This window comes from Lacrimispora brassicae (genome assembly GCF_054772055.1).
In genome coordinates, this window is sequence record NZ_BRYH01000015.1 from 1 (window position 1) to 46917 (window position 46917).

General features: G+C 43.1%; 36 protein-coding genes and 2 pseudogenes. 9 read left to right on the forward strand and 29 right to left on the reverse strand.

All coding sequences use genetic code 11. The features are described 5' to 3' along the window. Positions 1–672 precede the first annotated feature (672 nt). The 5 genes and pseudogenes from ACYVD3_RS09035 to ACYVD3_RS09055 all read right to left on the reverse strand — a co-directional run. Positions 673–813: a hypothetical protein gene (locus tag ACYVD3_RS09035; protein ID WP_460642186.1), complete on the reverse strand. Its 141-nt coding sequence runs from the start codon at positions 811–813 to the stop codon at positions 673–675. Positions 814–1086: 273 nt separating this feature from the next. Further along, entirely contained in the window at positions 1087–2802 is a 1716-nt protein-coding gene (locus ACYVD3_RS09040; RefSeq protein ID WP_460642187.1) for a 5'-methylthioadenosine/S-adenosylhomocysteine nucleosidase family protein, read from the reverse strand. Continuing rightward, positions 2792–4528: a DUF7768 domain-containing protein gene (locus tag ACYVD3_RS09045; protein ID WP_460642188.1), complete on the reverse strand. Its 1737-nt coding sequence runs from the start codon at positions 4526–4528 to the stop codon at positions 2792–2794. Before ACYVD3_RS09045 ends, ACYVD3_RS09040 begins: the two co-directional genes overlap by 11 nt. A gap of 714 nt (positions 4529–5242) precedes the next feature. Then, a complete protein-coding gene (locus ACYVD3_RS09050; protein WP_460642189.1) occupies positions 5243–5539 on the reverse strand; it encodes a hypothetical protein in 297 nt (98 codons plus the stop codon). Positions 5540–5943: 404 nt separating this feature from the next. Continuing rightward, a pseudogene (locus tag ACYVD3_RS09055) lies at positions 5944–6098 on the reverse strand (recombinase family protein); the annotation flags it as partial. Positions 6099–6232: 134 nt separating this feature from the next. Here ACYVD3_RS09055 and ACYVD3_RS09060 point away from each other — a divergent pair. After that, positions 6233–6913 carry a hypothetical protein gene (locus ACYVD3_RS09060; RefSeq protein ID WP_460642190.1) on the forward strand — a complete coding sequence of 227 codons (681 nt, stop codon included), beginning with the start codon at positions 6233–6235 and terminating at the stop codon, positions 6911–6913. A 41-nt stretch (positions 6914–6954) separates the two neighbouring features. After that, positions 6955–8334, forward strand: a complete 1380-nt coding sequence (locus ACYVD3_RS09065; RefSeq protein WP_460642191.1) for a hypothetical protein — start codon at positions 6955–6957, stop codon at positions 8332–8334. A gap of 563 nt (positions 8335–8897) precedes the next feature. Here the strand turns inward: ACYVD3_RS09065 and rlmD are convergent. The 24 genes from rlmD to ACYVD3_RS09185 all read right to left on the reverse strand — a co-directional run bounded on the left by rlmD (position 8898) and on the right by ACYVD3_RS09185 (position 38048). Beyond that, positions 8898–10253, reverse strand: coding sequence for a 23S rRNA (uracil(1939)-C(5))-methyltransferase RlmD (gene rlmD / locus ACYVD3_RS09070; RefSeq protein ID WP_460642192.1), 1356 nt, complete (start codon positions 10251–10253; stop codon positions 8898–8900). 191 nt (positions 10254–10444) lie between these two features. Further along, a complete protein-coding gene (locus ACYVD3_RS09075; RefSeq protein WP_460642193.1) occupies positions 10445–10738 on the reverse strand; it encodes a DUF4366 domain-containing protein in 294 nt (97 codons plus the stop codon). Between the two features lie 192 nt (positions 10739–10930). Further along, entirely contained in the window at positions 10931–13219 is a 2289-nt protein-coding gene (gene pcrA / locus ACYVD3_RS09080; protein WP_460642194.1) for a DNA helicase PcrA, read from the reverse strand. A 127-nt stretch (positions 13220–13346) separates the two neighbouring features. Next, complete coding sequence (locus ACYVD3_RS09085; RefSeq protein WP_460642195.1) at positions 13347–14207, reverse strand: patatin-like phospholipase family protein; 861 nt, start codon at positions 14205–14207, stop codon at positions 13347–13349. A gap of 62 nt (positions 14208–14269) precedes the next feature. Beyond that, a complete protein-coding gene (locus ACYVD3_RS09090) occupies positions 14270–16045 on the reverse strand; it encodes an ABC transporter ATP-binding protein (protein WP_460642196.1) in 1776 nt (591 codons plus the stop codon). Next, on the reverse strand, positions 16021–17763 hold the full coding sequence (locus tag ACYVD3_RS09095) for an ABC transporter ATP-binding protein (protein ID WP_460642197.1): 1743 nt from the start codon (positions 17761–17763) through the stop codon (positions 16021–16023). Before ACYVD3_RS09095 ends, ACYVD3_RS09090 begins: the two co-directional genes overlap by 25 nt. Before the next feature lie 482 nt (positions 17764–18245). Further along, positions 18246–18626: an MmcQ/YjbR family DNA-binding protein gene (locus ACYVD3_RS09100; protein WP_460642198.1), complete on the reverse strand. Its 381-nt coding sequence runs from the start codon at positions 18624–18626 to the stop codon at positions 18246–18248. Between the two features lie 20 nt (positions 18627–18646). Next, positions 18647–19060: a DUF3788 domain-containing protein gene (locus ACYVD3_RS09105; protein ID WP_460642199.1), complete on the reverse strand. Its 414-nt coding sequence runs from the start codon at positions 19058–19060 to the stop codon at positions 18647–18649. Positions 19061–19141: 81 nt separating this feature from the next. Beyond that, positions 19142–19831, reverse strand: coding sequence for a hypothetical protein (locus ACYVD3_RS09110; RefSeq protein ID WP_460642200.1), 690 nt, complete (start codon positions 19829–19831; stop codon positions 19142–19144). A 53-nt stretch (positions 19832–19884) separates the two neighbouring features. Then, entirely contained in the window at positions 19885–20187 is a 303-nt protein-coding gene (locus ACYVD3_RS09115; RefSeq protein WP_460642201.1) for a hypothetical protein, read from the reverse strand. A gap of 208 nt (positions 20188–20395) precedes the next feature. After that, positions 20396–20833 carry an NUDIX hydrolase gene (locus ACYVD3_RS09120; protein ID WP_460642202.1) on the reverse strand — a complete coding sequence of 146 codons (438 nt, stop codon included), beginning with the start codon at positions 20831–20833 and terminating at the stop codon, positions 20396–20398. A gap of 199 nt (positions 20834–21032) precedes the next feature. Further along, positions 21033–21401 carry a heavy-metal-associated domain-containing protein gene (locus ACYVD3_RS09125; RefSeq protein ID WP_460642203.1) on the reverse strand — a complete coding sequence of 123 codons (369 nt, stop codon included), beginning with the start codon at positions 21399–21401 and terminating at the stop codon, positions 21033–21035. Positions 21402–21635: 234 nt separating this feature from the next. Next, entirely contained in the window at positions 21636–24665 is a 3030-nt protein-coding gene (gene lacZ, locus ACYVD3_RS09130) for a beta-galactosidase, LacZ type (RefSeq protein WP_460642204.1), read from the reverse strand. A gap of 92 nt (positions 24666–24757) precedes the next feature. Beyond that, positions 24758–25591: a carbohydrate ABC transporter permease gene (locus ACYVD3_RS09135; protein ID WP_460642205.1), complete on the reverse strand. Its 834-nt coding sequence runs from the start codon at positions 25589–25591 to the stop codon at positions 24758–24760. A gap of 1 nt (position 25592) precedes the next feature. After that, on the reverse strand, positions 25593–26486 hold the full coding sequence (locus ACYVD3_RS09140) for a carbohydrate ABC transporter permease (RefSeq protein WP_460642206.1): 894 nt from the start codon (positions 26484–26486) through the stop codon (positions 25593–25595). 74 nt (positions 26487–26560) lie between these two features. After that, positions 26561–27937 (reverse strand): ABC transporter substrate-binding protein, encoded by a 1377-nt coding sequence (locus tag ACYVD3_RS09145; RefSeq protein WP_460642207.1) that lies wholly within the window; start codon positions 27935–27937, stop codon positions 26561–26563. Between the two features lie 202 nt (positions 27938–28139). Beyond that, positions 28140–29693 carry a response regulator transcription factor gene (locus tag ACYVD3_RS09150; RefSeq protein WP_460642208.1) on the reverse strand — a complete coding sequence of 518 codons (1554 nt, stop codon included), beginning with the start codon at positions 29691–29693 and terminating at the stop codon, positions 28140–28142. Beyond that, positions 29690–31471, reverse strand: a complete 1782-nt coding sequence (locus ACYVD3_RS09155; protein WP_460642209.1) for a sensor histidine kinase — start codon at positions 31469–31471, stop codon at positions 29690–29692. Before ACYVD3_RS09155 ends, ACYVD3_RS09150 begins: the two co-directional genes overlap by 4 nt. Positions 31472–31548: 77 nt before the next feature. Then, positions 31549–33249 (reverse strand): DUF2264 domain-containing protein, encoded by a 1701-nt coding sequence (locus tag ACYVD3_RS09160; RefSeq protein WP_460642210.1) that lies wholly within the window; start codon positions 33247–33249, stop codon positions 31549–31551. A gap of 33 nt (positions 33250–33282) precedes the next feature. Continuing rightward, on the reverse strand, positions 33283–34395 hold the full coding sequence (locus ACYVD3_RS09165) for a glycoside hydrolase family 88 protein (RefSeq protein WP_460642221.1): 1113 nt from the start codon (positions 34393–34395) through the stop codon (positions 33283–33285). Positions 34396–34460: 65 nt separating this feature from the next. Next, positions 34461–34634, reverse strand: coding sequence for a hypothetical protein (locus ACYVD3_RS09170; RefSeq protein ID WP_460642211.1), 174 nt, complete (start codon positions 34632–34634; stop codon positions 34461–34463). A gap of 4 nt (positions 34635–34638) precedes the next feature. After that, positions 34639–35475, reverse strand: a complete 837-nt coding sequence (locus ACYVD3_RS09175) for a carbohydrate ABC transporter permease (protein ID WP_460642212.1) — start codon at positions 35473–35475, stop codon at positions 34639–34641. 17 nt (positions 35476–35492) lie between these two features. Further along, positions 35493–36560: a carbohydrate ABC transporter permease gene (locus ACYVD3_RS09180; RefSeq protein WP_460642213.1), complete on the reverse strand. Its 1068-nt coding sequence runs from the start codon at positions 36558–36560 to the stop codon at positions 35493–35495. A 144-nt stretch (positions 36561–36704) separates the two neighbouring features. Next, complete coding sequence (locus tag ACYVD3_RS09185) at positions 36705–38048, reverse strand: ABC transporter substrate-binding protein (RefSeq protein WP_460642214.1); 1344 nt, start codon at positions 38046–38048, stop codon at positions 36705–36707. 331 nt (positions 38049–38379) lie between these two features. Here ACYVD3_RS09185 and ACYVD3_RS09190 point away from each other — a divergent pair, with 331 nt between their 5' ends. The 7 genes and pseudogenes from ACYVD3_RS09190 to ACYVD3_RS09220 all read left to right on the forward strand — a co-directional run. Beyond that, complete coding sequence (locus ACYVD3_RS09190) at positions 38380–40266, forward strand: cache domain-containing sensor histidine kinase (RefSeq protein ID WP_460642215.1); 1887 nt, start codon at positions 38380–38382, stop codon at positions 40264–40266. A gap of 5 nt (positions 40267–40271) precedes the next feature. Then, positions 40272–41888, forward strand: coding sequence for an AraC family transcriptional regulator (locus ACYVD3_RS09195; RefSeq protein ID WP_460642216.1), 1617 nt, complete (start codon positions 40272–40274; stop codon positions 41886–41888). A gap of 12 nt (positions 41889–41900) precedes the next feature. Further along, positions 41901–43706: a heparinase II/III domain-containing protein gene (locus tag ACYVD3_RS09200; RefSeq protein WP_460642217.1), complete on the forward strand. Its 1806-nt coding sequence runs from the start codon at positions 41901–41903 to the stop codon at positions 43704–43706. 240 nt (positions 43707–43946) lie between these two features. Further along, the gene (locus tag ACYVD3_RS09205) at positions 43947–44480 is read left to right on the forward strand and encodes a DUF4489 domain-containing protein (protein WP_460642218.1); all 534 of its coding nucleotides are present in this window, start codon (positions 43947–43949) and stop codon (positions 44478–44480) included. A gap of 139 nt (positions 44481–44619) precedes the next feature. Beyond that, entirely contained in the window at positions 44620–45228 is a 609-nt protein-coding gene (locus ACYVD3_RS09210; RefSeq protein ID WP_460642219.1) for a DUF4489 domain-containing protein, read from the forward strand. Between the two features lie 11 nt (positions 45229–45239). Then, on the forward strand, positions 45240–45977 hold the full coding sequence (locus ACYVD3_RS09215) for a DUF6232 family protein (protein ID WP_460642220.1): 738 nt from the start codon (positions 45240–45242) through the stop codon (positions 45975–45977). A 590-nt stretch (positions 45978–46567) separates the two neighbouring features. Beyond that, positions 46568–46917: pseudogene (locus ACYVD3_RS09220) on the forward strand (collagen-like protein); the annotation flags it as partial.

Sequence of the window (46917 nt, forward strand, 5' to 3'; positions counted from 1 at the left end):
AGATTCCACCTCACGGTGGACACCCTTGGTCTTGGCTGTATCCTTCCCACTACTAGGGCGGACTAGGGACTTTCACCCATTAGAAACGTGCGCCGCAAGGCGCACAATAAAACAAGGCACAGAGTATTATCCCTGTCCCTTGTTTTCTACTATCGGCGAATAAAAAATCCACAAGTAATTCAATATTACTTTCGACATAATTTGACACAAACTTCACAATTCCTTGTTGTTGTAATTCTGATGACCACAGCACCTGGTGCCCCCTTGGTGGTAGCTCATATTTCTTAAATTACCCTCTCAAAATCCATTAAAAAGAGACTTTGATTGGCTGCCACCAAGTTAGTCCATAATGCAGATACACGTCAATATCATTGCCACAATTTTGCTAACAAGCAAAAATCGTGTGCAATAAAACTTTCAAATGTGTTGTGATTTAAAAGCTTTATTCTGAACAATTTTTTAATTGTTAGTATAAAGGCACTTCTACTATCATCGCTATACCAAACTTAATCGCTATACCATTCCTTTCTCCTACTATTATTTCTTTGATTGCACTCCCCCAAATGGTTTTTGTCATTTTTAATCCTACAATTTTATTGTCACCAATTCATTAACCCATGGTTTTATTACAGCTTGAAACAGGCAGAAACTTAAGCATATAACACTACCCACTTATTTATTGACACTTTTTATTTCTGTATATTGGCCGGGTACTAACAGAGGAAGAAAATAGTCTTTCAAAATGAACCGACGGATCGTCTCATAATTTGCATTTTCAAAGAGAAACCATTTTACCCGAAATGGCTTTTTCATGATTTTCTCCTCTCTGAGTCCTCATACATGAAAAACATATCATACAAAACAGTTTGTCTTATCTTCCATAATTAAACATATCAAAAATATGCTATTTGAGGTTTGGCCACACTTTTTTACTGTGCATGTGCATAATTGAGAAAGTCTCCAATTAAGTAGTGTCAAAAATCTGATTGATTGCTTTGATATTTTAATTTCCTCGTTTTTTAATTTTGCAAACACATCTGAATTTTATATGCAATTGTGTCTTTAATCACTTCATCTTCTAAAATACTATATTAACTTACTTACATTGTACATTATAAAATCAAATGCATTTTCTGCTGCTTTCACTTGTTCTGTATCTTTTTTATTAAATCCCCAATCACAAATAGCCTTAACTACAATCCAATCGACCCTTTTGTCCTGACATACAGAGACCAGACCAGCGGCTTCCATATCACCACCTATAAATTCAGGTTCTCTATTTCTCAAATCTTGTATCAATTCTTTAGAATTTACTAACTTTTCCCCCGATGCTATTACACCAAAACGTACATCTGCCTTCTCATAATTAATTGCCGTTGAATTAAATAATTGCAACAAATAACTCGAAGCCGATATTTTGTCTCCTCGGTCAATAATTACCTCATTTGTAACCTTAGCAGATTCATAGTTCCAAATTTGCTTAGACACTAATATATCACCAATGTTTTGCTTCTTATTATTAGCACCAAAAGCAATCCCACCCAATATAATTTTTTCTGGATTTAGCACTTCACAAACCACATGTATTGTATTATTCATTGCTCCACTTCCTACAGCCCCCATTTGAGATTGGACCACATAAAATGGTTTTTTACTCCCAATTAATTCACGATATACTAATCCAGGTTCCACTCTTTCTTGCAAAAAGCACTTAGGAAAATATGTAGTAATTGCCCTTTCAATTGCTTTCATTTCAGTTTTAGTTACCGCTACCAATACTAAAGATTTTTCTTTCATCGTTTCTAATTTCTCCTTAATCTCTTTATTACTTCTGCACAAGCTGTCTCTATACAAAACAAAATTCCGATATAAATCACCTTTCGTAAAAACTGGCGTACTAACATAGTTTGATTCTAATAAATCGAGTAATCTTTTTTCTCTTCCTACTTGAATCCCTTCAGTGCACTCGGTAACAGCCTTTATTATCGATGAAATAATTGAGTATAGTGCATGGAAATCTATAAAGTCATTTCTAATTTCTAACAATAATGTGTCAATGTTTGAAGACAAAAGGTTTACTCCACATTTCTGAAACATTTTTTTATATATCCTAAAATCCGTCATAAATGGCTGATTTGATAAATAATCAAATCTTTGAAGAGATTGTATTCCCGTAATAATCGTCCCTTGCTTTGCTTTTAAGTAACGTCCTATATAGTTCTCTGAAATTTTTTTTCTTATATAGGACATGGCCACTTTAGTCTGCTGATTATTTAATTCGGTAGACAGTCTTTCTGGGCAAAATAATGCATATGTAATTGCCTTTTCTTCCTCATCAACAGCTTGCTTTATAAATTTTCTAATTACTTTTCTGTCTGATTCTATAATTTCCTGCACGTTCACTTCGTCTGTTATAAAATTTTCTTTTAAAATCTTCGTTGTTGAACCATCAAGAATAATAATATTATCGCTCCATATATTTACGTCATCTCCAAAATACATTGGATATCGTTCTTTATCATGGCGATACAACTCCTGCCGGCTTAATAAAAACCGTTCTCGTGATGGATGAGATGAAGCTGGATAAATTAACCCCAATGCATCCATTTTATTTATAAGTTCTAACGCCTTCGGAAATCTTTCTCCACTTTCAAACATATTGGAGATAGGTAGATAAAATAACCCCTCTGTCATAAAAAGTGAGGCTTCAATTATTTCCACCAATAACCTGTCTGTTAATGCAGCATTTAATGTTTCCCTTAATTCCCGATCAAAAAAATGATAATATATATCAGAAGTCATCGTTATCATCCTTAGTATACATATCGAAAAGACTCAATTGACCATCTTCGATATTTTTATTTTGAATAAACGCCATCAAATCATTCTTTTTTATTTGTTTAGAATGCACTTCTGGTTCAAAAACAATACTATTTATATCATTGGGATCTATCTCATTTATTTCGCTTTCCCGTGTCCCCAATTTAAAATAACGTACTGGTTTTCCAGTTTGTTTCGCTAGTGCAATTTCAAATAGGACACCATCCGCAATAGGGCCAAATACCCATAACTCATCGCACTTTTGAATTAACTGATTGTTTCCTTGACGTATTAAATCACGTTCTACTCTATCATTTAAAAAATATCCAAATATCATAAAGGGGTTAATCGGTAACATTCCTTTATTTAAAACATATTGACAAATTACATCTTTACAATAAAAATAATTCTTAGATTGTGCTGTAAAAATTTGTTTCATACCATTTATATTACTCGCTTTAATCCCCAACTGAGAAATATTTTTATTAATATTCTTCATTAACTGATCTGTTAATTCATTAGCACAAAAAAGGCCTGATATCATTGCCGCAGTTAACCCTCTAAATCCACCATTAACATCACCTACAATATATATATTTTTGTTAACACTTAAATCGTCTGTTTCTACTTTTATATAATCACCCACATATTCAATCTCTGGTCCGTAAACATAGCTGTCACTTAAACTATATGCATCTTTCTTTTCAACAATTGTTCCTATCTGATCTCTTAAAAGTTGGTCGATTCTTTTACCGATAAGAATATTATTTTTTTCTTCTAAAAATTTTTTCAATTGCACTTTAAAAGGTTTATGAGGTTGTTCTAAATACTCTTTCATTTCAATTTCATATTCGGATGTTGATTCCACACTACGGATTAAAAGTCCAATATTTGATTTTTCTGTTTTAAACTGTGTTTGGGCACCATTAAAAGAAACGTAATTATCAAATTTCGTTTGCACAACTACTCCACTTTTGCATGAACAAAATGTACGAAATTCATATTTTTTTTCATTTTTAATGACTTTATAATCTGCTGTCTTTGCCTTATAGGGTTTAAAATGCACTGTAGGTGTCTCAAGCCTTATACCCAGTTCTATTTTTTCCATCCAACTATTTCCATCGGATACGACAGCTTCTTTTAAAATTTTATTTCCAAACCGTCCGGTAGCAAGTATTATTTTTCTTGCACAATAAGTTTCATTTGCACTTGTTTTTATTTCATAATATTTTCCTACTTTCTCTATTGTTTCTGCATCCTTATTAGATAATAAATTATCTAAATTTTTTTCATAAAAAAAATTCAATAGCCTAGTTCTCATGAAATTATTTAAAACAATAGAATTATATTTCTTAACATCACTGGCTCGATTAACTGGCAATGTCCAAGAGTCCTCCCACGAGGGAACGCTTATTCCTAAGCTCTCCAACTCTTTTTTAAATATGCTATATGCTTTTATTAACTTCATTTTGTTCAGCTTTGTCCATAAACTACTAGCAGAAGGCGCAAAGGATAATTTACCATCAGAAAATAACCCACACCCCCCTACTCCTGAAGAGATATCACAGGGATTTTGAGCATCCCTCTCTGGTAAATTTTTACCTTTTTCCAATATTACATAGTGCATTCCACAATCTTTCAGAATAGTGCCTGCAGCTAACCCTGCCGGACCCGCGCCAATTATAATTACATCATAGATATATATCATTTTATCTTCACTTCTTTCTATATATTCTTTTTATTTTTCATCAAAAAAGTAAATACTTATGATAGTAACTATACTATATTTTAGTACTTTTTTCCACTAATATATTTCTATTTCTTATTCTTATGCCTCAGAACAAACAATTCACCTTTCAAAATCTCACACTTCCTTATTTAAATTTTATAATATTCAAATCTTTCTTGCTATTTTCCTCTAAACTATTTTTATCCTTGACTTTGTTTCTATAATCAACCGTCTTAATATGCTTTATAAAAAATATGGTCCTTAACAGTCCAATTAATTCCACTAGATCTGTAACCAATACCAGTCTTCCTTCTACTTAATTTTCTCAATCGCCCCGGCACTGAAGTGGGTCTATTAGTAAAACCTTGTAAAACCCAGTGTCAGTCAAGAAGCCTTCAATAAACGGCAAAATTACGTTGACATTGAATAGTAAGCCTCATTCGCTTCACTTTGGAAAAACTTTAATTAATCATATATCTAAATTCATTTCTACATACTATTATAAACATAATATGCAACTGGCATATCTTAAAGTCTTGAATATTTTGATAGTGCAGCGATGTTGTGAAGTAAGCATTCAAACGATTGCTTATCCCAAAATCTAGGATGCATATATCAATGGACAACGCTATTCACTGACCACCATGAATATATGAGTTGAAGCAACATCACCACTTATACAATCCAAAGGTCTTACATCTCAGCCATCTTTTCATGTTCTGCTACTGCATAAAAGGTTTTTAGTTCATTTTTATCAAAACTATCCATTCTCTTAGTAAGGAATTGAATTTCATCAGCATTGACCAGTGTTCCTATCAATGCCTGCAATCCTACCATGTCATTATGCACCGCTTCAACAAGACACTGTTTTTCAGTTGTAATACCAAGTCTATCCATCTCTTCTTGTAAGTCTGGTTCAGAAGCAGGGAATGTAATGGTTGCAGTACAATTAAAAGGGGCACCAAGTTTCCTCAGCTTTATTTCTACCATTATCTTACCTCCACTCTGTTTTTTCGATGAATTTTCTGCTTTTCGGTTCTGAGACAGTTACCCTCAGATCTGTGGCAAATGAATCCAGGGGAAGGGTATGGGCAATCGCCACAACTTTTGAATGGGCCTTGAGTTCTCTTAACTGGAGATATCCCACCTGTTTTCAGTGGGACATCTGAAACATAGCAGATTTTTTCTCTCATATGCTTTTTGTATACAGAAATGTTATTCTACTACTTGCGATTCGCATCTTAATAGCTTATTTATGTCCTCAAATAAACCTATAGTATGTAAGCCTAAACCATCAAAATTGGAAGTTGTAAATATGCTCATCTAGGTGCATTGACTGGTGGAGAAATGTCAGCATCGTCTGATTCCTTTGGCTCCCAAGCTCATTAAGCATGTTCTAGTATATGTCGCATGTCTGCTGCATTCCTTCCAAAACGGGAAAGTTTATAAACTAATACATAGTCTATTTCCAATCCTTTTTTATGTCAGATAGCATTTTCTTAAATGCAGGACGTCCATCAATGGATTCACCTGACTTTCCTGCATCTTTGTTCTCTGCACTTTTTAACCTCCTTTCTGTTCACACTTTACTGGTGGAAAGTGTGTGTAAAATACTGTATAATATATAAAAAATCAACTGCTCCGCTAGATGGAAGCAATTGACTCTGTAGGAGGACAAGTATTATGGATAAATTAATTCCTGTTTTTATTGTAATAGGAATAATAATCTTAGGCTTTATAATGAAACTTATCGAGTTAAATGATATAAGAAAGAAGATTGAATTCACTAATAACTATCGAAATAAATTCATTAGTCTATTGAATGGTATTATTTCTGACAAAAATTTTAATCAACAGCTATACTATGAATTGACATCGGATGTAAACTCAATGCAATACGAGCTTGGTTCTGACGGAATATACGCTCATGTTACTGATAATCTGAAAGGCTTTAGTACAAGTAATTATCAATTGCTTGTAAACTTTTTGCCAGAGATTCGAAATATACTCAGCGAGCAAGATAATATTATTATTATGAACAGATATAATCAATCCGCAGGTGATTGTGATGATATGTTCATACGCCACCTGGGCACATTAAGTGAAATTGATAACTCCATAAGAAAGAATTTATTTAACCCTTTTTCTTGTTTTTCTGGTGGCATGAAATTCGTTGTTTCGTTACCTATCTTGCTTCTTAATTGGTTTGGATTCATCTCCGATGAAAGGACTCGGAAAGCAAAGCATAGTTGGCTTGTAAAACTTTTAAATTTTGTAGTTACTTTTGTGGGTTTAATAAGTGCTGTAATGTCAGTTGTTATGGGTTGGAGTGAATTTTGGAAGAAACTATATGATATTTTTTAATTGTTATTAAAGTTGTTATTTAAAGATGGGGAGTATGAATCATGAAAATATTTAGACATACGAGTGATTACTATCTAAAAAAAATACAAGAGGGACAATTAACCAATCAGCAGGTTGCGGAAGAATTAAAAACTACTGTTGATGTGGTGAATATTGCATTTAATGAATATTGTAAAGAACAAAACCCTTTTAAAAAGAAAAGTTTTGAATTTAAAAATGCTACTATTCAAGTTGCAATTTCAATAATTTCAACATTTTTAGTTTTGTTTACTTTATTTGAGATGCAAGCAGCTAGAAACGCAACTTATTTACCCGATATTTCTTTAGGCAATACAGAAGTTGCAATTGCTTGGGATGAAAATGGATTGCCTATTAATATAAGTGACGAAACAAAGGATATTGTTTCAAAAATGATAAATGAAGAAAACACCCAATTAAATATTCTTCCTCAATTAAAAATTTATAATATCGGTGTTGGAACAGCAAAAGATATTACTTTCACATGGAACACTGAGCAAAATGTAAAACAATTTATGAATGTTTTAAATTCATATGATAATATAGATATATCTCTTGAAGGTAACATGGTTCATATAAAGACCCCTGCAATAGAACAAGGTAGTTGGTCACCTATCAAGAGTCAAGTTGATTTTATGCTAAATTCTACACAAGAGTTTAACACTTTAACCTTTCCACTTTGCTACCATGAATTAATTAAAGAAATGTACATTAGAACAAATGAAATTCCGCCGATTTACTTAACAATTTCATATTTCGATGTTCAAGGGAAAGCTTACAATAAGACCATGCAGATAAATGCAAAACTCTCATTTCTTACACAAAATCCTGACGGAAGTGGATTCTGTGTTTATAGCTTAATTTCAGCAAAGGAGAATTCATCTATGAATAATTTTAGTTTACTAAATATCAGCAGTGACGGTTTGATAGCTATAACTTCAATTTGTGCTGTAATTATCAGTATTGTGTCAATGGCTTTCACAGTCATATTCAGCATGTTTCAACTGAGACATAATAAAAACAGTGTAAAGCCTATATCCGCAATTAAGTTTAATGATTATGAAAATCAAATCGCTGTAAAAATCGAAAATGTTGGAACAGGACCTTTGACAATTAAAAAATTAGTGTTCAAAAGTGATTCAAGAGAGTCATCTACTTTAATATCTATGATACCAGAAATAAATCAATTATGGAGTACCTTTACTGAGTCTGTTGATGGGTGGACAATTCCAGTTGGAGGGAAATTAATACTATTAGAGCTTCAGCCAGAAAATGATGAAATAAAAACTTTAATCAGAGGAGAGCTTTCAAAAATAACAGTGCTTCTCGAATACTCCGATATTTATAATACTAAGTTTCAAGAGAAAAGGTCCCTTGACTTTTTTGGAAGGCATTCCGAATAATTTATGTTTTAAATATGCAGGGGCAGATTTCTTTTCTGCCCCTGCAAAAATGTTTGAAACCAACAGAATCCGAACAGCAGGATATCCTTGAGCTGCTTCACAGACGTCTCCGTAAATCAGCAGCTATTTTCTCTCACAGTATGATCAGAGCAGCTGGTTTGACCAGCTTGAAGGTGATGAAAGCCCTCTGGCGGAAGCAATCCTGGATCGAATTAAACACGATGCCTATAAAATCAATATCATTCCCACGGATCCTGCTAATTGCAAATCTATGAGGGAGGTATACGAACTGGACCAGTCTTTGAGTAAGTAAGCTCGTAAATAACTAAGCAATATATGATTTCCTGTTCCGGACTACTGATTCCCAGTCCTCCGGAACAGCGATTTCATCGCACCGTAATAAACACTTTCCCTTTCACGAATCCCTTTACTCCATTTTGTTTATTATAGCATACTTAAATTTTTCGATGTTTATTTGAGAAAGGGTATATATATTCGTAATTATACACTGCCAATGCAATAAAGGCGTGAACATAACTATTCACGCCTTAAATATCCATAATCTATTTTCGACTTAATTCGACACAAACTTCACAATTCGCCGTCGAAGGAAACATATCCACACAACAAACCTTCTCCACCTGATACCCTCTCTCCTGAAGAACCACCAGATCCCTCACCAAGCTGGTAGGCTTACAGGAAACATACACCAGCCTGTCCACACCAAAATCAATAATCTTCCCCAGCGCCTTTGGATGAATCCCATCTCTCGGCGGATCCAATATAATCAAATCAGGTTTATCCTTCAATTCATCAATAACCTTAAGAACATCCCCGTCAATAAATTCACAATTCTCAAGTCCATTCAGCCTTGTATTCTCCCTTGCAGCTTCCACGGCCTCTTTCACAATTTCCACGCCCACCACTTTTTTGGCCACTGGAGCGATCATCTGGGCAATGGTACCGGTTCCGCTGTACAAATCGAATACCACCTTATCCTTTGTGTCTCCCACATATCCTCTCACCGTTTCATACAGGACTTCCGCACCAAGGGAATTGGTCTGGAAAAAGGAAAACGGGGAAATTTTAAATTTCATTCCTAACAGCTCCTCATAAAAGAAATCCTGCCCATATAAAATATCAGTCCGGTCGCTTTTAACCACATCCGCCAGGCTGTCATTTAAAATATGAAGAATCCCTACGATCCTTCCATTTAAGGGCAGTTCCAGAAGTATTTCTGTAAAAGGTTTCAAATCCACGTCTTCCTGGGTCGTCGTAACCAATGCCACCAAAATCTCACCGGTCTTTACGGCCCGTCGCACCAGAAGATGACGCAGATAGCCCGTATGCTGCATCTTTTTATAAAAACCGGTTCCTAATTTTTCAAAATACTCCTTTGCCGCCTTTAAGATATGGCAGAAATCCGGATTGACGATCCTGCATTCCGTCGTAGTCACCACATCATAAAAGCTTCCCCTCTTATGCATTCCCAAGGCCAGAGGGCCGTCCTTATATTCATCACCAAAGGAGAACTCCATTTTATTCCGGTATTCAGCCTCTGCGGGGCTTGGCAATATCCCTTCAAATTCATAGTCCTTACAGACTCCGTCTAAGAGGGCCTTTACCTGCTGCTCCTTGATCTTAAGCTGCTCCTCATATGGGATGGTCTGATAAACACAGCCTCCGCAGCTTCCAAAATGGCGACATGGATCTTCTGCCGATTCCAGGCTTGAATGCTCCAGCACCTCAAGGATCCGTCCCTCACAGCGCCCTCCTCTTTTTTTATTTATCATAACCCGCACCTTCTGGCCGGGAAGCGCATGCTTTACTCCAATTTTCCCTTCCGGAAGCTCAATGATCCCTTTGTCCGGAAATTCAAATCTTCCAATTGTTCCTTCGTATATCTCACCCTTTTTCACTATGAGTACTCCTCTTCTATCCTTATTTCTGCAGCCCATGTGCAAGAACCAGAAAGCTTGAATTCCTGCAACCGGCAAATGCTGTAAGGGTCAAATCCCCCGCATTGCTCCTAAGTATCTAACTTCTTCCAATCGAGCAAAAAAGCGTGTCTCACTGTCTGAGGCACGCTCTCTCTTTTATAATGCCGATCCTACTCTTCAGAACCTTCGCCCGGTTTGTCGTCTTCAAAGAAATCATCGTCGAAATCATCATCAAAATCATCTTCGAAATCTTCCAAATAGTCCGGGGTGAAGAAACGGTATACGGTATATGCAATTCCTGCTACCGCTGCCACTGCACCAATAATAGCCAGTATCCAGAGGATACAGTTTTTCTTCTTCTCTTCCTGCTCCTTTTTATGAAGCAATTCATTCATTTTGCTTGAGTTCATAAAATCTTCCAGCCTGCTCATAGCTTCTTTACTCATTGCATCAAATTTGTTCATGTCTCCACGTCCTTTCTGAGAGCCCTGCTTTTTTCTGCCATCCCTTTAGGGCATAAAGGTATGCCTGTAAGGCATTTCTTTCATATCTTCCGGCTAAGTTTTAGTCTCTCTGCCTGTCGCAGTTATTATACCATTATATTGATTCTTTTACTATCATTTTTGCTTTTTTTTAATAAATTATGTATTTTTAAGTCAAACACGTACCGGCTTCAGTTTTGCAAAAGAAGCAAACATTTTTTTGACGCCAGCCTGATCAAACCGGACTGTGACTTCAAAATCCCTTCCTCCGTCCTTGATCTCCAATACCTGGCCCTCACCGAATTTCATATGGCTGACCCGGTCACCTTCTTTGTAATTTAAAGAAGACGCCTTTTCTACGGTAAATGCTTTGCCAAAGCCAGGTGTTGATACAGGTGCTGCCGTTTTAGACGCATATGAATTGTTCCCAGGCCCAAAGCTGCTGACACCTGCTGTTCTGCCTGTTGGCTTTGCTTTTCCCCATGGCAGGCCGCTGTCATCATAATCAGGGGTCCGGGAAGCAGACAGCCTTGATTCCAGCTTACTTGAATCCAAAAGTTCACCAGGAATCTCATCGATGAAACGGCTGACCTTGGAATACCTGGTTTCTCCATTGACCATACGCTGCCTTGCTGCCGTCATCATCAGGAAGTTCTGGGCTCTGGTGATTCCCACATAGCAAAGCCGCCGCTCTTCCTCCACATCCTCCTTGTCATCCGAAGAAATGGACATCATGCTTGGGAATAACCCGTCTTCCATTCCACTTAAATACACCCTTGGAAACTCAAGCCCCTTGGCGCTGTGCAGGGTCATAAGGGTCACCCTGTTTTCCGAATCATCCATTCGGTCCACATCAGCCACCAAGGCCACCTCTTCCAGAAATTCGTTCAGGTTGGGCTGTTCATGCTCCCCTTCAAAGCTTACCGCCTTATTGATCAGCTCTTCTATATTTTCCAGACGGGTCTGATACTCGATCTCTCCTTCTGCCTCCAGCTCCTTCTGGTAGCCGGTTTCATCTAAAATATCTTCGATCAGTTCATGGATGGAATACGTCTCTTCTTCAAGCCTTCTCCGGAAATCTTCGATCAGCTCTGTAAATTTAAGGATCTTCTCTGCCGCTTTTCCAAGTCCCGGTACAGCTTTTGCCCGGCCAAAAGCATCATAAACAGCAAATCCATGTTCGGAAGCAAAGGCCTGTACTCTACCCATACTGGTCGCTCCGATCCCACGCTTTGGCACATTGATGATTCTTAAAGCGGATAAGTCATCCCTTCCATTGGCAATGGTCTTTAAATAGGACAGAATATCCTTGATTTCCTTCCTCTGATAGAAATTCACGCCTCCAACCATGCGGTATGGAACATTGTGCTGAAGGCACTTTTCTTCAATCAGACGGGACTGGGCGTTAGTCCTGTAAAGCACAGCACAGTCCTGGTAATCAGAAGAGGGGTTTAAAATGTCCCGGACAATGGAATCCGCTTCTTCAGAAGCATTTTCAAACTGCTTAAACTGCACCAGGGGGCCCTCTTCATTGGCGGTCCACAGGGTTTTGTCCTTTCGTCCCCGGTTATGGCGGATCACTTCATTGGCTGCATTTAAAATGCTCTGGCTGGACCGGTAATTCTGCTCCAGTTTAATCACCTTTGCACCTGGATAAGCCTTTTCAAAGTTTAGGATATTTTCAACGTTGGCGCCGCGGAATTTATAAATGGACTGGTCGTCATCTCCCACCACACAGAGGTTCCTGTATTTTCCTGACAGCAGGCTTATAAGCTTAAACTGGGCCGTATTGGTATCCTGATACTCATCCACCATGATGTATTTAAAACGTTCCTGATAATAATCCAGGATTTCCGGATTATTCTGGAACAGTTGCACGGTTTTCATGATCAGATCATCAAAGTCCAGGGCATTGTTCTTCTTTAACTGGCTCTGATATTCCTTGTAAATCTGCGCCACTTTTTTCTGTCTGAAATCACCAACCCCATTCAGTTCAAATTCCTCAACAGTCACAAGCTCATTCTTTGCTGTTGAAATAAATCCCAGCATGGCCCGGTCCTTATAGACCTTGGGATCCATATCAAGGCCCTTTAATACATGGCGCATCAGAGTTTTCTGGTCATCGGAATCATATATGGTGAAATTCGTCGTATAACCAAGGTTCTCAATGTGCCGCCTGAGAATGCGGACACAGGATGAATGAAAGGTGGAAACCCAGATGCTGTCCGCACCAAAGCCCACCAGACGGTCTACACGTTCCCGCATCTCACCCGCCGCTTTATTGGTAAAAGTGATGGCCAGGATATTCCATGGATTGATGCTTTTCTCTTCGATTAAATAAGCAATGCGGTGTGTAAGGACCCTGGTTTTCCCTGACCCTGCTCCTGCCAGCACAAGAAGCGGTCCCTCCGTATGGAGTACCGCTTCCTTTTGCATTGGATTTAATGTATCGTAAATACTCATAGACTATACCGTATTTTCCTTTCCGCTTTATTGCCCGTTTTTCAGGGCATAAAGGTATACCTGTAAGGTATTTTCGCTTTATTACCTGTTTTTCCAGGACATAAAGGCATGCCTCCATGGCATTTCCTTACTCTTCGATCTCCAGATACTCTTTCAGCTTTCCCATATGTTCTTCCGCCAGACGCCGTCCAGCCTCGTAAAGAGCCTCCAGCTTCCGCTTATCCTTTTCCGTCCTCTGTACCGTAACGTGCTTATCCGGACGGATGACATAGATTTTCCCCTCTTCTTCTAACCTGTCGATCTCATCCTGCATCCGGTTATACCGGTCCGGGACCTCCTTTAAGGCCTTCATAAACTCAGGCAGAGGGGCAAAATAGCGCTCATACCCTCTTTTCGTCCATTTGTCAAGCTGAGACTTCCGAAACCCGTGCTCTCTGGTGAGGACCACAACGATCTTATCATATCCCAAATCAATGGCTCTCTGGTATGCAACGGGCATGGAACAGCCTCCATCCAGATATTTTTTCCCTTTTACAGGGATCATGCCGGATAAAATAGGAATACTGCTGGAAGCCTTTACCGCACTGACAAAATCATCACAGGAACTCTTTTCAAAATATTCCGGTTTTCCTGTCTTACACCGGGTGGCAACCACCTCAAAGGTCTGCCTGGATTTCCAAAAAGTATCATAATCAAAGGGAACCAGCGTATCGCCCAATTCCCCAAACAGGAAATCAAAATTAAAAATAGAGCGGTTTTTTACCATATTCCGAAAGCTTAAAAACCGTTTGTCATTGACATAATCCAAATCCACTTTAATGGTCCGGCCGATCTGTTTGCTCACATAGCTCATGCCGCACATGGAACCGGCCGACACCCCATTTACATAGGACATTTCGATCCCCTGCTCCATGAACACATCCAAAACTCCGGCCGTAAATACGCCCCTTAGGGACCCCCCTTCTAAAACCAATGCTCCTTCTGTCATCTTTTATCACCTCGCCTTCTATTCTATTGCATTTCTCCTGCCCGGTCAATCCTTTTTCCAAACTAGGAGAACTGGCTTTGGTATAGTTTATAGTAGGCGCCCTTCTGCTCCATCAGCTCTTTATGGCTTCCTGACTCCATGATATTTCCCTGATCAATGACAAAAATGCGGTCCGCCTTGCGGATCGTAGAAAGGCGGTGGGCAATGACAAAGGAAGTTCTGCCCTGTAAAAGAACATCGATCCCCTTCTGCACCAGAAGCTCGGTGTGGGTATCAATGCTGGAGGTAGCCTCATCAAGGATCAAAATCCCAGGCCTTGACACCATGGTCCTGGCAAAGGCCAGAAGCTGCCTCTGGCCGATGGAGAGTCCTGATCCCCTCTCACTGATCACCGTATCGTATCCGTTTTCCAGCTTCATAATAAATTCATGGGCATTGACTGCTTTGGCCGCTTCTGTGACCTCAGCCTCAGATGCCTCCAAACGTCCGTATTTGATGTTATCCCGTATGGTCCCTGAGAACAGGAAATTGTCCTGAGTCATGATCCCCATCTGGCTTCTTAAGCTTTTTAAGGTCACCTCTTTGATTTCATGGCCGTCAATGAGAACCTTTCCTGCGGTGGTTTCATAAAAACGGCTGATCAGGTTCACGATAGTAGTTTTCCCCGCGCCCGTAGGTCCTACCAGGGCGATGGTCTCTCCCGGATTAACGGAAAAATTCACATCATCCAGGATCAGACGGTCTGGCTCATCCCCGTAAGCAAAGGACACATGTTCAAAGACCACCTCTCCCTTAAGCTCAGGCAATGGCACAGCTCCTTCCTGATCCGTGATTTCCGCTTCCGTATCAATGATATCAAAAATACGTTCCGCAGCCGAAATGTTGGTGGTCAGCTTATTGTAAAAGTTGGCCAGGTTCCGGATAGGGCTCCAAAACATGGCGATGTAGGTGGAGAACGCAAGAAATGTACCGATTCCGATTTTCTCTACTCCAACGATCCTGATTCCGATGAAATACAGCAGGAAGCCACCCAGTCCCCAGGTGATGTCTACCAGGGGGCCGAAGCCGTCCGCCACAATGACCGCATCGAGAAAGGATTTATAATGCTGGTTTACCAGATCATGAAATACCTCTTTTGTCTCCGGCTCCGCAGCAAAGCTCTGTATGATCCTGATGCCGGATAAATCTTCATGAACATAAGCGTTTAAATTTGATGTCTTTTTCCGGTAAATCTGCCACCTTCTATGAACAGTCGTTTCGATCAAAAACATGCCCACCGCCAATATGGGAAGGGTCAGCAATGCCGCCATTGCCAGGCGATAGTTCTTTATCAGCATAATGACCGCCACACAGGTGACCGTAAGTAAGTCCGGTATCAACTGGGTCACGCTGTCTGACAGCACGTCTTTTAATGAATTCACATCTCCGATAATCCTTGCAAGCACCTTTCCCGTAGGCCGGCTGTCAAAAAATCCAAATCCCAGGGTCTGAATGTGCTCATAAAGCTCTTCCCTGATATTTAAAAGCACCCGGTTGGATACATCTGCCATAAGGCGCATTCGCATTTTAGTGCCGGCAAGAAACAGAAGAAACAGCACCGTTGCCCCGGAACCCAGCCATATAAGACCGGCCATATCCTTCTGAGCTACGCAGGTATTGATGGCATATTCCATCATAAGGGGCGCCGACATGCTGATGGCTATGGTTCCTGCCATGATAAATAGAACCATGACGATCTGCTTTTTAAAATCCAGTAAATACCGGTACAGACGAAGCAGGGTATCCTTCTTGAATACTTCCTTCTGATCTTCATCTATTCTGCTTGAATTGACTGCCATTTTATCTCCTCCTCTCCATATTGTACCTGATAGGTTTTATAATATTGCCCCCGCTTTTCCATAAGCTCCTCATGGGTCCCCCGTTCCACGATCCGTCCACCATCCAGAATCAGGATCTCATCGGCACGGCGCACCGCTGAAATGCGGTGAGCGATAATGATTTTCGAGCTGTCCTTCAGCTCTGTAAGCTGGGTCTCGATCTCCTTCTCCGTCTCCATGTCAAGAGCCGAGGTGGAGTCATCAAGGATCAAAAGAGGTGTTCTTTTCGCAATGGCTCTGGCAATGCTGATCCTCTGCTTCTGTCCCCCGGAAAGGCCGACTCCCCGCTCCCCGATTACCGTATCATACTGCTCTGTAAGCTTCTGGATAAAACCGTGAGCTCCTGCCGTAATGGACGCCTGCTGCACGCCTTCCCATTCTGTAGCATCTTTATTTCCTGTCTTAATGTTTTCCGTAATGCTGTCTGAAAAGAGGAATACATCCTGCATGACCACCGATACCTGCCCTCTGAGAAGGGATAAAGGCAGATCCTTTACATTGATCCCGTCTAAAAGGATCTCTCCCTTTGTTGCGTCATAGAAACGCTCGATCAAATTGACAATGGAGCTTTTTCCGGAACCGGTCACACCCATGATGCCCAGTGTCTTCCCCTTTGTTACGGTAAAATCAATGCCCCTTAAAATACTTTTCCCATCCAGCTCAAAGTCCACATGGCTGAAGGTCAGATCCCCCTGGATCATTTCCGGCTGCACCGGGTTTTCAGGATTGCAGATGACCGGCTGCTCTTCCATGATTTTTTTGATCTTCTTGTTGGAGGCCACAGCGGCTGCAATGTCGTTGCTGAGCCAGCCAACCATTTCCATGGGCCAGATTATGTTATTGGCATACTCGGAAAATGCTCCCAAATCTCCTAAGGTCATCTTATCGTTAATGACCAGAATACCTCCCACAACAATGACCGCCATTAAAAGCACCTTTGATAAAAAAGAGATGTTGGGCTGGTAGCGGACGATGAGTCTGGCCTGTTTCATATTCAGATCATAATACCGTTTGTTGTGCTTCCTGAATTTTTCAATTTCATAATCTTCTCTTGCAAAGGCCTTTACCGTCCGGACCCCTGCCAGGTTCTCCTGGGCCACCGTATTCAATTCAGCGGTCTGCTCGCTGATCTTATCATAAACCTCTCCCAGTCCGTTTTCCATTTTGACCGCATACCAGGCGATCAGAGGGAGGATCATCAGCGGAATCAAGGTAAGACTGGGGCTTAACCGGAACATACAGACGATCACGATGACCGTGTGAATAGAACATTCCAAAATCAGCATTCCTACAAATCCGAAGGCATTCCAGATGCGTTCTGCATCATCCTTGATCCTGGCCATCAGCTCCCCTGTGTTATGGTTGTCAAAATATCCCATGGACAAGGTCTGGATATGGTCAAATAAATCCTTCCTCAAACTGCATCCGATCCCTGATGCTGCATAGTCAAAAATATACTCCTTTGTGTATTGAAGCACCCCTCTTCCAAGTCCAATTCCCAAAAGCCCTAAAAGCAGCCTCATGAGAATCTCCATCTGTCCCCCAACAATGACATCATCAATAATATACTTTGTGATCTGGGGAGCCGCTGCATCCAAAAGGATGCTGACAACCATGGCCACAAGTGCCAAGACATACAGAAAACTGTACTTCTTTCCATACTTCCATAGATTTTTCATACTTTTCCTCCTTTACCTGTTGCAAGCATGAATGGGCAAACTGCCCGTTTATGTAAAAAAAAACCGAAAAAGACAGCATAGAGCGGCCTTTTTCGGTAAATATCAAAAAAATAACCGCAGTTCATCCAGACTGCGGTTAAAAACTCATAGAAGCAGCTCCTGATTAGAGCCGTCACTTATCCCATGACAATATTATCATGAGATTCTATCTTCCTGAGGCAGACTGAATTCATATAAAATAATTTCGCTATTCCATTTATTCCAGTGGTATAATAGTTACGTTTCATCGAATCTGCCTCCTTTCTTAGAATTATTGGTATTTAGTGTACAATTACTAGAATACTGCCAATTCTTTTTTTTGTCAAGCAATTAATCGTTTTTATTTTCCAGCCCTTTCCATGGCAGGTCTAAAAACAAACCTTTTGCCGTTTCGATCTCTTCCTCTTTACGAATTATTTTATTTAAAGCTTTATGCTCATGGCTTAAGCCTTTTCCAAAATATTTTCTCCCAGCAATTCTTTTTGTTTCTTTTTTGTCAGCCCGGTCAAAACCAGATAATAGGACTTTTCCAGCAGGTCCTTTACCAGATCATCCGGCACGTTCCCATCTGCTTTTATGGAATTCCAATGAACCTTGTTCATATAATAGCCTGGTAAGATATCCTCATATTGCTGCCTTAAAAACTCTCCTTCTGCCGGCTCCAGCTTTAATGTGATCAACTGCTCCCTGCCCTGATCATCCCTGCACACCGCAACAAACATCTTATCGCCAAGAAGATATCTTGTCCAATTCCATTCCTCCTTGAAATCACTGGATACCCCCTTCATTGATTTCAAATATTCATCAATCCAATGATACCTCATACATCTCCTCCCTTTTTTAATTACTTTTTATTTGGCCTTCTTTTTATCCTTAAAAGCCGCATCATGTCATCAAACAACGATTGATCCTTTATGATAAACATCACCCATTTTCCGTCATGATAGGTGGTTGATTCATCGTATGCCTTTTGGACCTCCGGGGTATAGTCTTCCCGTTCCTGTTCAAAGGCTTCCCGTTCTGCCTTTCCCAGAATCACCAGAAATCCAAAGCAGACTTCTCTGGCATACAAAGCGCAAAGGGTTTTCCCGCTTCTGCGGTATTTGTACTCATATTTCCACGCCTTGCCGCCGCTGTTCCACTGGCATTCCATGTCATACTTCTCTTCAATTCTTTTACAAAGGCTTTTCCATGATTCAGATAATGTTTCTCCCATCAGTGATGTCATTTCCTCTTGTGAGGGTATAATTTCCATCATAGTTTCCCTCCTTTTTTCCGGTATAATACCATCCCAAATATAACAATAGTTCACAATGTATAACTGTTAAAAACGCTTATACTATTCATTATCTAAGTTAATACCAAAACGATAGGGGCATACCGTGCGGCACGAAAAACACTTGATTTCAAATTTTCTGTCTACTATTACAAAAAATTTGGAGCATCCTTTTTTATCGAACGAAGCGAGGTCATCCAATGCTCCCGAAGGGCAGGTTTCAACGCATTTGTTACAGCTATCACAAATGGTATATTGAGCTTTTTGATCTGGAATCAGGTTGGCATTGGTAAGAACAGCACTAAGCCAAAGAAGATTGCCATACTCGGGATTTGTAAGCAAATAATTTTTGCCGATAACACCAAGCCCCGCGAGTTCTGCAGCGTGTTTCAGAGAAATGTATCCGAATTGCTCTTTTCTCCCATCACCATCCACCCATTTACCGCCCGAAGCGCTGATAGCTTTTGACTTATAACCATCGGCCTTAATTCGTTTTGCCACTTTTTTTGCCATGTCAGTCATTTTTGTAAGCATTGCATTACGGCTTGCTGTATATTGGGCTGTATTGTTTAAGACTTCCTGTGGAAATGCGGCACCCAAAACGATGACGGAATAGCATTCCGGGAGTACATCTGTGGGTTTAAACCCGTCCGGCGCTAAAACGAAATCTTTTGAAGCAGCTATGCCAACTACACTTGCTCCCATATTTCGTCCATATTCTTTTACTATCTCACTGTTTAGCTCAGTCGCCATTTTATTCCCACCCCCGTTTGCAAACATAAACTCTATCTATTTATTTAGCCAAATTAGTAGCTTTTTTCAACAGAATAGAACTGACTTTTAAGGCTATTGGGGTCTATGAAAGAATAAAACTTTTGAGCGATAGGATTCGTATCACCATCATCGTTCTCAGCATTTTGGGCGTCATCCAATGTTTCCCAAGTTACTAAGTCGACCCACGTATCGCCATCAACAAGTACCTTCCAAGAAATAAAGCCCTTTTTCTTAGATAAAACCTCATTATGCGTCTTTTCTGACGCAAGTAGGAAATCTGGTACAGATGCTCCTTCTATAAGTTTATAAGATATAAACCAAACTGCATTAGGCATAATAATATGTCCCCTTTCAATTTTATGATTTATTGTATCACACATAATACGACAACAGTATGTCACTGTTAAGGAACACCCCCAAAGAAAATCAAATCATCCCCCCCTGTTATTGACCAGGCGGTGGGTATGTCCTTTGAGACACCAGTGGCATAATCCGAACTGTACAGCTTCCTCCCCGCCATCAATCAGCATTTCCTTCCGGTCATTAGAAAACAGAGCGGATAACCTTATCCATCAATGCCGGCAGAATCTCTGGATATGTCAGGGAATCCGGCATCTCATCATACAGCCGTATCATTTCCATCTCATAGCCGGGAGGCATTTCTCCCAGTTCTTTGACCTGGCTGTAAAACAGCATGCCAAATGATTCCTTTGAATCCCCCTCTTTTTCGTCAAGATCCTGAACCGAATATGCACAGATCTGTTTCAGGGTATATTCTGCGGCTCCTGTCTCCTCATAAAGCTCCCGTCTGGCGGCAGCCACAATATCCTCACCCTTTTCCCGGTGCCCTCCCGGAAATTCCAAGGTATTTCGGTCCCTGTGCTTGCAAAATATCCATTGATTCCGGTACCGGGAAACAATGACTGCAAAATCCAGCAAATGATCCTCTACGGAATCATAAAAAGTAATTTTTATCATCATGCTCCTCCTATATGCTATCAACTTATCATGTATGAAAGGGAAAAACAATCTAATTTTTCCAAATAACTGCCAGTTTCATAAACAACAAAAAACAACAGACAATCATGATCTTGTAACAAAACCACCTTTGTCTGCCGTTTCCTTCGAGCATGTTCTATTTCTTACAAATTCCCGCTGCATCTCTTTAGCAAAATAACCATCAATGCACTTCTTTCATATTCCCAGGGGTGTATCCTGCCTTTCTTACGATCTCTTTCAGCTCCTCCTCCGGTACCTGCTTTTTCATATGGATCACTGCCAGTTTTTTCTTCAGATCCACAGAAGCATACAGCCCTTCCCGGTCATTGAACCCATTCTCCACCCTCATTTTACAATTACTGCAGGTCATACCCTCTACTTCCAAGGTACGGGTATAAGGATAATGGGAAATATCTTTATCAGTCACCTTAATATTCTTCACTTCACCGCCGCCGCTTCCACAACAGCCATATTTTGTCCTCTTTATGGTGCTTCTCAATCCAAAATAGCAGATAATGATCAAAATTACGCAAATAATTGCAGTAGACATCCCGTTTCCTCCTCTATTCTTTTCCTTCCGGTTTTTCGGCTTTCCATCTGTTTTCTGCAATCTGTTTTGCAGTTAGCTGCCTTCTGCCGGTTCAATCCTATTATAGTACAAACTCGTGAAAATGGGAGACGATTTCCTGATTATTTTTATCAACAGCTCCTGATTTCCCTCCAGGGAACATAAAAAGCGGCAGACCATAAGAGTTTTTCCACTCCGCCAATCTGCCGCTTTCACTTACGATCTTCTTTCAATAATAAATTCTGTTATAAGCTCTTTTTCTCCACTTACGGAATACTCCGGATAAACCGGTGCTCCCCAACTGTCATCTCCGCCTACGCCTCTCATAGCGCCTAAAATATTCACCACCGTATATCTTGGAAGCGGAAGTTCTTCCCTATGTGTGGCAGATTCCAGTTCCTCCGCCGTATAGGGAAGTACGGAAGCATCAAAAGCCTGGCCGGCTGCGCGGAAACCGATGGAATGGCCGGCTGCATCCGATACTTTGAGCCAGCGGACTCCGGTCCTGTTGCCGCACTCCTGAGGTACCAGATAACGGGAAAGGTTGTTTTCAGGCGTATCCTCAAAGATTCCCAGCTTCGCCCCTTCATTCCTGTCCCAGTAATTTTCCTCCGGGCCTCTTCCATACCAGACAAACTTTTTAGCTGCCTCCGGTGTGATGAGCCTCATGCCAAAAGCAGGAAGTTCCGGCAGCCCCTTTTGCCCCCGAAATACAGCCCTTACGTGAATGGCCCCGTTTCCATCCACTTCATAGGAGACCATTGTTTCGGCCCTGGGAACCGTGGAAAGACCATAGGTATAGGTTACCTTTATGCTTCCTTCCTTTTCTTCCACCATACAATTCTCACTGCTGTAATAAGGAAATCTGCCGGCCCCATACCACACGGAGCTGGTTACGGAAAATTTATTTCCCTTATCATTATCCGTCGTTGCCCTCCAGTACACAGGCATCACCGGCCTTTTGACCCATTCCTTTCCATCATAAACCAGGGAAACGATGCTGCCTTCCTGTCTGGAAAACAATACCTGGAATCCATCTCCCGTAACTCCGATGTTCACATCTCCATGAATCACCCTTAAAGGCTTTTCACACCATGATTCCTGCTGCCCTTCCACCGCTGTGACAGCTTCACCAAAGGCGATCTCAAAGCCGGAATCTGCCCATAAGGTATCATTTTTAAGAAGAGCCGAAACCTGGCGGACATATTCTCCCGGCTCTGTAAAATCCGGCATAGGAATGGCTTCGTATCCAGTTTCCAAAGGCTTTACCGATGTGTAAAAGCTCTTTTCATAAACTGGTTCCCCGTCCTTTAAAACCGAATACACAAACTCAAGATCAGAGGTATCGGTAAATAACCTTCTATTTTCTATGGACACGCCTTTTAAGTCAGGAATCAGGCGGATATCCTGATACAGGTATTTTACCTCCTGAGCCTTTGGAGAAACAGTCCTGTCTGCATAAACAATCCCGTTTCCGCAGAAGTTGTAATCCGTGGGCCTGTCGCCGAAGTCCCCTCCATAGGTCATATGCTCTATGCCGTATGCATCCTTCTTCATCAGAGACTGGTCAATATAATCCCAGATAAACCCGCCCTGGTACATGTCATACTTATCTTCCAGATCAGTATATTTTTTCATGCCTCCAAGGGAATTGCCCATGGCGTGCATATATTCACATAGGATAAACGGCTTCTCGGGATCCATCTCTAAATATTCCGCTACATCCAAAGGCTTGGCATACATCCGGCTTTCCATGTCGCTGGTCCGGTCAAATTCCCGGTTCCAGAATACGCCCTCATAATGGACCAGCCTGGAGGGGTCCCTCTCCTTAAAAAACTCCGACATTGCCAGAATGTCCTCTCCTGCATAGGACTCATTGCCGCAGGACCAGATCAGGACACTGGGATGATTTTTATCCCGTTCCACCATGGACCGTGCCCGATCCACCACGCAGTCCTTCCACTCCGGAAGGCTTCCGGGTACATTCCAGGAAGGTTCACAGGCTCCCATCTTCTGCCAGGAACCATGGCTTTCTAAATTTGCCTCATCAATGAGATAGATCCCATATTCGTCACAAAGCTCATACCATAAGCTCTGATCCGGATAATGGCAGGTTCTGACCGCATTGATATTGTGGCGCTTCATAAACCGGATGTCCCACATCATGTCCTCTTTTGTAATGGAACGGCCTCTTCTCACATTAAATTCATGACGGTTGATCCCCCGAAACACCACTCTCTTTCCATTTAAACACATCAAACGGTCTTTCAACTCAAAACAGCGGAAGCCCACCTTCTGAGGAATGATCTCCTTCACATTTCCCTGTTCATCAAATACAGTGATGGTTAGCTCATACCGGTAAGGGTCCTCCCCGCTCCATAAGCGGACATTAGGAATGCGGCAGGAGAATTCCACCTGTTTTCCTGATGGAATGGATTCCCAGGATGCTGCCGTCTCTCCTTCCCTGTCCTTTAATACGGCACAGACCTTTCCCCTGGTTTCCCCGGTAAGAGTCAGTTCCGCCCGGAACAGGCCATCCCGGTAATCCTCTGATACATCTCCGTGGATGAATAAGTCCTCCACATGGCATTTTGGAACCGCATATAAATACACATCCCGGAAAATCCCGGAAAACCGGAAGAAATCCTGATCTTCGATCCAGCTTGCGCTGCTTCTTTTATACACCTCCACCGCAAGGCGGTTGGAGCCTGAAAGAACAGCATGGGTGATCTCAAACTCAGAGGGTGTAAAGGAATCTTCCGAATACCCGATAAAGGTCCCGTTCAGCCAGACATAAAAGGCCGTTTCCACTCCCTGAAAGGACAGGAACAGCCGTTTTTCCTTTAGCGGCTCCTCCAGTTGAAATTCTCTGACATAGCTTCCCACCGGATTATTCTGGCTGTCAGTATAGGGTGGCCTGATGTCAGCCAGGCCATCCCATGGGTACATGGTATTGATATACTGGCAGCCGCCGTATCCCTGAAGCTCCATATGTCCCGGAACCTCTATGGTGCCAAAGCTGTCTAAGCTAAAATCTCTTTCGTAGAAATGCTCTTTCCGAGCCCCGGGATTTTCCCCATAGGAAAATTTCCAAGTGCCGTTTAAGGACTGGCGCAGTCCCATGACTCCCCTTAAAGCTTCCCCTTCTGTCTCATAATAGCAGTGATCGGAATGAGCAGCCAGCCGGTTCACCGTGAAGACCCGGGGATCCTCCAGCCATTCCAGTTTTGCGGTTTTCTGTTCCATTGAAAGAAACCTCCTTCTATAAATACTCTAGGTCCATTATAAGCGACTGTGATTCAAGAATCCATTGCATATTTTACGATTTTATGTATCTTTTATTCCTTTACTGCCCCAGAGGCAATTCCTGCCAGAATGTATTTCTGGAAAAAGATATAGATCAGGATGGTTGGGAGCATGATGATGATGATACCGGCCGCCAGCTTCTGCCAGGACCCCTGCTGGGCATTGGCATAATTCATCAAAAAGGTAGTCAGGGTCCGCAGCCTGTTCTTTGGCATATACAGGTATGGGATGTACATGTCATTGATAATGGTAATGGCCTTGATGATGATCACCGTAGCCGTGGCAGGCGCCAGCAAGGGGAAAATGATCCTTGTAAACAGGCCGAAATAGGAACAGCCATCCAAAAGAGCGCTTTCATCAAGAGATACCGGAAGGGTAGAGATAAACTGCCGGTAAATGTAAAGCTGCATCAGGTCCGACGCCACATAAATCACAATAGGCGCCCCAAGGGTGTTGTAAAGCCCCATGCTGTTTATAATCTTAAATCTGGCAATTTCCGTTACAAAGCTGGGGATCAGCATGCCCAGGAAGAAAAGGCTCATGATCACCTTCTTAAGCTTAAACTCAAAACGTTCCAGAATAAACGCGGTAATGGTGCCAAACAGCACATTAAACAGAATGCTGACTGCCAGTATGATGCCCGTATTCTTGAAGCCGATCAACAGATACTTGTCTCCCAGCACTTTTTTAAAGTTCAAAAAGGTGATTCTATCCATGGGCGGGAGAAGCAGGGGGGATATGTTTACCATATCCGCCTTTGTCTTAAACGCTGCAAACAGAGTCAAAGCAATAGGCGCCAGAACGATCAGGACCATGCCCATGCAGATGATCTGTTTGAAGCCTTGTTCCATTGTACGTGTTTTCATCTTATTTTTCTCCCCCTTTCAGAATGATTCCGTGAATGATCTTGTTCTGGACCAGATAAATGACAACGATCATGACCATAATAGCCACCGCCATGGTGGAAGCAAGGCCAAAGTTGCTGTATTTAAAGGCCGTATCAATGGTGTAAAGGGTAAAGGTGGAAGAAGCATACCCCGGCCCTCCGCTGGTCATGACATAAGGAATGTCAAATACCTGAAGGGCGCCTCGGATGTTGTCGAAAAGGACAAAATCCACCATAAGCATAATGGCTGGTATCTGAACGTACCGGAACATCTGCCATGCATTGGCCCCATCCACTCTGGCCGCTTCCTGTACATCCTGGGGAAGAGACTGGAGGGCTGCCATAAAGAGGATGACATGATATCCGGAGAACCTCCACAAAGAAACAAAGGTCAGGACAAAATTGACGATTTTAGGGTCTGACAGCCAGTTCCTGATCAGGCTTTCCATATGAAATACAGTCAATATCTCATCAAATGCTCCGTTAATAGGAGAAAAGAAATAGGAAAAAGCATAGGAAATGGCGACTCCGTTGATGATATATGGCATAAAAACCATGGTCTTATAAAATTTTGCCGCCCTGAGCCTGGAGGTCAAAAGAACAGCGAACATCAGCTCAATAGGGATGAATAGAAGATGTCCGAAAAAATATACCGCATTGTTTCGGAGGGACAGCCATAAGTCCTTATTGCGGAACATGACAGTGTAATTACCAAAACCAATGGCATCGTAGGTCTTGGAATATCCATCCCAGTTTGTAAAGCTCATGCGGATCAAGTCAAAGGCCGGTAACACCACAAAGCCAATGAGCAATGCTATCGGAACGACGAGGGAACATACAATAAACCTTTTTTTCTGTTTTTCCAGTGAATTCATAGAAGCCTCCTGATATAAGTCCTTGGAGGAAAAGGGGACAGGATTCCATCACCCTGCCCCCTTTTCCATTCTGTTTATTTAATTCCCAGCTTGGTTCTGGCCTGTGCCCATTTTGTATTGAGCCCATCCAGTTCCGCCTTAAGATCAAAACCGTTAGTAAACATCTGGGATCCCAGCTTCTTATAATCAAATGCGATCTCGTTCTGGATCGCCTGGAAGTCGTCTCCGCCGCCGTCATACATTACCAGTTCCTTATCCGGCTGCTGCTCATCCGACTGGGCCAGGATAGGATCTTTCTCTTTGGGGAAGTTCTTCATGGAGGAAGCACTGGTCACATAGTTGATGTATCCCGGATACCAGTCTTCGCTGTAGAACCATTCTACAAAAGCCTTTGCCAGCTCCGGATTCTTGCTGTGAGTGGTCACTCCCATAAAAGAATCACCCTGTACAATAACGCGGAAGGGATCGTCTTTTGAATCTCTTACCGGAAGATAAAAGGTACCCAGTTCTGAAACATCGTCCGTACCGTTTTGAATGTTCTGTAAGCCCCAGTCTCCAAGAGCAATGATGGCCGCCTTTTTCTGGGTAAACAAAGAGGTTACCTGGTCATTGCCCATGCCCAGAGGATCTTTGCCGAACACAGCCTTGGTGAATAAACTGTTTACCTTATTGTACGCTTTGTTGATGTCCGTTCCATCTGCAAAGGGAGCGTCTGACTTTGCCATGTCGTTCCAGTTCTGTCCATTGCCGCCCTGAAGTGCCGGCATAAATTCCATAAAGGGATAATCCGGCCATTCGTCCTTGGCTCCAAGAGCGATTGCCATGAAATCCGGGTCATTTTTCCCGTAATGATCCTGAAGGGTCTGAGCTGCCTTTTCAAAGTCCTCCCAAGTGGTGGGAACCTCTACACCGGCTTCCTTAAACATGTCCTTCCAGTAATAAACGTATTCATAGCCCGCTGTCAGGGGAACTCCCAGAACCTTGCCATCCATAGCATACCCGGAGGCAAGCTCGTTGTTTTTCGCTGCTTCCAGATCGGACAAATCCACCAGGTAATCCTTAAATCTGGATAAGGTAAATGGTTTGTTAAACATCACATCCGGAAGCTGGTTTGCCGAGGTTCTCATCTTCATGGCATTCCAGTATTCGGAATCATCCTTGATCTTTTCTACTTCAATTTCAGCATTGGGATATTTCTCCTGGAATTTCCCAATCATATCATTTTCATCAATGTAATCCATCAGGTTATTGTCCCAGATGGCAAATACCAGACTTCCTTCCAGGTCTTCCTTTGCCCCTGTTTTTCCTGCTTCTGTAGAAGCCTCATCCTGACCTTTGGCCGTGGTCTCCTCCTTTTGGGTTTCCACCGTTCCCTTTGATGGGGAACATCCGGCTACAGTTCCCATTGCCATTGCTGCACAAAGTCCCAAAACCAACACTCGTTTTCTCATTGCTGTAATACCTCCCTTGTTTTGATGATATTATATTATGAAAACAAAAAGATGCTTTCATAATCAAATGGACGGCAGTAAAAAGCACTGCCTTTTATCAGAAATCCGAAAAGTGAAAAGTGATTTCTGATAACTATATTATCATTTCAAAACAACCTTCTCCATGAGATATGGTTTGAAAACTTGATGTTTTGTCAGGTCTTCATTTCCGGTACCCTCCCGGGCTCACTCCGCACAGCTTTTTAAACACCCTGGTGAAATGTTCCACGCTGTTATAGCCAACATTCTGACTGATTTCATAAATTTTAAAATCCGTTGTTTCCATCAGCTCCCTTGCCTTTCGAATGCGGACCTCAGTCAGATAATTGCTGAAGGTCATTCCCTCTTCTTTTGTAAATCTGGTGCTGAAATATTTTTCATTAAGGCCAACAAAGCCTGCCACGCTTCCCAGTGTCAGTTCCGGATTGGCATAATTGTCCATAATGAACCTCTTTGCCCGGATCATCATATCCGCCTGCCTCCGGTCCGTCTGATGGGCATTATAGTCCATGATCCAGCGGAAAAAATTATTCAACCATAATTCCAGGCTTCTCATTTCATCCAAACGGCCGATCTTCACATAATAATTGACCTCTTCCACAAACAGGGCGGTAATATCATCATGGTTATCCGAAAGCTGCCAGGCCACGCTGCAGATGATACGGAGGCAGACCCCTTTGGCAGCCTTTAGTTCCAGTTTATAAAGGTCGGAAAAAAGCCGTTTCTTTTCCGACCATACGGCCAGTTCATCGCCTACCATCAGTCCCTTTAAAAGCCGTTCATACTCCTGTTCTGTCTGCCGGACCTCCTCAAAGGAAACCACATCCCTTTCCCATGGATCGCAGATTTTTGCTTTTCCTTTTAAGTACTTAAGTCTTAGCCGCTCCCCGGCCTCTTCAAACCGGTTTAAGAAATCCTTTGACCCATTTCCCGGACTGCTGATCCCTGCGGACACGGAAAGATTCATAAAATGCTTCCATACATTGCATAACTGTCTGCAGGCGGAAACCGAATTTTCCATGTACTGCCCCGGATCGGTTATACGGTACAACATAATATAACGGGAAGGCGCCACTGCTCCAAGAATGCACCGGGAGGCCACCCTGGGGATCTGGCCGGCCAGTTCTAACATGGGCTTTATCAGCTCTTCTTCAAAATCCTCTCCAAACCGGGCCGACACCTTATGGAAATCCTCTATTTCAAACTGTATCACCAGATATTCCTGCTGAAAAAAGGATTCCTCCAGGGACCGTTTTCCCACGGCCATGTCCGCAAGAAGAGAAGAATCCGGGATTGTTGAGACCGGGTCCTTCTCTCCTCCTGTTTCTCCTCCGTGATTTTGAAAGACCTCCTCATCCATGCGTTTCAACATGGATCCAAGGGTCTCCTCTGTTAATCCGGCCTTTAAAAGGTAATCACTGGCCCCCAGGCGGAAGGCATCCCGAACCAGCTTAAAATCGTCATAGCCGCTTAAAACCAGTACTGCAGGCATGGTTTTTAACCGGTTCAATTCCTCCAAAAGGCCGATGCCATCCATAACCGGCATTTTCATATCGGTGATCACCAGATCCACCGGATGATTCTTTATATATTCCAATGCCTGCTGACCATGAATGGCATCGGCGGCAATATGATACCCCATCTCCTCCCAATTGATCAGAGAACGCAGGGTGATCCGGACAATGGTATCATCGTCAACGATCAGGACATTTCTCATTGGTTTTCCGGCTCCTTTCTTCTTATAGGTATACGGATGAAGGTTTTTGTGAACTGTCCCTCCACGCTTTCCATTTCAAATATACAGCTTTGTCCGTAATTCAGGGCCAGCCTGGTTTTCACATTGGTGATCCCGATGCTCACATAATCCTTTTGCCCTTTCTTTTTCTCTTCTCCGCTCATGATCCGGCGTATTTCTTCCTCGGACATCCCTTTTCCGTTATCCCGGATCTCAATAGAAAGAAAACCGCCTTCCTCATGGGCCGTCAGCCAGAGCTTTCCCATTTCATCCATCAGACCGCTGAAGCCATGGACAATGGAATTTTCCACCACAGGCTGCAGAATAAGCCGGGGAACCAGGCAGGAAAGACAGGCTTCCTCTATGTCATAGTTTATCTCGAATCCGTCGGAATAACGGATTTTCATCAGATAGATATAGCTGTCTAAAATCTCCAGTTCTTCTTTAAAGGAATAAAATCCCCCATTGCTCCGGAAGGAACAGGACAATATCTTAATGAGCGCTTCCGCCATACGGGCAATGGACTCATATTTTGACATCTGGGCAATAAACCGGATAGAGTTTAAGGAGTTCACCAGAAAATGAGGGTTGATCTGAGACTGCAGCGCCCTGATTTCCGCCTCATGCTTTTTTTGCTGCTGCTCCTCATTTTCCTGCATCAAATGTTTCAGCCGTCTTGTCATGCGGTTAAAGGAATGGATCATTAAGCGCAGCTCCGGCTGCCCTCTTGGCTCCACCTGAACCAGAAGATCCCCCTCTTCCACCCGTTTCATGCCTTCAACCGTTTGGTGGATGGGGTCAATGATGCTTTTTAAAAAATAGCTGGAAAAACGGTAAAACAGCGCAAACAGAATGATCGTAACCGCCACAATGACAGCCGCTGTCTGGTTAAATTTTCTTGTTAAGGTCTCATATGCCACCACACTGATGATCTTAAGGCCTGTCACCGGCTCTTCGGTCACCACACCCATATATTGTCTGCCGTTTGCCCGGTACCGAAACTTTGGCTGATCCATGGAAATGTACCAGGGCAAAAGGTCCATGGTATCTTCTGCGTCAAAAATAACATTTCCTGACTTATCCGTGATCATGGTGGATCCCAGAACCTGTTCCTTATTATAATCCTTTATCATCCACCCGGTCTGGGAGGATGTAAACAGCGCCGTCATCTCTATGACCCCGTCCCGGTCCACATCAATTCCGGGAGACAGGCCTGCTGCAATGGTCAGGGTATAGGCATTTCTTCTGGAATTGGTCACACTGCGGTCATAAAAGCCCACCTTTACCACGTTAGGCTCTGCCAAAGCTTCCTGATACCAGGCGGAGGCTTTCAATTCTTCCCTGTCAAGGGTAATGTCATCCTTCATGTAGGTATGATCTCCGTCTTTCATATAAAATACGGCAGACAGGATGTCCTGCACCGGAACCATGGCATAATGAAAGGATTCGGTCAGGATCTTGGTATAACGGTATTTTTCAGCCACATCTTTTGTATTGGTTTTTGCTGCGTTTTTTATGACTTCATTGTCATTGACATATACGAAATGGGACAAACGGAGGGACACATCCTTTACCTCGCCTCCCAGGGCAGATGCAATGTTGTCCTGGGCACGCCGGATGTTGGAAACTGCAGAATCCACCATCATGGTGCGGATAATGAGGATGGACAGTAAGATAATAAAAAGAATGGGGATGACAATGAGGGCGAAAAAGCTGTTATAATAAGAAGCCTTTAAATTCTGCTTTTTATTCATCCACATCTTCTTTCGCCCTCCTCACTGCCATCGGTTCCTGAACCTATTATACAGCGAAAAAGTATTAAAATCAACGTATCATCTTAGAATACAAAACTCTCCACCTTTGTCTCCAGCCGCACGGTTTCCCCTTTTTTAATACCATAGGAAACCGCCGGTATGGAACCGTTGGGATAAAGCACATTGGTATTGGGATCAGCCTCGATCACCATGCCTGCTGCCTCCGGGCCTTCCCCTGATACAGTACAGCCCTGATTTTTATGAGATATGGAAGCAGTGCTTCCCTCTGCCTTCTGTTTATACCCTTCCGTAAATTTTTCCATGGAAAAGCCGCAGTCATAGGCAGTGCAGTCATACTGGCTGCGGATCTCATGGATCCTTAAATGTCCGTACTCTTTTGGAATGACCGTTGATGTGACGTTGATTCCGGGAAACGGATGCCATGTGCTGACCACCTTGTCAGGAAAGACCTCATAGGAATCACTGTATTTCCGGACAAACACGTAATCATCCCCGTCAATGACAAAAGCCAGGGAGGAATCCGGAGCATTTTCATGAAGCACGATCTGGCTTCTTGCAACGGAAAAGCCAAACCGGGTGGAATAAGCAAACTTGGAGTATTTCTCCGGTACATGGCCATGCCCGTATTTTTCACATACTCCTGCCGGATAGGCCACCACATCCTTACCATGACGGTGCATCACCATGTCCGCCTGCTTTATCATTTTTACCGGATCCAGCCTTGGCAGTTCTTCCGCTTTTGCAGTCCAGAAGGGATGGTCATCAGGAAGTCCCAGACATAAAAGAATCTTCATCCCCCAGTATGGGGACCCCGGGGCATTGTACCGCTCCGCCATGATCAGGTTCGGATATCCGTATCCAATGGTCAACACGCCGTCACGGTCAAAGATCTTCTGGTCCAGCCACCAGTTTAAGTGGCGTGATATCATTCCCTTTACAACTCCTGGGGATATATCCTCAAGCCCTGCAAATACATAAGCAGACCAGAACGCCGCTTCTCCAAAGCGGTAAGATAAGCTTCTTCCGTAAGGAAGGGCAGCCCCGTTTTCATCAAACCAGTATAGGAAATCCCCGGCAAACCGCTTTGCCCGCTCCTTAAACTTAAGACACCGTTCCGGTTCCTCCTCCTCCATTGCCACCGCATACAGCAGCCCATAGTAATGAAGGGCAAAGGAAATGTAATAATCCTTCTGGCTGGATGCCCCATCCCGGTACCAGCCATCCCCAATGTAATAGCTTTCGATTTTTTCAAGGCCAAAAGCCAACCGTTCCTCACTGTACCGGCAGCCCAGCTTTTTTAAGGCAACGTTTACCAGGATCATGAAAAACTGCCAGTTGCAGTCAGGTATGATGTATTCATTGATCCCGTAAAGCCATTTTGCCAGGTTTTCCTTTCCTTCTTCACTTAAAGGCTCCCACAATTTTTCCGGGGTAAAAATCAGGCCGCTTGCTATGGCTGCCATCTCCACAAACCGCTGGTCATAATCCTGAAACCCGCCCCAATATTCCCAGTGAGAGGGGTCCGTTCCGCTTGTAAGGCCTTTTTGGTAAATCTCCTCAAATCCCTTGCCTCCCCCCAGCCACAAGGGCACCAAGGCCCACAAGGGCCGGGAAAAGGCTTCCATCTCTATGCTCACCTTTGGATATGTTACCCCGCTGTCTCCAAGAGAAAGCCTGGCGCATCCTTCACTGTACAATGGCTTTAAAGGGTCTAACACCTGGAACATCCATTTCTGGAAATCCTGCTTTGTTTCAAGTTTCATCTATATTCGCCTCTTTTCGAATTATTTCGATTATTACCAATATGGATTCCAATCCTTAGACAGCCTGGTGAGAGCCTCCATGTAGAAATAATCTCCCCAGATGTTGCATTCGTCCACCCCTTCCGGGGTGCAGGTATTATAAGGGGATTTCTTGGAGTAGGTGCTGTGAAGCACCAGTCCGTTGGATTCCTTCAAATCCTTTACTGCGTAATGTTCCACAACAGATTCCATGATCTTTTTTGCTATGGAAGTGTAGAAGGCAGCATCGGATTCATTTAAATATTTCGCCATTTCAAGCATTCCGCAGGCAGCGATGGAGGCAGAGGAAGAATCTCTCGGTTCCTCAGAGCCTTCGCCAAATTCCAGATCCCAGTAAGGCACCAGGTCCGAGGGAAGGTGGTCTAAAAAGTATCCTGTCACATGCTTGAAATCTTCTAAGTATTCCGGCCGTCTGGTATACCGGCAGGCAAGGGCGCAGCCATAGATTCCCCATGCCTGACCTCTGGCCCAGGCAGAGCCATCCCGGTATCCCTGGCAGGTAGCACCATGATCCGGCTCCCCTGTTTCCATGTTCATAAAAAACGTATGCCAGGTGGAATAATCCTCCCTTATAACATTTGCAATGGCCGTATGAATGTGTTTTTCCGCTGTTTCCCGGTATTTCTGATCTCCGGTTTCCTCTGTTGCCCAGTATAATAAAGGAAGATTTAAAAGACAGTCAATGATAAAGCGGTAATTTTCCGCCTGGTTCATGGGCCCCCAGGCCTGGATAAATTCCCCCACCGGCTGGAAACGGCTGATCAACTGGTCTGCCGCCTTGACCGCCGCCTCCTTTGCCCTTTCATCTCCCACAAGCTTATAAGCGGCCACACAGGATGGGGAATATAAAAACCCCATATCATGATGATCCACTTCAACTTTCCGGCGGATCCGGTCTAAGAAGCTTTTTGACTGAATCTGTCCGGCTCTTTTCAGTTCCTCTGCCTTACTCCACTCATAAGCCAGCCATATCTGTCCGGTCCAGAAGCCGGTGGTCCAGTTCACATTAGGGGTTGGATTGTAAAATCCATCTTCGCTGTATGCCTTTTTAAAAGACTTCGTAAATTCCTTTAAGTTCCCCTTCACCTGCTCCACGGCAAAATCCATGGCCTTCCGGCACCTTGCCTCTGTAAGTTCTGGTTTTCCCTTAAGAAGAGCTTCCGTCTGTTTGTTCACCGTTTCTTACCTCCTCGTAATATTCCTTCATGACCAAAAAGGCCGGTTTCTCCCGCTTCCTGCCTGCCGCCTGGAATCACATAGGATTCTGCTTCCGGGCAGGGGGTATGATAGCTGTCCTTGTAAGCCTCGTTATGGATGTTATCCACAAAATTCTTTACGATTTCCATTTTCTTATCCTTTCACTCCGGTTGCTGCAATGCCTTCCACAAAATATTTCTGCAGGGACAGGAATACCATAAGAACCGGGATCAGGGAAAGCACTGACGCAGCCATGATCAGGCTATATTCAGAGCTGTACTGGCTGATAAACATCTTAAGTCCTAACTGCAGAGTCTTTTTCGCTTCTGTTTTCAGATAGATCAGGGGGCCTAAAAAATCGTTCCAGGTATTGACAAAGGTAAAGATGGTCAGGGTCGACAGAGCCGGCTTTGACAATGGAAGCATGATCTTTCCATAGATCTGGTATTCGCTCATGCCGTCGATTCTGGCCGCCTCACACAGTTCATCAGGGATCCCCTGATAGAACTGGCGCATCATGAATACCCCGAAGGCGGAGAAGGCCTGGAGGAAGATGATGGCAAGATGGGAATCATTCAGCCCGAAATTTCTCATCATCATGAACTGAGGGACCATATACACCTGCCACGGAACCGCAATGGTGGCTATGTAAGCCGCAAATAAGATATTTCTGTATTTGAATTTCAGCTTTGCAAAGGCATAGGCTGCAAAACTGCTGGTTAAAAGCTGTAAAAAGGTAACAATCAGTGTGATTTTCACTGTGTTCACTACAAAGGTCATAAGCGGTATCTTCGTCCAGATATCCAGGTAATTCTGCCATCGGGGATTTTCCGGTATCCACTGAATGGGGAAAATGAATACGTCCTTATCCAGCTTTAAGGAAGCCGACATCATCCATACAAAGGGAATCAGCATAACGGCTGTCAGAAGGAGTAAGACCACATAGAGGAGGCATCTGCTGATTTTATAATTTACGCTTTTTATTTTCATTTCTTGTCCTCCTTTTCTCAGTTGGCGTATTTCTTCTCGCCACGGAACTGAACCAGCGTAATGGCAAGCACCATTAAGAACAGTACCATGGCTACTGCACTTGCATAGCCTAAATTCCAGTTGCGGAACGCCTCTTCGTAAATGTGGTAAACAAGGACCATTGCCTGAGAGCTTACAATGCCGTTGGAACCGCCTGCCAGCATGTATACGATGTCATAAACCTTAAAGCAGTTAATGGTCAGAATAATGGTCACAAAGAAGGTTGTGGGCTGAAGCTGGGGCCAGGTGATGTAGCGGAACTTTTGCCAGGAATTGCAGCCGTCAAGGCCTGCTGCTTCATACAGCTCCCCATTGATCCCCTGCAGCCCGGCCAGATAGATGACCATGTAGTAGCCCACATTTTTCCACACGCTGAACAATACAATGGTAAACATCACCCAGTGGGGATCTGCGGACCATTTTGGAAGGCTTTTTGCATGAACCCCCAGGTGATAAAGAAGCATGTTCACCGGACCGCTTTTCTGGGGGCTGAAGAGCATATTCCAAACGGCGGCTACCGCTACCAGAGATGCCACATAAGGGAAAAAGCCCACGGTACGGAAGAAATTCTTTCCCTTTATTTTCTGGTTTAAGACCACGGCCAGGCCTAAGGCACAGGCAAGTGTCAGAGGAACCGTTGCAATACAGTATACAATGGTATTGGTAAAGGACGCCCGGAATCTGGCACTTCCAAGCATATCAAAAAAATTCTTAAGCCCTGCAAACTCCATGGGGCTGTTGCCATCCCACTTCATGAATGCCAGGACAAAGGCAAACAGAATGGGGCCCAGTGTAAAAACCGCAAATCCAATAAAATTGGGAACAATGAAGGAATAGGCAACCAGATCCCTCTTTTCCTGACGTGTAAAACGTTCCCCTGTCCGTACCTTTTTTATGTTTTCATCTATTGTCTCGATCTTCGCAATCAGTCCGTCGCGCTTCCGGGTCCCTTCAGTCTCTTTTAATAAAAGGCTTAAGGCTTCCCGTTTCTCATTCAGTGCCGCGATTTTTTCCTGTTTTTGCGCTTCTGTTATTATCTTAGCCATACTCTATATAAAGCCAGATGAAACGGCTTATCCTCCTTTTCTCATTTTTACATCCTGATGAAGCAAACGGATATTCCTGTATTTCTTCTTTAAATGAGGCGGGCTTTTTGCTGCCCGCCTCTGTAATCTGTCTTGTTTGGCTTGTTATTTCGCCAGAATGGCGCTTACCTTTTCATCCATCTGTGCAATGCCGTCATCGATTGACATGCTGCCTGTCATAATGGCGTCATGAGCTTCGTTTAAAACAGTCTCGATCTCGGAGCTCTTTGGATTTACAGGCATCTCTAAGTATAAGTTAGAAGGGTTAAGAGCTTCCACACTGGTTCCGTCATCCTTTGGAAATCCTTCTGCACTGGATACTAAATCAGCAACCGTATTGTTCATAACAGCCGGGATGGTACCGGTAGATGTAAGGATCTCAGCGCCGTCTTTTCCGCTTACAAAGTTTATGAACTCCCATGCAAGATCCTTATGAGGAGCATTGGCCGGAATTGCCAAAGAGGTAATGTTGGCAAGGGTGGAGCCTGGCTCTACCCCTTCTGCATGAGGATATTTTACGATTCCCCAATTGGTGCAGTCTGTGTACTCGCCGGTGCGGATCTTATCCATTAAGGTAGAGATAAACCATGTACCCATGTTCATCATTGCAATATTTCCCTGGGCAAATGCGCCGGAATAATGTAAGCCGCTGGTCTTTAAGGTAGCATAGTCCTGACACACCCCGTCTTCCTGCTCATTTAAAACCATTTCATAATATGGCTTTAAGAATTCATAGTTTCCGTCCAGAATAGTGTTCTTTCCGTCCAGAACGCCGAAAAGCTGTACGGCTGATCTCCATGTATGGTAATGGGAGCCGTAAACCTCCTGTCCTGGAGTGTCAACGGTCAGGCTTCTTGCCAAAGCGTCATACTGATCAAACGTCATATCATTGGCAGGATAAGAAACACCTGCTTTATCAAAGATATCCTTATTATAGAATAAGACCCAGAAGTCATTGCGGAAGGGAAGCTCATATAATTTTCCGTCAACCGTGATCTGGTCCGTAAGGCCCTTGTACTGTGCCAGGTCAACCCCTGCAGACTGGATGTAGCTGTCCAGCGGCTCTAACACGCCTTTGTTCACAAGAGTCATATAGCCGGGAACATCTTTTACGGTAACCACGTCAAAATCAGAGCCGCTTCCGGTAAGTTCTGTCGCCAGAACGGTCTGATAATCGGTGGATCCTAAATCAACCATTTCAATCGTTACATCCGGATGAGCTTTTTCAAAAGCATCAATAAGGGGCTGATAATAGGTTGTGGCGCCGATATCCCACACAGACCATTTTAATGTGGTCTGCCCTCCTGCTGCCCCCGAAGCTTTTGCTGTCTCCGCTGTTGTGCCTTCTGTTGCGGCTGCCGTGGTTTCCTTGGAACCGCCGCTGCATCCGGCCAGGCTGACTGCCGTCACGGCACATGCCAAAACAATGCTCAGTGTTCTTTTTTTCATTGTATTCCCTCCTGATTTGATTTTGTTTTCAGTAAACCCCACATTTTTCCATGTGATTTACATGGTTAAATTATAACGCCGGACCTGGTATTTAAAAATGGAATTTATCTTTCATAATATTCACTTTTTATTCACATTTTTTTTACACTTTGTTAAAACATGCACTTTTTAATGATAAACAGTAAAATTTCTCTTTTGTATACAAATTGACATGGTTGTATTTAAAAAGCAGTCTGTTTTTCATTGACATTTTACAGCAAATAGGCTACCTTTTAGATATAAAAACCATTTCCATAGTCTATCCATTATAAAGAAGGGACATGTTTTTATCATGTGGAAAAAGCTCATCCCCAAAACCATACGGGGCAAAATCATGATTCTTACGGCAGCCATTACGCTGCTCATCACTGTTCTCACCACAACTGTCTGTTTCTCGGTTTTCCAGTCCTTTTTAAGAAAAAACCAGATTCAGTCTGTGGAATTCAGCCTTTCAGTCGTAAGCAATAACATTGGGGCAGATATGAAGGATATTATCTATTTCAGCAAATGGTGCTGTTCCAACAGCGCCATACTGGATTACTTAGAAGCCTTTAAAGACCAGCCAAAACTTCCTACGGCTACCAGGGATTTTGATAACCTGCGTCCCATGGCCCTTTCCTCCCACAGCCGTTTAAAGGAAGAATATTATAAATATTTTAACACCCGGTCCAATGAATACATGTCCAGGGTCATCGTTTCTTCTTCCAATGAAAGGAATTTCCTTCAGGTGGCGGCTGCGGCCAATTCCACTTCCTCCTATGGGGCCAGGATCATCAGGAATAAAGATTTTTTTGAAAAGCTCTATCATGCCAATGACTTTCTCTGGATCGGCCTGGTAAAGGACCCCTTTTCCAATATAAACCGGGAACAGTTCATTCCCATTGTCCGTCCGATTTCCAATGAATTCAATTCCGAGATCATTGGCTGGACCTATGTGGAAATCTCTTCACGGCTTTTTACCGATTATCTGGCCTCCTATCCTCTTCCTGAGGACAGTATGCTTTTTATTACCATTGAAGAAAAAAACTATGGCTTTGATTCAAAAGGCTTAAAGGAAACGGAATTGCCCTACAGCCATCCGGTGAAACTCTCCGGAAAGGAATCCCAGTCAAAAGGAACAAAGGCCTTCTCCGTTTCCATGAACGATGGAAAAAAACGGATCCTGGTGGAGCATCCCATTGAGGGTATGGACGGCTGGAGCCTGTCTCAGGTGCTTTCCCAGCAGCAGTTTGAGCAGCAGAAAAACTTATACACCCTTTTCATTGCAGGAATCTGCCTTACCATTGTCTCCCTGGGCGTGCTTCTGGCCTTCCTGTTAAATAAGATCATCATGGAACCCATTCAAAGACTCAGCGGAAAGATCCATAATATCTCCACCGGAGACTTTTCCAGGGATACTGCCATTGAGTGGAATCACGAGCTTGGACAGGTGGGACGGGGAATCAATGACATGTCGGAAAATATCATCACCCTCATGGAAAAGCGGGTAGCTGACGAAAAGCAGAAAAAGGACTTGGAATACCAGATCCTTCAAAGCCAGATTAACCCTCACTTCCTATATAATACCCTAAATTCCATTAAATGGATGGCAACCATTCAAAATGCAGACGGAATCGCAGATATGACCACTGCCCTTGCAAGGCTTTTAAAAAATGTCTCAAAAGGGAACGCCTCCATGATCCCCTTAAGGGAAGAGCTGGACCTGGTAAAGGATTATTTTCTGATCCAGAAATACCGTTATGGCGGCAGCGTCACCATTGAATATTTCATTGAATCTCAGGACTTATACGATTGTGAGATCCACCGCTTTACCCTCCAGCCCATTATTGAAAACGCCCTGTTCCACGGAATAGAGCCTGCGAAAACAGCAGGCAGGATCACGGTTTCTGTCAGGAGTGAAAATCCAGGTTCAAAAAAGGCCCTGAGGATCGACATAACAGATAACGGCATCGGAATGTCCCAGGACACCATAAACAAGGTTTTCCTTCAGGAAGCTGATGGCCAGAACAAGACAGAATTCTTCCGACATGTGGGAATCAGCAACGTGAACCGGCGCATCCAATATGATTTCGGTCCGGAATACGGAATCACCATTAACAGTTGTCCGGGCAAATTCACCACCATGACCATTTTAATACCTTATGCTCTTTATTCAAGAAAACAAATAGCCGAAAGGTGATATATATGACGAAATTATTGATTGCCGATGACGAGCCATTGGTTCAGATCGGGATAAAATCCATGTTAAACTGGAGGGATTATGGCATTGAAATCTGCGGAACCGCCATAAACGGGAAGGATGCCCTGGAAATGATCGCAGAATATTCCCCGGAAATTGTCATTACCGACATCCGCATGCCCATTGTGAACGGCCTTACCCTGGCAAAGACCTGCCGGGAAACCTACGGAAAGATCCCCCTGTTTATTTTTCTTACAAGCTATGAGGAATTCCAGCTCATCAAAGAAGCAATGGCCTATGAAGCAGTAGACTATTTAATCAAGCTGGAATTAAACGCAAATGCCCTGGAGGTGAGTGTAAAAAAAGCCCTCTCCCGTCTGGAAACCCTTAAAGTCTCCATGGAATATAAGGATTCAGGAAGGCCTCTTTTACAGAGCTATTACGAAAAATTTTTTATGCGGCTTTTGCATAACCTTTTTGACAGCGAGGAGCAGTTTGAACTCCAGTCCAGGGATCTTCGTCTGGATTTTTCGGAAACCTGTTATTTTACCGCTTTTTGCCAGATCCGGGAGGAAGTCCTTAAGGATATGGATCACGGAAAACTCATGAACCTTTATAACAGCGCCCTGCAGATGGCAAAGGAAATCATCAGCAGGCATCTTCCCGCCTATGTGGTAAGCCTGGATATGAAGCACTTTGCCGTGGTATTTCACCTCCCTGATCCGGGAGATTTTCAGAAAGAAGCTGTTTTTGATGCCTTTTACAACGCTGCCGATATGATCCGCAACTATTTTAATGTAACCGTTCTCACAGGAATCGGGACCCCGGTCAGCCAGCCCATGAAGATCAGTGAGTCCTACCAGGAAGCCCGCCAGGCCTTTGGACGGACCTCCTCAGAGCAGCCCATAGTGATGTTCACCGACAGTGATGCGGTCTCTATCCGTAACGCCTTTAATATCTCCGTATTTAAAAATGAGATAACCAAAGCCTTCAATGAATTTGACACGGAGATATTATACCGCACCATGACTGAAATCATTAAGCTGTTTGAAGCCCATCCCCTGCGGTTTTCCCAGGCGGCAGACGGGGCCTGCAACATCCTTTACCTGGCTCTTTCCCTTCTCCCCGACGGAGAGGCAAATATGGCGGAGATTTTTTCCTCCTACAGTGACGGCTACCGTTCCATTTACCGCTTTACCAATGTGGAGCAGACCATCGAATGGATGACCGTCTTCCGGGACGGCCTTTGTGAGGTGTTGCGGTCCAAACGGAAAACCTACAAGGCTCATGTCATCACCAATGTACAAAAATACATCAACAACCACATATCGGAAAAGCTCAGCTTAAACGAAGTGGCCGGGGTATTCGGACTTAGCCCCAATTATTTAAGCATCCTGTTTAAGAAAAACTGCCAGATCGGTTTTTCGGAATACATTGCCCAGGCAAAGATCAACCGGGCCAAAACCCTTTTTATGGGACAGGATGTGAAAATCTATGAGGCAGCCGACCAACTGGGCTTTGAAAGCGCCTTTTATTTCAGCAAAGTATTTAAAAAAGTTACCGGGCTTTCTCCCCGGGAATTTATACAGCAAAATACCGTCAACCCTGACGGAAACAAATAAGGAGTATTTATCATGATTACAGAATTTGCAAATGACCAAAAGAAACCATTGTCCTGCTTTACCCCCTTTCCTCAGGCTTATGACCGGAATTCCTGGGATTCTCTGCCGGAGGATCTTAAAAACCGCCTCATTAAAAACGGGGAAGCCTTTTTAAATTACAGTTATCCTTCCTTAACAGCCGTTGATTACATGGAATTTACAAGAAATGGGAACAGAAGCCGTTTTCAGGACAAGCTGTTTTTAAGAAGGACCGTTCTCAATGCCCTGGTCTTGGCTGAATGTGCAGAATATAAGGGACGCTTCCTTGATGACATCATCAACGGGCTCTATTTGATCTGCGAGGAAAATGCCTGGCAGCTTCCTGCCCACAATTCCTACATCAGGGACACGCCTCCCTTTATCCTTCCCGATGTCACCCGCCCTGTGATTGATCTGTTTGCAGTGGAAACCGCTTCAATACTGGCCGTTGCAGAATATCTTTTAAGGCAGGAGCTTTGTTCCGTCACTCCCTTCCTTTCAAAGATGATTGATAAAAATCTCAATGAACGGATCTTCACCCCATATCTTAATGAACACTTCTGGTGGATGGGTGACGGGACCAGCCATATGAACAACTGGACGGTCTGGTGTACCCAGAACGTGCTTCTCTCCGCCTTTACAAGAGAACTCCCCCAGATTCAAAGAGAGAACATACTGAAAAAGGCAGGTAAAAGCATTGACTATTTTCTGGCAGAATACGGGGAAGACGGCTGCTGCGACGAAGGCGCCCAGTATTACCGTCACGCGGGGCTTTGCCTGTTTAACTGCCTGGAGGTTTTAAACGGGATTTCAGACAATGCCTTTCTTCCTGCATATGACACAGGGAAAATCAAAAACATTGCTTCTTATATCCTGACCGCCCACATCGATGACATCTATTATGTGAATTTCGCCGACTGCTCTCCCATTGCCGGACGGTGCGGAGCCAGGGAATTCCTCTTTGGCAAGAGGACCAACAACGGAGAGCTTATGTCTTTTGCCGCATGGGATTACGAAAACAGCGAAGATCCACTGACAGCAGGGGAACATAACCTGTTTTACCGTTTGCAGACAGTCTTTACCCACAGGGAAATGGTCTCCTTTGCCAAATCCCCCATTGTCCATCGGGATTTCTGGTATGAAAGCGTGGGACTTTTCATGGCAAGGGATGAGCATCTTTATCTGGCAGTAAAGGCCGGAGATAATGACGACAGCCACAATCATAACGACACGGGAAGCTTTACCATTTACAAGGATGGAAAACCTATGTTTATAGACGTGGGCGTGGAGACTTATACAAAGAAAACCTTTTCCAAAGACCGTTATGACATCTGGACCATGCAGTCCTGCTATCATAACCTCCCCACCTTTTTTGACGGAGAAACCCAGATCATGCAAAAGAATGGGGCTGATTACCGGGCGGAAAATGTAAAACACCAATTAGAAACCTTAAACTGCCGCATCTCCATGGATCTGGCTGCCGCTTACCCGGATGAACGGATCAGATCCTATACCAGGAACGCTGTACTTAATAAAGGAAAGGAAATCATCATATCCGATCATTACGAAGGAGACCTTCCATGCCCGGTCTTGTCTCTTATGTTCTATGATGAACCCCTTGTAAGGGGAAACACTGTTCAGGTGGGCAGTTTAGGAAGCTTCCTCATTGAAGGTGCATCCAAAATACAGAAAGAGGTGATCCCCATCACCGATGAACGCCTGAAAACTTCATGGAAGCATGATGTATACCGGTTACTGGTCACCATGGAAAACAAAGATCTGACTTTAATCATCCGGTAATCCCCAAAAGCAGCGTTTCTAATTTTTACGAACGGAGAGCCATTGCTTACGTGTGAAGTTTTACCGTAGAATTATACAAATATGAAGCCTATAGATACCCTCCATTTAACAAAGAGATGACATCGTACAAGATATTGTCTACTGATTTGTAGCACATTTATTTCTTGATAATATAATGTAGTATACCATGATGGTATAACGAAATATTCCTAATTTATTAAACAAAATGGAGGCCACATCATGAATGATCTTGATATGAGAATATGTGAATGCGAATATGATGACTGCCAGGAATGCACGTGCAACTGCACATGCGAACGGCCAAAAAAATACCTTAAACCCAACAGAACAATTTTAAAATGCGGCAGCCAGGGCAGCGTAACACTGCCATTAGCAACGGTTGCCGGCGCTGCCTTTACTCTGGCTACTGTAAACGTGGATTCAAAAAGTTTAAGAAATCCATGCATTAAATTTGAGTTTGCAAGTAACATCGTAACGACCGCTGCTGTTATCACCCTGAACTTCCAGATATTCAAACAGTGCAAAGGCCAGTTGACTCCTATTCCCGTTGGATCTATCTGGACTTTCTCACGGCTTGTTGCTGTTACTGATAGCAACACCTTCTCCTTCTTCGTTTGCGACTGTGATATCTGCAACGATGACTGCTGCACTTACAGCGTGATCGCTACGGTTGCCGGCGTTGCTACGGTAGGCGTTACTGCTATTAACAATGCATCCCTTTCCGCAATCATCGTAGATAACGACTGCTTTTAATTCCGGTTTTGAATGATGGGTACAAGGGGCTGTATGTCCGATAGCTGCATAAACTAACTTTTTCTCATAGATAGGGTGTTTGGCTAAATCCGGCTGAATGCTCTATCTATGAGCTTTCCAATAAGGAGCTGTGGCCATTATGTATAACCGCTTATTCGGCATGTCATGCCGTCCCTATTATCCCAATCGCCCCAATCGTCCCAATAATAATGCAGTGAATAGAAATCCTCAGCCTACTGAGCCCAAAAACGACATCAACAGCCAGCAAGTACAAGAGGATCAGAAAAGTTCCTGTAAAAGTTCTCCTGCAAACCAGGTTCTAATAAAGAGCTCTGATTTAGGAGGAATTATTTTACCTGAAAACACAGATAAAAACGCTACATATATCGTAGCTTCGCTAAACCTGGATACCTACAGCTACAGGAATTTTTTAATCCACTTCAATTATTCCTGTAATATCGCTACCACCAGCGCCCGTATGCATCTTAGATTCCAGCTGTTTAAACGAGGAAACGGCCAGACAATTTCGACCCCTGTCAGCTCCAGTCTGGTTTACAGCAGAAATGAGAACAGCGGGGAAACAAATACCTTTTCTTTCACTGCCTGTGATTGTGATTCCATAGGATGCAGTTGCTGCAATTACAGTGTATATATAGAAATTATGAGCTTCGATACTACCGGCACCATTATGATCACAAATCCGGTTCTCATTGCATCTATCATAGAAAATAACAGCGAAATTGTTTAGAGGAGAATTTCATGACAAATCAAACGAATATAAGATTTAAAGATTCTACTATGACGATTGAAGAAAATACGATTAGATGGGAAGATCACATGATCAAAACCGCTAATATTTCTCATATATGGATGGGAAGCTGTCCTGACAATGCATTCCCTGTCCATCTGGTTTTCATTTTATTACTCATCGCTTTATCCGGTACCATCCCGGGAAATATCATTGGCATCCTGCTGGCTCTTATCCTGTACCCCATGATCTGGCTGTACTGGAATAGGATACAAAAAAGCTACAAAGGCATTAATTTTGAAACCAGTTCCGGTAAAATTTATTCTTTTGTTTCTAATAACGAAGAATTTACCAGTCACGTCTACGACCTGATCAGTGATCTTGTCTCCAAAAACAGCATGGCATCAAGACTTCAAATCAGTTTTGTTGGCGATGGAAAAATTATTGACGACATAGAAACAGTAAAGGAACCTCCTTCTGAAAACCAGACGCTGAATATCATGGCAGGCGGAGTAAATGACCAAATAATCAAAGAACTGCAAAAATTATTTATGCACTATACTCAAAACAATGAACTCAATAAAGAAGTTTTATCTTTGATCGAAAATGTGACTCAAGCATTGAATACGAATAATAAACAAGAGGAGAAAAAGTTCTTCAGCAGCTTTATCACCATGGGACTCATTAACGATTGCAATGCATTGGGACTAAATGCTTTGATTGATGAAATAAAAGCTAATATCTATTGACCGGCATCTAATATGAAAGTTCTTTTGACCTTATATCTGCAGCGAAAAATGACTTGTATGTTTATAATGGGCGGCTCCTTTTTGATAAGATTTGTAACATTGACATTCTTATCAAAAAGGAGTATTTTATGTAGCCGCTGTTTTTTCTGTCCAAAGTAAAAGCCACCCTGCTGCCTTTTAAAATCCATGACATATCAAAAATGCATAACCAACAGGACCTGCTATTGATACATTTCAAATCATCTATATTTATTCCCTGCAAGCCCTCCCCCCTTATCAGAAATATTTTCTCAACGCCCTGTCATTCTTCATATCCTTAGATCTGTAAGACAAACTTTAACCTTACAGTCACTTGCACATCTCTGTCAATTTACAGATCTCCCTACAATTATCCCGGAGTATTTCCCCTCTGTTATGCAGTGATCCTGATGATATTATTAAGTTGATTTATTCTCTAACAAACTTGTCATTTAATACATATGATAAGGTATAAAGGAGTTCGAAAGCCCTTTATATTCCGATTTCAATCTTGTACAAAATGCTTATAAGCAGAAAATCACAATATCACACCTTAACAGGAGGGAATTATAATGAATAATTATAGAAATTGGGACGAAAATCGCGGCTGCAATGGATGCGGCTGTTGCGGCCCAACTGGACCACAAGGGCCCAGAGGCTGCCCTGGCCCAACCGGCCCCAGAGGCTGTCAAGGACCAACTGGACCTCAGGGTTGTAGAGGTTCTCAGGGACCAACTGGGCCAACTGGACCAAGAGGCTTCCAGGGACCAACCGGACCAACCGGATCTCAGGGACCACAAGGACCACAGGGTCCTGCCGGCGCTCAGGGACCAGTAGGACCTCAGGGACCTCAGGGAGTACAGGGACCAACCGGACCAACTGGTGCTACCGGCGCTACCGGCGCTCAGGGACCTCAGGGTAT

What these genes read in the sequence shown, in the direction of transcription:
- ACYVD3_RS09045 (WP_460642188.1), bottom strand. Translation starts at nt 4,528, where the DNA reads ATGATATATATCTATGATGTAATTATAATTGGCGCGGGTCCGGCAGGG.
- ACYVD3_RS09035 (WP_460642186.1), bottom strand. Translation starts at nt 813, where the DNA reads ATGAAAAAGCCATTTCGGGTAAAATGGTTTCTCTTTGAAAATGCAAAT.
- ACYVD3_RS09205 (WP_460642218.1), top strand. Translation starts at nt 43,947, where the DNA reads ATGAATGATCTTGATATGAGAATATGTGAATGCGAATATGATGACTGC.
- lacZ (WP_460642204.1), bottom strand. Translation starts at nt 24,665, where the DNA reads ATGGAACAGAAAACCGCAAAACTGGAATGGCTGGAGGATCCCCGGGTC.
- ACYVD3_RS09110 (WP_460642200.1), bottom strand. Translation starts at nt 19,831, where the DNA reads ATGGCGACTGAGCTAAACAGTGAGATAGTAAAAGAATATGGACGAAAT.
- ACYVD3_RS09075 (WP_460642193.1), bottom strand. Translation starts at nt 10,738, where the DNA reads ATGAACAAATTTGATGCAATGAGTAAAGAAGCTATGAGCAGGCTGGAA.
- ACYVD3_RS09105 (WP_460642199.1), bottom strand. Translation starts at nt 19,060, where the DNA reads ATGATGGAAATTATACCCTCACAAGAGGAAATGACATCACTGATGGGA.
- ACYVD3_RS09195 (WP_460642216.1), top strand. Translation starts at nt 40,272, where the DNA reads ATGACGAAATTATTGATTGCCGATGACGAGCCATTGGTTCAGATCGGG.
- ACYVD3_RS09150 (WP_460642208.1), bottom strand. Translation starts at nt 29,693, where the DNA reads ATGAGAAATGTCCTGATCGTTGACGATGATACCATTGTCCGGATCACC.
- ACYVD3_RS09060 (WP_460642190.1), top strand. Translation starts at nt 6,233, where the DNA reads ATGGATAAATTAATTCCTGTTTTTATTGTAATAGGAATAATAATCTTA.
- ACYVD3_RS09135 (WP_460642205.1), bottom strand. Translation starts at nt 25,591, where the DNA reads ATGAAAACACGTACAATGGAACAAGGCTTCAAACAGATCATCTGCATG.
- ACYVD3_RS09115 (WP_460642201.1), bottom strand. Translation starts at nt 20,187, where the DNA reads ATGCCTAATGCAGTTTGGTTTATATCTTATAAACTTATAGAAGGAGCA.
- ACYVD3_RS09140 (WP_460642206.1), bottom strand. Translation starts at nt 26,486, where the DNA reads ATGAATTCACTGGAAAAACAGAAAAAAAGGTTTATTGTATGTTCCCTC.
- ACYVD3_RS09190 (WP_460642215.1), top strand. Translation starts at nt 38,380, where the DNA reads ATGTGGAAAAAGCTCATCCCCAAAACCATACGGGGCAAAATCATGATT.
- ACYVD3_RS09210 (WP_460642219.1), top strand. Translation starts at nt 44,620, where the DNA reads ATGTATAACCGCTTATTCGGCATGTCATGCCGTCCCTATTATCCCAAT.
- ACYVD3_RS09095 (WP_460642197.1), bottom strand. Translation starts at nt 17,763, where the DNA reads ATGAAAAATCTATGGAAGTATGGAAAGAAGTACAGTTTTCTGTATGTC.
- ACYVD3_RS09175 (WP_460642212.1), bottom strand. Translation starts at nt 35,475, where the DNA reads ATGAAAATAAAAAGCGTAAATTATAAAATCAGCAGATGCCTCCTCTAT.
- ACYVD3_RS09085 (WP_460642195.1), bottom strand. Translation starts at nt 14,207, where the DNA reads ATGACAGAAGGAGCATTGGTTTTAGAAGGGGGGTCCCTAAGGGGCGTA.
- ACYVD3_RS09040 (WP_460642187.1), bottom strand. Translation starts at nt 2,802, where the DNA reads ATGACTTCTGATATATATTATCATTTTTTTGATCGGGAATTAAGGGAA.
- ACYVD3_RS09200 (WP_460642217.1), top strand. Translation starts at nt 41,901, where the DNA reads ATGATTACAGAATTTGCAAATGACCAAAAGAAACCATTGTCCTGCTTT.
- ACYVD3_RS09120 (WP_460642202.1), bottom strand. Translation starts at nt 20,833, where the DNA reads ATGATGATAAAAATTACTTTTTATGATTCCGTAGAGGATCATTTGCTG.
- ACYVD3_RS09170 (WP_460642211.1), bottom strand. Translation starts at nt 34,634, where the DNA reads ATGGAAATCGTAAAGAATTTTGTGGATAACATCCATAACGAGGCTTAC.
- ACYVD3_RS09100 (WP_460642198.1), bottom strand. Translation starts at nt 18,626, where the DNA reads ATGAGGTATCATTGGATTGATGAATATTTGAAATCAATGAAGGGGGTA.
- ACYVD3_RS09215 (WP_460642220.1), top strand. Translation starts at nt 45,240, where the DNA reads ATGACAAATCAAACGAATATAAGATTTAAAGATTCTACTATGACGATT.
- ACYVD3_RS09090 (WP_460642196.1), bottom strand. Translation starts at nt 16,045, where the DNA reads ATGGCAGTCAATTCAAGCAGAATAGATGAAGATCAGAAGGAAGTATTC.
- pcrA (WP_460642194.1), bottom strand. Translation starts at nt 13,219, where the DNA reads ATGAGTATTTACGATACATTAAATCCAATGCAAAAGGAAGCGGTACTC.
- ACYVD3_RS09125 (WP_460642203.1), bottom strand. Translation starts at nt 21,401, where the DNA reads ATGTCTACTGCAATTATTTGCGTAATTTTGATCATTATCTGCTATTTT.
- ACYVD3_RS09180 (WP_460642213.1), bottom strand. Translation starts at nt 36,560, where the DNA reads ATGGCTAAGATAATAACAGAAGCGCAAAAACAGGAAAAAATCGCGGCA.
- ACYVD3_RS09155 (WP_460642209.1), bottom strand. Translation starts at nt 31,471, where the DNA reads ATGTGGATGAATAAAAAGCAGAATTTAAAGGCTTCTTATTATAACAGC.
- ACYVD3_RS09145 (WP_460642207.1), bottom strand. Translation starts at nt 27,937, where the DNA reads ATGAGAAAACGAGTGTTGGTTTTGGGACTTTGTGCAGCAATGGCAATG.
- ACYVD3_RS09165 (WP_460642221.1), bottom strand. Translation starts at nt 34,395, where the DNA reads ATGGATTTTGCCGTGGAGCAGGTGAAGGGGAACTTAAAGGAATTTACG.
- ACYVD3_RS09160 (WP_460642210.1), bottom strand. Translation starts at nt 33,249, where the DNA reads ATGAAACTTGAAACAAAGCAGGATTTCCAGAAATGGATGTTCCAGGTG.
- ACYVD3_RS09185 (WP_460642214.1), bottom strand. Translation starts at nt 38,048, where the DNA reads ATGAAAAAAAGAACACTGAGCATTGTTTTGGCATGTGCCGTGACGGCA.
- ACYVD3_RS09050 (WP_460642189.1), bottom strand. Translation starts at nt 5,539, where the DNA reads ATGGTAGAAATAAAGCTGAGGAAACTTGGTGCCCCTTTTAATTGTACT.
- ACYVD3_RS09065 (WP_460642191.1), top strand. Translation starts at nt 6,955, where the DNA reads ATGAAAATATTTAGACATACGAGTGATTACTATCTAAAAAAAATACAA.